Here is a 43,625-nt window from a genome sequence, read left to right on the forward strand (position 1 = left end):
GGGGGAACTGGTCCAGGCTGCCTATCTGGGGCGCATTTCGCTTTCCGCCAAGGGCTTCTACGCCACGCCATTGATTCACTACGACCGCGCCACCGGCAAAGGCCGTCCCTTCTACTATTTCGCTCATGGCGCGGCGGTATCCGAGGTCGAAGTGGATACCCTCTCCGGGGAATACCGGGTCACCCGGGTGGACATCCTGCACGACGTCGGTGATTCCCTGAATCCGGCCATCGACATGGGCCAGATCGAGGGCGGCTTCATTCAGGGCATGGGCTGGCTGACCAGCGAGGAGCTCAAGTGGAACGACAAGGGGCGACTGGTCAGCGATGGCCCTTCGACCTACAAGATTCCTGCCTTCGGCGATCTGCCGCCGGTGTTCAACGTCGAACTGCTTGAGGGCCATCCGAATTCCCAAGCCAGCATCTATCGCTCCAAGGCGGTGGGTGAACCACCCTTCATGCTGGGTATCTCGGTGTGGTCGGCGCTGCGGGATTCCCTGGCCAGTCTGGTGGACTATCGCTACTGCCCGCGCCTGGACACCCCGGCCACGCCTGAGCGGGTGTTGATGGCCGCGGAAGCGCTGCGCCGTGCTGGCCAGTCTGAAAAGAGCGCACCGGAGACAAACGATGAGTCGGCCTAGCGAATCGCTAGCGCTCGAGCTTTCGGTTGAAGCGACTTGGCATGAGGCTCTGCATCGGTTCCAGGAAACGGCCCGGCCGCATGCCTTGGCCAGCGTGGTGGGCACGGCAGGCTCCGTGCCCCGCGAGCCCGGCACCAAGATGGTAATCACTCAGGAGGGCGTCTACGACACTCTCGGTGGCGGCACTTTTGAGTATCAGGTGATCGACGCTGCGCGCCAGGCGTTGCGTCATGAAGAGAGCGGACCACGCCTGGAGGCCTTTGCTCTGGGTGCACGTTCCGGTCAGTGTTGCGGCGGCTACGTGCACGTACTGATCGAGGTGTTTGCCGGGGCAGACATGACGATAGCGCTATTCGGCGCCGGCCACGTGGGCCAGGCATTGACGAAACTCATGGCGCCACTGCCCTGGCGGGTGCTCTGGTTGGACAGTCGCAAAGACGCCTTCTCCACCTGGGCCCATGATCAGCCGCGCTTGGAATGTCGTGTCAGCGGAGATCCAAAGACAGCCGTGGCAGCCTTGCCAGCGGGCACTCACGCCCTGGTCATGACCCATGATCACGCTGAGGATCGCGACCTGATCGACGCCCTTCTCAAACGCGGCGACTGTGCTTCCATCGGCCTGATCGGCTCCCAGAGCAAATGGTCCAGCTTCAAACGCCGTTTGCGTGACGCAGGTCATGAACAAAATGCGCTGGATCTTGTACGCTGCCCCATCGGTATTTCCCAGGCCAAGGGCAAGCGGCCTTACGAAATCGCGCTGGCGGTCTGTACCGAGCTGCTGACTTTAAAACCCGAAAGCAAGCGATGTGATCACCGCGGGATTGAATCGCAAACGCTGCGTCGGGTATTTACCCAGAATCACCGAATGAATGCCCCGGCAGGAGAAGATTGATGACTGACACTCGTGTGCTGCGCGGCCCGCTACTCAGCTTTCTCGAAGATCCTGGCGAACAGGATCAGCCGGCACCCGGCAGCCTGCTGCATCTGGAGGATGGCGCCATATGGCTCGATCATGGCCATATCCGCGCCATCGGTGACTACACTCAGCTTGCGCCAAATCTGCCGCCCGGCATCGACATCGTCGATTACACCGGCAAGCTGATGATGCCCGGTTTCATAGACAGTCATGTGCACTATGTTCAGCTCGATATCATGGCCTCCTATGGCCGCCAGCTGCTCGACTGGCTGAACGACTACACCTTCCCGGAGGAGTGCCGCTTCGCCGAGCGCGAACATGCAGAGCAAGTTGCCGACGTATTTCTGGACGAGCTGATGCGGGTCGGGACCACCACCGCTCAGGTGTTTTGCACCTCGCACCCGGTCTCGGTGGAGTCGTTCTTCGCTGCCGCTCATCGCCGCGGGCTGCGCATGCTGGCGGGCAAGGTATTGATGGACCGTAACGCCCCGGAGGCGCTGACGGATACCGCTCTTGGTGGCATCCGCGACAGCGAAGCGTTGATCAGCGACTGGCATGGCAAGGGACGGCTTGGCTACAGCCTGACGCCGCGTTTTGCACCCACATCCACCCGGGAACAATTGGATGCCACGGGAAGCCTGCTGCGCAGCGCACCGGATTTGCACTTGCAAACCCACCTGTCCGAGAACCGGAGTGAGATCGACTGGGTAGCAGCGCTTTTCCCCGAGGCCCATGACTACCTGAATGTGTATGAACGCTTTGGGTTGGTCGGGCCGCGCAGCACCTTTGCCCACAGCATCCATCTGAATCAGGACGCCCGGAACCGCCTGGCCCAGGCCGGTGCCAGTGTTGCCTTCTGCCCCACCTCGAATCTGTTTCTGGGCAGCGGCCTGTTCGATCGGCTCGCCTGTCGCAACGCCGGGCTTGCGTTCTCTCTGGCAAGCGATGTCGGCGGTGGCACCGACCTGTGCGGTCTCGGTACTCTCAAGGCCGCCTATCAGGTTGGACAGCTACTCGACCAGCCGATGACCGCTTGGCAGGGCTTTTACCATCTGACCTTGGGCAATGCTCGGGCGCTGCACCTGGACGCCCATATCGGATGCCTGCGAGAAGGCGCCGAGGCGGATATCGTCGTGCTCGATCCTCAGGCAACGCCGCTACTGGCGCGGCGCACTGCACGCACGAAAACCCTGGGTGAACTGCTGTTCGCCTTGATGATGCTCGGAGACGATCGCACGATTTTCGAAACCTGGGCGGGGGGCAAGCGTCAGCATCAGCGTGACAGGCAAGATGGCAAGGAAGATGACAAAGAGGATGGCAAAAGGAGTACGGCAACAGCGTAATACGACCGCTTGATCGCTGCGCTGAATGGCCTACCCTTGTCATTTATCCCTATAACGTCTTATCAGGAGCTTTTTATGTCGCAACATGATGTCGTGAACTTTGCCGATGCCCCGCTCAAGACCTCGGAGCGTCGGCTGGCGGATCTACCGGACCGGGTCGTGGAAGGCGATCCTCAGCATGAGACGAAGCTGCGCTTCGAAAGCCCGGACGGTGCGCTGATCGCTGGCACCTGGACCAGTACACCGGGAAAATGGCACGCCTTCACCCAGCGCGACGAGTTCTGCTATATCCTTTCCGGGCACTGCAAGCTGATCGACGAGGATGGCAAGGTCCAGACATTTCATGCCGGCGACGCCTTCCTTATTCCCAATGGCTTTCGCGGCTACTGGGAAATCATCGAGACCACCGTCAAGCATTTCGTGATTCGCCAGCACGACGAGTAAGACTTAAAAACAGGCCGCCAGGCGCTCCCTCAATGTCTGGCGGCGATCGTTCTCCATGAAGGCTACCTGTAGGGCGTTATCCGCCAGGCTGACGAAAATATCCTTCGACCAGCCGAAGGCTTCATGACAAGCCAGGTAATTGTCCAGCACGCCGCCACCAAAGTAGGCCGGATCGTCGGAGTTGAGGGTTACTAGCAGGCCCGCATCGAGCAGCCTTGGCAAAGGATGATCCTTCATGCGCTCGACTACCTTGAGACGCACATTGGACAGGGGACAGACCGTCAGCGGTATTTGTTCGGCCTTGAGCCGGGCCACCAGCTTGGGATCTTCCAGGCAGCGCACGCCGTGATCGATGCGGCATACCTCGAGCGCATCCAGCGCTTCCCGAATATAGGCTGGCGGCCCTTCCTCGCCCGCATGGGCAACCCTCGGTAATCCCAGCAGTTTGGCTCGAGCAAACACCTCGGAAAACTTCCCGGGCGGATTGCCCTGCTCGGCGCTGTCCAGCCCTACCGCATCGAGCAATTCCAAATAGGGGCTTGCGCGTTCGAGTAACTGCATCGCCTCTGCTGCCGATCGATCCCGCAGGAAGCTCATGATCAGCGCAGAAGAAAGCCCCCATTCCCGTCTGGCCTGTCGCATGGCCCGGGTCAAGCCCTCGAACTGTACGTCCAGACAGATACCCCGACTCAGGTGAGCCTGCGGGTCGAAGGAAAGCTCCACATGCACGACACCGTCGTCGTGAGCACGGCGAAAATAGTCCATGGCCATATCAAAGAAATCATCGACGCTGCGCAACACCGACATGCTTGGTAGTAAAGATCGAGAAAGGACTGCAGATCGCTGAAATCGTAGGCGGCACGCACCTCTTCAACCGACGCATAGGGCAAGTCGATAGCATTACGCTCTGCCAGGGCAAACATCAGCTCCGGCTCCAGCGTACCCTCGATATGAAGATGCAACTCGGCCTTGGGCAAGGCTCTCAACCACTCTTTCATTCTGCACCTCCCGTCTGGCATCTTTATCGTGACGTCATTCATTCTGCCCTAAAAACAATACACTACGAAAGTCTAGATCAGTTGCCCGGCACGCAGCGACAGGATGCGCGATACGTCCGGCAAATGTCGTTGATCGTGATTCAGATAGAGCACCGTACGGTTTTTGAGCCGGGCATTCAGACGTCGCGCGATACGCTTGATCGTCGCCTCGTCCAGCCCGGCGAAGGGTTCGTCCAGAATCATCATGTCTGCCTGGGTCAGCAGCACCCGGGCAAGCGCGACCCGGCGAGCCTGCCCGCCGGACAGCTGGCGCCCCGACTCCCCCACCCAGGTATCCAACCCCAGAGGCAGTTCCCGAGCCCAGTCCTGTAAATCGACCACCTCGAGCATCTCCCAGAGCATGTCATCGTCTGCCTGAAGATTCCCGATGCGAAGATTCGTGGCCAGGCTGGCATGAAAAAGCTCCGTTTGCTGAGTGAGATAACCGATACGCTGGCGCAGATTGGAAAGCGAAAGCTTACGCACATCGTGATCGTCCAAACACACCCGGCCGCTGCTCGGATCGATCAAGCGTACCAGCAGCTGGGCAACGCTCGACTTGCCTGATCCCGAGGCCCCTACCAGCACCACACGCTCTCCGGGTTCAATGGAAAACGACACGTCGTCCAGTGCCGACGCCAAAAGACTTTGCGTGGCTGAGATCTCGTGATCACCGTCGAAACGACTGGCGTTGGAATAGCGAAGCGATACGTTCTCGAACACGACCTTGGGGGCGCGCTTGGCGAGCGCAACGGGTTGTTCGGTCTCCTGAATGTCGCTGCGCGACGCTACCAGCCTATTCAGACGCTGGGCCGCTGCCCGGGTTGCGCCCAGCTGAGTGAAGGCCGGCGGCAACAAGGCCAGTGCCTCGTTGGCTGCCAGTACCGCGAGAGGCATCAATACCAGTAGCGGCCCGCTCAATGTGTTCGCGGTATACAAGCCAGCCCCCAGCCAGAGCGCCAGCACCACCGTCAGACTCACGCCTAGCCCTACTACGGCATTACCCAATGCTTGCAGTCGTCCCAGCCGACGCTGATCGCGATAAAGAGCCTGCTCCTGAGCGAACAGGGACTGGCGATGCATCCCTAAGGTGCCATAGCAGCGCAGTTCCGCCAGTCCCTGGAGCTGTTCAATGGTCAACGAGCGCAGACGATCAAGCGCCGCCACCCGGCGTCTGCTTGCCGCCATCCCCAAGTGCGCCTGACCCAGCACCAGCCATAGCCATGTAAGCAATAGCGCGATCAATACCGGGACAGCGACGGAGGGCGCGAAAAACCACAGCAGCAAGGCGATACCACAAACCGCCAGCAATGAGGCTAGCGGGGGCGCCAGCAAACGCAGATAAAGGCTGTCCAGGGTATCGATATCCGCCGTGAGCCGATTGAGCCATTCCGCGGCCCGCAGGCGACCCAGGCTGCGGCCATCCAACTGGGTGAGCACCGCAAACAGCCCGGCCCTAAGATCCGCAAGCAGGCGTAGTACCGTGTCGTGATTGTAAAGACGCTCGCCGTAGCGCGCGGCGGTTCGGGTCACGGCAAAAAAGCGAATGCCACCGCCGGGTCGGTAGATATCCACGCTGACGGCGGCACCCATCGCCAAAAGTGATCCGGCAATGGCGGTAGTGGTAATGAACCAGCCGGAGAGGGCCAGCAGGCCGATGGCGGCCATCAGGGTCAGCAGCATCAACAGCGCCCCCAGCCACAAACGCCCCTGGCGCCGCTTAAGCTGGCGCAGCCAAGGCGCAAAGTCGCTGATAAGGGAGCTTTCGTTATCGGGTTTCATCATTCAAGGACTCGTGCTGCCGAAGTATTCCGCGCTCGAGGCTCAACACTCGATCCGCCAGTGCCATCAGCGCCGGGTGATGAGTCGCTATCACCACCGTTCGCCCTTGAGCTACCAGTCGCTTCAAGGAAGTAACGACCTGGGCTTCGCTATCCGCATCCAGGCTGGCAGTGGGTTCATCCAGCAATACCAGGGGCGCCTTGGAAAGAAACACTCGAGCCAGGGCAAGCCGCTGCGCCTGACCGCCGGAAAGCCCAAGGCCGCGCTCCCCCAGGCGCGTATTCAGCCCGTCCGGCAAAACGGTGACGAGCTCCTCGAGTCCAGCCTGGGTTACCGCCTCCCACAACTGCGCATCGCTGGCGTCTGGGGCGGCCAGGCGCAGATTGTCTGCAAGCGTTCCCTGCACCAGCCAGGGCCGCTGATCCATCCAGGCAATCTGCGCATTGGGAGTGAGCTCGACTTGTCCCTGCTCTGGTCTGATGAAACCGGCCAGCAGTTGCAGCAAGGTAGACTTGCCGGAGCCGGAAGGCCCCACCAGGGCAACGCACTCCCCGGATGCAATCGTCAGCGTAACCGGGCCCAGCACTCGGCCCCGCTGAGGATAAGAAATACTTGTCTCCGCCAGCTGGACCTGAGCGCCTGACTTCGAGCTTGTCGTCCTGGATTGCTGAGCATGATCCGTGGTGGAAACCGGCAGTTCGAGCATTTTCATCAAACCGTCCGCAGCACCCAAGGCGGCAGCCCGATCATGATAGTGCTGAGCCAGCGTTCGCAGGGGCTGAAAGAATTCCGGGGCCAGCAACAGGATCAGCAAGCCGCTGAAAAGCGTCAGCTCATCCGCCGGGCCATAGCTGATGTAGCCCAGCAAGCCAAAACCGATATAGATCGCAATCACGGCGATGGCCACAGAGGCAAAGAATTCCAGTACCGCGGAGGATAAAAATGCAAGCTTCAGAGTGCGCATGCTTCGAAGACGATAGTCGTCCGCGGCGCTGAAGACTTCATCGATACTGGCATCGGCGCGATTGAACAGCTGTAGCGTGGTCAGCCCCCGCACGCGATCGAGAAAGTGCCCCGCAAGACGTGTGACTGCGATGAACTGCTGCTGATTGAGCCGCTCGGCGCCCATGCCCACCAGGGCCATAAACACGGGAATCAACGGGGCAGACAATAGCAGGAATAGTGCTGCCAGCCAGTCGAGCCACAGCACCAACGCCAGGATCACCAGTGGTAGCACCAGCACCAGACGCAGCTGCGGCAAAAAGCGTGCATAGTAGCCGTCCAGCGCCTCGACCTGTTCGATCAGCTGCCCACCGAGACCTGCGGTATGTCGGCCGGAAAGGCCCACCGGCCCCACCGCCGCCAAATGATCAAGTAGCAGTGTGCGCACTTTGCTGCGCACATGCAGGCTGGCTTCCACCCCGGCACTTTCCTGGCCCCATTGGGCCAGGGCACGCACCGCGATTACCCCCAGCAACAAAATGAAGACACCGCTCAGCTTTTCTAGAGGCCTGTCGGCATTGATCAGTTCAGCGATGATCCAGGCCAATGCCCCCATCTGGAGTATGGTCATCAACCCCGCCAGGATGCCCAATCCGGCTGCCAGCATCAGCCAGCCTTTGACGTCTTTTGCCTGAACGTCCAGCCAGCCCCGGGAAGTCGAGATATCAGACTTGCGAGCTCTCATGAAAACGTTTCAGAACACATTTCTGGACAGGCTTTCCAAGCAGGAACCCGGTCAGTGATACCCTTCACCCGGGCGCACCTTGCCTCGGAACACCCAATAGGCCCAGCCGGTATAGCCTAGAATAACGGGGATGACGATCGCGGTACCGACCAGCAAAAACATCTGCGAATTCGGTGCAGAAGCGGCATCCCACAAGGTGTAGTCCGGTGGCACCACATAGGGCCAGCGGCTGACCAAAAGCCCTAGATACGTGAAGATGAACATGCTCATGGTAGCAAAGAACGGCAGCTTCCCGCGCCCACGCTTGAGCGAGAAGAACAGTGCCGCCGCACTCGCCATGGCTAGGGCCGGCAGTATCCAGATTACTCGGATGTTGCCGAACCAGCGCTCGGCGACGCTTTGATCGATAAACGGCGTCCATAGACTGACGAGGGCAAATACACCGATCACGATCCACAGTAGCTTGGACGCCATCCCGTAGGCCCACTCCTGCACATGACCTTCGGTCTTGAGAATGGTCCAGGTGGCGCCGAGCAGCGCAAACCCCGCCATCATGCCAAGGCCGGTCATCACGCTAAACGGCGTCAGCCAATCGAAGGCACCACCGGTGAACACTTTATCCTGAGTCTTGAAACCCTGGATATAAGCGCCCACCACGGCGCCTTGGGCGAAGGCGACCAGCATCGAGCCCCCGGCAAAGGCCACGTTCCACCGCCTGCGCGAACGCTTGCTTTTAGCCTTGAAGCGAAACTCAAACGAGATTCCTCGGAAGATCAATCCCGCCAGCATCAGAAAGACACCGATATAAAGCGCCGGCAGCAAAATCGAATAGACCAGTGGAAAGGCACCCAGCAGGCTAGTGCCAGCCAGCACCAGCCAGGTCTCGTTGCCGTCCCAGATCGGCGCGCCGGTGTTCATCATTGTATCCCGCGCCTCTTCATCTGGGGCAAAGGGAAACAGGACCCCCATGCCGAGGATGAAGCCATCCATTAGCACGTACATGATGATGGCAAAGGCCACGATAATGGCCCAGACCACGGATAGATCGAAGGCTTCCATACCTTAGCTCCTGGCGGGTGAGGGGTCGTCGTCGAAGGATGCATGGGAGGCGGACATGGGCCGCATGGGTCGATGATTGTCGTTGGCCCCATCCTGTTCTTTTTCTTCCTCCATGCCCAGGCGAATCACCTTGGTGAGATAGTAGACGCCGGCGGCAAATACCACGGCATAGACCCCCATGTACCCAAGCAACGTGAACAGTGCCACACCGCCGGTCAGGGATGGCGTCAGCCCTTCCGCGTGGCTCATGATGCCGTAGACCAGCCAGGGGGCGCGTCCGGTTTCGGTGACGATCCAGCCTGCCAGCAGCGCAATAAATGGCGCCACGCTCATCAGACGCAAGCCCTGCAGGAAGTAGTGATTGTGATAAATGCGCCCGCCCTTGCGCAGCACTAGCCCAGCAACGGCGAAGGCAATCATCAAAAAGCCAAGCCCCACCATGATGCGAAAACCAAAGAAGGTGAACCACACCGGCGGCTGTTCTTCTTTGGGCCATTCGCTGAGCCCCTTTATCTCGCCGTTCAGGTCGTGGGTCAGAATCAGACTGCCCATCTTGGGCACGCTGAGTTCAAGATGATTGGTCTGATTTTCCTGATCCGGAATGGCAAATAGCGCCAGAGGCACCGCGGTATCTGTCTCCCATATAGCCTCGATGGCGGCGAGCTTGGCCGGCTGGTGCTCCAAGGTATTGATGCCATGGAAATCCCCCACCACTGCCTGGGCCGGCGCGGCAATCAGCAGAAGCCACAGGGATAGGGATAGCGCCTTGCGGTTGGCTTCGATTTCATGGCCACGCAGCAGGAACCAGGCGCTGACACCGGCCACCACGAAACCGCCGGCCAGGAAAGATGCCAGGCCCATGTGCAGGAAGCGATATGGGAAGGAAGGATTGAAGATCGCCTCGAACCAGGAGGTGATGTAAAACGTCCCATCTTTTATTTCGAACCCGGCTGGCGTATGCATCCAGCTGTTGGTCGACAGAATCCAGAAGGTGGATATGAGGGTTCCCACCGCCACCATGATGGCAGCGAACAAATGCACTCCCGGGGAAACGCGGCCGCGCCCGAACAGCAATACGCCAAGGAAACCCGCCTCGAGGAAGAACGCCGTCAGCACTTCATAGCTCAGCATGGGACCGATGAAATTGGCCGTTGCCTGGGAAAAGTTGCTCCAGTTGGTGCCGAACTGAAAGGACATGACGATGCCGGATACCACACCCATGCCGAATACCACGGCAAACACCTTGGTCCAGAACTGAGCGAGCTGTTCCCAAATCGTGTTACTGGTCTTGACGTACAGCCCGTAGAGCAGTGCCAGAAAGGAGGCAAGGCCGATGGTGAACGCCGGGAATATGGCATGAAAGGCAATCACGAATGCAAATTGCAATCGCGAGATGATCAGGGGATCAAGTTCCATGACGACTCCTTGTAAAACATTTCTGGCATCTTGGGCACAAAGATGCCGCACTGACGGATATGACAACGATGATCGGGAATTGCGTCAGAATCCGGTGTGTCCCGTTGCCGCAGGCATTCCATTGCCCGCCTGGATCATGTCGACCCTTACCTCGCGATGCAGCTGAGCGCGGGATCAACCGGCGCTGGTTTGCACTATGGTATAGACGAGATAGCCCGTGTACGCGAGGTATACCCCCAGGAGCGCACCCCCCTCGACGCGATTGATCCGGCCCGGTCCGCGCCAGCCAATGGCAAAAACGGCCATGGCAAGCGTCAGAACCGCCATGACCACCCAGTCCCGGGAAAGCACCTCGCCCCCGGCGTCGATCGGCGCAATCACCCCAGCAAGGCCGACCACCCCCAGGGTATTGAACAGGTTGGAGCCGATGACGTTGCCTAGCACCAGATCATGCTCTTTCTTGCGCAGTGCGCTGATGGAGGACGCAAGCTCCGGCAGGGAAGTACCGATGGCAACAACCGTCAGACCAATGATCAGATCGCTGACCCCGAAGGCTTCGCAACGTAGACCGCCCCCCATACCAGCAGGCGGGAGCTGGCAATCAACAAAACCAGCCCTACCAGGGTCCAGATCACCCCCGCCTTGAGACTCATGGTATCGGCGGACGGGGGTTTATCATCCATCATGGCCAAGGCATCGTCACCGCCTCGATTCGCGCGCCAGATACTCAAACCGATTACCGCGGCAAGCAGTACCAATAGCAGTACAGCGTCCAGACGGGAAACCGCGCCATCGAGCAGCAGCCAGGCAGAAATGAGGGTCACTAGACACAACAAAGGCAATTCCTGTCGAATCACCTGGGAATGCACCGCCAACGGACTGATCAGCGCAACGGCCCCCAGAATCAGCCCGATATTGGCAATGTTCGAGCCATAGCCATTGCCCAGGGCAAGACCGGGGTTGCCCTGCCCCGCGGCAAGCGCCGACACCATCAGCTCCGGTGCCGAGGTACCAAAACCAATTACCAACATGCCGATGAGCAGGGTCGACACCCCTAGATGACGAGCCGTGACGGCGGCTCCTTCGACGAATTTGTCAGCACTCCAGACCAGCAGAATCAAGCCTGCCACGATCGCGGCGGTGGCTAATAGCACGTAGGCATCCTCTCATATAGTGAAGTAGTATCGGTTTTGGCTCGGGAATCATGCCCGACTCGTTGCTTTCATACCAGCCATCATCGTGCCTGTCCTTTGCCTCACTTGTTTCCTCATGCATGACTTCAGAGTTCTACCCACGTGACGATGAAGGTTACACTACTCATCCCATCACTATTCGATGACCAACTTGATACCAGGATACGCCTGTAGGTGAACGATCATTTGTCCTCCGAGGCCGCTGGGCTGACGTCCTCGTCTCCCGAGCAGGATCCCGCCGATCATGGCACCCGGCGCCGCTTACGGGCCTGCCCGGAATGTGACTGGGTGTCCGCGCTCCCCCCGCTGTCGCCCGGTGACAAGGCCTGCTGTCCGCGCTGCGATCATACCCTGGCGCAGCGCCATTATCGGCCCGCGGAGCGCAGCCTCGCTCTGGCCTTGAGTTCACTGATCGCTCTGGCCATTGCGCTATCATTCAATTTCGTCAGGTTCGAGTTCAGCGGCATCGGCAATCGTATCGATCTGCTCGAGACCGTCTCGGCTATGATCCACTTCGATCATCCCATCGTGGCCATCTGCGTGGTGCTGGCCATTGTCGTGCTGCCGGCGCTCTATCTATGCGCCGTGGTGTGGCTGCAAATTGGCCTGCTACAGCGTGAACCGCTGCCCGCCAGCCGCCAGATTGCGCGTAGCCTGGTGCATCTGCATCCCTGGATGATGGCGGATGTATTCGTCATCGGGGCTCTGGTGGCGCTGATCAAGGTAGGTGGACTGGCGGATATTTCCATAGGCATCTCCTTCTGGGCGTTCTGCTTTTATGCCGCCTTGCTGTTACTGACCATGCAATCCATCGACAGTGACTGGCTCTGGTTTTCCCTGGCACCGGAACCCTTGGCACCAGAGGATACCCAGACCGGCGCCACTGCAGCGCCCCAGGGCCTGGGGGGCTGCACCACCTGCGGCCTGATCAATCGTTTAGATGCGCGCGGTCGTGGTCGCTGCCGACGCTGCGGCGAGCCCCTTCACGATCGCCTGCCGAACAGCCTTCAGCGCACCTGGGCGCTAGTCTTCGCTGCCGCTGTGTTGTACATACCCGCCAATGTCTACCCGATCATGACCACGACCTACCTGGGTAACAGTGATCCTTCCAATATCATCAGTGGCGTGGTGGAACTCTGGCACGGCGGCTCTGCTCCGGTGGCAGTCATCATCTTCATTGCCAGCATTCTGGTACCGGTAGGCAAGCTCATTGCCCTCGTGTGGCTGTGTCTTGCAGCACGCCGAGGCAGCGGCAATCGGGCCTTCGTTCGCACCCGTCTTTATCGCGTGGTGGAATTCATTGGACGCTGGTCGATGGTCGATATCTTCGTCGTCTCCATACTGACGGCACTGATTCGTGCAGGTGCCCTGATGTCCATTACCCCCGGTCCTGCCGCTCTGGCTTTTGCAGGCGTGGTGATCGTGACCATGCTTGCTGCCTTTGCCTTCGATCCACGCCTACTATGGCAAGAATCTCCTGCTCTCGAGGAACCGTCTCATGCCTGAAGCGCACCGCGCCCAACGTCAACGCAAGTCGCGCCTGTCGCCGATCTGGATAATACCGCTGGTGGCAGTATTGATCGGGCTGTGGCTGGTATATGACAACTACGCCAGCCGCGGCCCTGAGGTGGTGCTCGAAATGCCCAACGCAGAAGGCATCGAAGCCGGCAAGACAGAAATCAAGACCCGCAACGTTCAGGTCGGTCGCGTCGAGAGTGTGCAGCTCTCCGAAGATCTATCCCATACCCTGGTCACGGCTCGCATGAGCACCGATGCTGAGAGCATGCTCAATGAGGAAACTCGTTTCTGGGTGGTCAAGCCGCGCATCGGCCGTGAAGGCATCAGTGGGCTGAACACGGTACTCTCTGGCGCCTACATTCAGCTGCAGCCGGGTAACAGCGAAGAGCCTCAATATCGTTTCAAGATTCTCGAACACCCCCCGGTGGCGTCCCCTGGCGCCAAGGGCATTCGCATCAAGCTGGTAAGTCAGATAGGCAGTGCCCTGAGAGTGGGAGACCCTGTGACCTACCAGGGTCTGACCGTAGGACGGGTTGAAAACACAGAGTTCAACTTAGAGAACCGGCAGATGGATCATCGCCTGTTCATCGAGACTCCCTACGACGGTCTGGTCACCGAGAACACCCGGTTCTGGTCCGCCTCTGGCGTCGACTTACGTTTGAATTCAGAAGGTTTTCGAGTCAACGTCGAGTCCATTGAAACGCTGCTTGGGGGTGGCGTCACCTTTGCCGTACCCGAGGATGTTCCCATGGGTGAAAAGGCCAGCGGCGATGAAACGTATGAACTCTATGCGGACGAAGAAAGTGCGGTTCAGGGTACCTACAATCGCTATCTTGAATATGCCCTGCTGATCGAAGACACGGTACGCGGCCTATCAAAGGGCTCTCCCGTGGAGTATCGCGGCGTGCGCGTGGGTACCGTTGCCGCCGTACCCTGGCATTTCAGCGCACCGCAACCGGATACACGTCAGCGCTTCGCCATTCCCGTGTTGATCCGCATCGAGCCGCAACGACTCAGCAGCAAGGAAGAACAAATTCAGCTTGATGAGTGGCGCAAGCGTTTCACTCGCATGTTCGACTACGGGCTGCGCGCCACCTTGAAAGCCGGCAATCTGCTGACCGGTGCCCTGTTCGTCGATCTCAATTTCGTAAAAGACGCACCGGACTACGAAGCCGAAACCTTCGACGGCCAGACCGTCTTTCCCACGACACCTGGCGGCTTTGCCCAGATCGAACAGAAGGTCTCCAATCTGCTCGACAAGCTCAATGAGCTTGAAGTCGAGCCCGTGCTTGGCAAGCTGGAACAGAACCTGAGCGCCTCGGAGAAGACATTGAAAGAAGTGCGTGAAGCCACCGAATCCTTCAAGTCACTGCTAGAAGATCCCCAGACCCGAGAGATACCATCCAATCTCAATGCGTCGCTGCGAGAGCTGCGTCAGACCCTCAAGGGCCTATCACCGGAATCCAACGCGTACAAGGAGTTGACCAGAACCCTGCAAAGCGTGGAAAAACTCGTGCGCGATCTACAGCCGGTTGCCGAAACCCTGCGAGAAAAACCCAACGCGCTGATTTTCGATCGCAGCAACGGACCGGATCCGGTTCCTCAGGCGCCGAGATGATGATGCGACGTTCTATGACCGGTTTTCCCGTGCTTATTGCAAACAAGGAGAAACAATGAAAAAGCTGGGCCTCTCTTTCATACTGCTGCTTTCTTTTTTGTCGCTGACCGGATGCGCCACCGGTGGCGCCTCGACGGAACGCTATACCCTCCCGGGCGGGAGCGATACCAAAGCTTCAGCAAGTAGTGACATGTCCGGCAGCGCATCCCAGCGCACGCTGATCCTGGACAGCCTGGAACTGGCAAGCTATCTCGAGAGCCAGGGCATCATCTTGCAAAGCGACGACATTCGCGTGCGCGAGGCAAGTTCACATCTATGGGCCGAGTCGCTAAAGCGCCAGCTGGACCGCGGCCTGCGTCAGCGTCTGGCCAGTCGCCTACCGAACACTCGCGTACTTGAAAGCGGCAACAATGCCGACGCCCTGCACCTGCGCGTCATCGTCGATCAGTTTCAAGGGCGCTACGACGGCCTGGCGGTGGTCAGCGGACGCTGGCAGCTTTACGACGACAGCGGCGAGCTACTGACGCTCAAGCCTTTCGATGTCACTCAGGCGCTAGAGAGCGACGGCTACCCGGCCCTGGTGCGGGCACTCGGTCGGGCCTGGGATCAGGTGGCTGGCGACATTGCCAAGGGGATAAAAGCCAAGGGCTAGGATGGAGCTTGGCTCCGCTGATGCACTTATTCATAATTTCTGTTATCGTGCCTCGCGCGGCATTTTCGTCCCTCCGCCGCGCGATCGTTTTGTTTTCCTGTCTTTTATTTTACGCATTGGCCCGGGACGCACGTTTTCACAACGAGCGGCAGGTGCGTTTGACCCGGAGTTTACATGAGCTTTTCCGAACTCGGCCTGCGCGCCGAACTGTTACGTGCGGTCGAAGAACAAGGCTATACCACCCCTACCCCGATCCAGCTCAAGGCCATTCCCGCCGTACTCAAAGGCGGCGATCTGTTGGCCAGCGCCCAGACCGGCACCGGCAAAACCGCCGGTTTCACCCTGCCGCTGCTACAACGCCTGGCGGACGGGCCTCGCCCGCAGCCGCGTCAGATTCGCGCCCTGGTATTGACCCCCACTCGTGAACTGGCCGCCCAGATCGGCGAGAACGTCGTCGACTATGGCCGTTATTTGAAGCTGCGCTCCCATGTGATCTTTGGCGGTGTGGGTCAGCAACCTCAAGTAGATGCCCTTCGCAACGGCCTGGATATTCTTGTTGCGACTCCCGGACGGCTGCTCGATCTGCATCAGCAGCGCCACGTGGATCTCTCCAAGGTCGAGACCCTGGTGCTCGATGAAGCCGACCGCATGCTCGACATGGGCTTCATCCACGACATCAAGAAGCTTTTGCGCCTGCTGCCCGCCAAGCGCCAGAACCTGCTGTTCTCCGCGACCTTTTCCGATGAAATTCAGACGTTGGCCAACGGCCTGCTGGACAGTCCTACCTTTATTGAGGTCGCTCGCCGCAACACCGCCGCGGAAAGCATCGATCAAGCGATCTATCACGTCGACCGGGAGAAGAAGCGCGACCTGCTAGCACATCTCATCAAGCAGCATCAGTGGTATCAGGTGCTGGTGTTCACCCGGACTAAGCATGGCGCCAACCGTCTCGCCGAACAGCTAGGCAAGCAGGATATTCCCGCCATGGCGATTCACGGCAACAAGAGCCAGTCTGCCCGCACCCGTGCATTGGCGGCTTTCAAGGATGGCAGTCTGCAGGTACTAGTAGCGACGGATATCGCCGCCCGAGGCCTGGATATCAACGAATTGCCCCACGTGGTTAATTTCGAACTACCCAATGTGGCGGAAGACTATGTGCACCGTATTGGCCGTACTGGACGCGCCGGTAGCGAAGGCCAGGCGATCTCCCTGGTCTGCGTCGATGAGCACGGTCTGCTAAAAGGTATAGAACGCCTGTTAAAGCGCGACCTGCCCAAGCATATCGAGCCCGGTTTCGAGCCAGACCCCAATGCCAAACCTGAACCCATCGAAAACGGACGGCGCGGGGGTCGTAACAATAATCGCGGCGGCGGTAACGCCAACAATCGCGGTAATGCCAATCCGCGTAATGGTGCGAATCCACGCAGTAAAGAGAACAGCAGCGAGAACAAATCGGCCCGCCGTCGGCGTCCACAGCGTAGCCGTCAGGCCTGAGCGCCAATGCGATAGCGATCAACCGATATGAAATGCAAAGCGCGACCCTTGAGGTCGCGCTTTTTTATGCTTGTGTTGTTTAGCGTTCTACTGGTGTGGAGCCCTATCAACCAGGGCTATTTCTCTTCGCTTGCAAAATTGTCCGGCAACAGCGGCGGGTTAAACTGTTACCGTTCACCCTCCAGTTCGTGCCATACCCGAAGAATGATGAGGGCACTGACGTGTACTGAATAACGGACAACGTACTTCCCAAAAACCATATCGCGGACCGAATCTGGTACCGGGGCAATTTCAACCGTTGCACCCATTCTGGGAAAGTCAGGTAGCAGTTCGATTTTGCCTACCAGCTCTGCCGCTACCCTGGCCGCCGCTGAAGGATCGTGAACTGCGATGAACTCTCTGAGGCGTCTTAAATCTTCAATAGCTTCATCTGTATAAGCCAGTTTCACTTACCCGACCTCGGGGCATCCTGCTCGTTTTCGGTTCCCCAGCTCTTAAGCCAGCTATGAACCTCGCTAGCATCAACCACTTTCCCTTGAGCGGCTGACTCCATTGCATCTAGCGTTTGCTTCCAGCGTTCTTGCTCAAGCTGTAGTTTTTCTATGTATTCAGACAAGGCTTGGTTAATCACCCAGCTTTTGCTCCGGTGGAGCCGGCTGGCGATTGTCTCAAGGTCCTGCTCAACTTCTGCCTGAAGGCGAACTGTCGTGACGCTCATAAGTGGACTCTCGAAATAGGCGACTACAAGGTATTACATCATAGTGAATGAGAGCACTGCAAAGTCAAAATTCGACGCTGCCCGCATTTAGGAGCAGATGAGGCATGTTCACTTCACTGGAAGAAGTCCAAGAGCGACGACATGAGATTATTATGTGTACAGCCACTTATACATGACCAGTGCATCTACAAGCCCTTTGCTTGGATGATTAAAAGCCTTTGGGAGCCTACCAACGATCTCGAACCCGAGCTTGCTCCACAGACGAATGGCCCCCTCATTACTTGATGCTACGAAGTTGAATTGCATGGCTTTGTAACCAAGCGCTAATGCAACTTTTTGCGAATGCTCGCACATGATGGTTGCAAGACCTCGACCTCTTGCTTTCGAAGCGACCATATACCCACAGTTGCAAACATGACTACCTGGCCCCGCTTGATTCATTTTCAGGTAATAGGTGCCAAGAATCTCTTCATTCTCTTCGACTACAAACGTTTTACATGGATCATCCAGCCAAATTTTCTCTGCCTGATCGATAGTCGTGGCATGATCGTACGCGTAGGTCTCGCCAACTTTAACTATCTCATGGAAGATTGGCCAAATAGATTCCCAATCTTCTCTACGTGCTTCTCTAATAGCCATGGGAGAAACCTTCAAAAAAATGACGTTTGGCTTTGCGGCATGGCGGAGCGCAGCGTAGTTACGTCCGGCAACAGCTGCTTGTTACAGGTCGTGCCAATTGCCCCTCAACTCTCGGATTTTATCAATCGTGGAAGTGGCTCCGCCGCATACCACGACCAAGATATTGTCGAAACCTTGCAGTTCCGGTGCATTCTTATATGCCATTGCCAAGCTCGCTCCACAGGCAGGCTCAACCAATATGCGGTGATCGTTAAGAAAACGTTCGCAGGCAGAAAGGGCATCTTGATCTGATACCACGACACTATGGATCGAGTGCTCTTTTGTATATTGAAAAGCCTTCTCGCAAACGCGCTTGGCACCAAGTGAGGTGACAATACTTGTTATCTGTTCTAGTTCGACTATGTAGCCTGAGGTGACGGCTGCATGAAATGATGCAGCGCCCGTAGTTTCTACTGTAAAAACGAGAATATTATTCCATCCATTGCGGTGGAGCTCTTCCACCACACTTGAAAGCAGACCTCCCCCACCAACCGAGAGCACCACCGCGTCAGGCTTGAGGCCGGAGCAGTAAACCTCATCGACCAGCGTTGCGTGACCTATCCAGAGCAACGGATCATCAAAAGGGTGAAGAAACGCGTCCGCTGCACCGATCAGAGACTCCGCGAAAGAATTAGCTTCTTGCCAAGAGGTGCCGTGCATGATGACCTCCGCTTTCTCCAATTGCAGCAGTTCTTTTGCTCTTTCGGTGCTGGTTTCCGGCACTGCAACCGTCACCGGTATACCTAGCCGGCGATTAGCGTAGGCGACAGCCAAGCCAGCGTTTCCTCCAGACGGAGCGTCCCGTGATGGCGCTCATTGCACGTGACTCAATGAGTGGAGTCTCAATGTGTAATTTCATAAGTACCTGTAACGCTAACAGCATGCGCGACTATGGGATGGAGATAAAGCTGCAATGTAGTAGACGTCGCCGTGTTTATGAACTGCACCCGACTTCTTATCGTCCAACGCCGAAGCGCACCGGCAGCCTTTTTAAAGCAAAGTGAAGAAAAATCCGTCCGAGTGCCGCGTATTGTTAGCCGATAAATTCAGACATTGCCGACTCACTTGCAGTGCCATTAGCAAGACCTGCTTTTACGCCAGTTCGATTACGTTCTGGATGGTTTTGGCTTGCTTTTACTTGTCCCGTAAGATTTTCGATGTGGATTTCAATTCCAACAATAGCTTTTACCAGACGACTGGTGAACTCGGCTGGAGCATCATCTACAGCCCATGGATTCTCTCTACCGGATTCGTGAACATCTGTTAACTGATTAAGATGTTCTTTCAGCCAATCATGCTCTTGGATAATAGAGACTTGTCCTTGCACATGAACCGCAAGATAGTTCCATGTGGGAACAACCCGTCCCGTCTCGGCTTTTGTTTCATACCAAGACGGTGACACATAGGCATTCGGCCCCTGAAAGATCGCAAGAACAGATGCACCCTTCTCAATCTTCTTCCACACAGGGTTCACACGCGCCACATGGCACTTCAACATGCCAAGCGGGTGTTCTTCGCTGGCACTGAAATGAAAAGGGACATGGTTAGCATCAACACTATCACCGTCAGCAACCACCAGTACGCCAAAGCTATATTCCCTGATGTACTGCTGAAGTTTCTCTTGGTCTTCTTCTCGAAAATGACTTGGTACTAGCATTTTGATATCTCTCTGGGCGGATTTTTATACAGCTAGAGTTCCGCTAACGTGCGCCGCTTGCAGAGTCACCATTGGGCGATTTGTTAGCAGCTTCTGCCTGGAGGCGTTCAACTAGCCACACCTTGATAATTGATTGGCGGGTAACACCTATGCGCGCTGCCTCACGATACAACGACGCTACAACTCAAGCGGGGAAGTCGACGTTGATTCGCTTTTGTTGTTGGTTGACGCGACGGGCCGTGGACAGATCAAGATCTTCAATAATACCTTTTTACTCACCCTGCAAGATGTTGAAGGCGTAGTGCAACTGCTAACGCCAAAGCTCATTTATCGCCGGCGCGGGCGCAGCCCGCAGAGGGAAGCCGAAACACGGCATCGTTTTTGGGAGGGATCAACTGCAACGATTTGTTATAGGGCATTATTAGCTACTGTTTGCTTTGTCTGTCACGTGTCACGTCGGGCGCGGACCGTATCGAGAAAACTCTTCAATCAACTTACCGAAAGCCACGAACTCGGGTTGAGTCTCGTAACAATACATCGCTGGTGTTTTTGCCCAAGGCAGCCCCTCTTGTGTCCAAAATTCGACGAAGGGCACGAACCAACCGTACTCATCTAGCATCGAAGAGCGTACATTCACGAACTGGTCCATACCTTCTGGACGCGTGAACATCCAACTCATGCAGTGCGGGCAGAAATAATGACGCGTGGCGCCGTGCAACCCGCCGATCACAGGCTCGCCAGCTGTAACAGCAAAGCCCTCGCTCGGGATGGAAAGTGACAGCGAGAAGGCGCTTGCGGTCATGCGCTGACAACCTATGCAATGACAAACTGAGGTGAGTAGCGGTGGTGCGCTTACTTGAAGCCGTGTTTGGCCGCAACGGCAACCACCATTCCAGGGCAATTTCCACTCATCCATAATTTCTGCTCCTCATCCAGAACTCTATGCTATCCCAAATCTCATCTAAAACAGGGAGGTTTACAGTTTACACAAGCATCGCGACTAGCGGGTAAACCATAGTTTCCTCCACTGCTCAGTTCCGATTGAGATATAACGCACAAGCTCAGCCGCCGATAAACTGCGTAGCGGGTTGGCGGTCGGCTGCAGCGATTTGTTGGGCAGCATGACAGCGCTAACGCTTGATGTGCTCAATATTTGAATGCTCGACAACATTCCATTCGCCGTTATTGCGGTAAAGGCGCTTCTTGAGATTGGGATAGTCGGTGACGTCTTGGGCAAGACGTTGTCCGATAACGAGACAAACCAAAGGCTCTGAACCTTCAGCCCTCATGTAGTGAGCGACGCCGTTCAAGGGACAGCCGATAAAATCTCCGGAAGCAATAGATTGGGTCTCTGTGCCAATCGTAGCTGTTCCGCTCCCGGAAAGGACGTAGATGCACTCTTCTTCGAAGAAATGCACATGCAACTCTGTGGAAAAATGCCCTGGTTGCACTGTGATGATGTGAACGCCAATGTTCTTGAGACCAACAGCGTCTCCGAGAGACTTGTTGATGCGAACTGCATCGTCGTTGAGGAAATGAACCTTTTTCTGCCCAGTCATTTCGGCAATAGCATTTGCCGACAGATACATACCTACCTCTTTGCTGCCCAACAGCAATTAGTTAGATAGAACGCTTAGTTATTGCGCAAATCTGACCACTTCATGATTACGGTTTTTGATCCACAAACCACCCACCTAATATATAAAACAAAAGCTTAGCTAACCACCCTGCTGACTGCTACGTAATCATTTGACTTCTGTTATTTGCTTACACGACAAAACTGTACATAAATATAAACTTATAGAAATCCAGCCTACGTTAGGGAAACCGCCTCGATTACGTGATCAGGTTCGTGCTTTCATTCGCGTCAATCATTACAGCATCCGCACGGAAAAAACCTATTGGTTTTAAATTCGCTATTCCAACCGCTTACAGCAGATAAAACATCCCTGTGATATCAGATCACAAGAAGTTAACCAGTTTATGACATGACTTGCTGCTCCCTGAAATGGCAACAGCCCTCCTCCTCACTTTCATTGAGCACCGATAACCTCGGCAGTGTCACCCGACCCTTTGAATTCTCTCCTTTACAGAACGGGATCAAGCAGCTCTGTCACCGTTACCGATGTCACCATGATCGGCCCCAGCAAGACAGTGGCATGAGCTTATGACGCCATTGATAATTATTTGCATTGGTGGCATGGTACGAACCGTTTTTACTCATAGCGCTATAAGGGATTCAGCGTGAAGACAATTCGCTTACGCGGCTTTTCCTGTTTTGTGATCTGGCTTTTGCTGGCTGGTGTCGCCCAGGCCCAGGAAACAGCGAGCAATGCTGATGCCTCCTCCCCGCCCAAGCAGGCTCAGCAAGCCAAAATCGACGCTGCGAATGAAGAAACTCAGGCGCTACTCGCCGAGCTGAGTCGGCTTGAAACCAATACCCGAAGATTGAACGCCTACAACGATGAGCTCGAGCGAGTGGTGACGCATCAGGCGGATCTGCTTGAGCGTCGTGAAAGCGCACTCGACTCTGCGAATTCGATGCAGGAATCATTGCCTCCCCTATTACGGACTCTTGTGCAACGCCTAGACCGCTGGGTCGATGGCGACCTGCCTTTCCTGCAAGAAGAGCGCAAGGCCCGAGTCGACAACCTCGAACAGATGCTGGTGAATCCAGAACTCGATGGCGCCGAACGCCTGGACAGGGTGCTTTCCGCCTGGCGCACCGAGTTGAACTACGGCCGGGAAATGGACGCCTGGCGCGGCATGCTAGACGAGCAGCGTGAGGTCGATTTTCTACGCCTGGGCCGAGTTGGGTTTTACTATCTTACGCAAACGGCCATGAAGGCGGCGTTTGGCGTTCAGAGCAAAATGAGTGGCAACCTTTGAACGACGATGCCCGTCGGCAAGTGCATAAGGGCTTGAGCATCGCCCGGGATCAGCGTGCGCCTGAGCTGCTGGAACTGCCGGTCTCCAACGCGTTACAGAATGCCGACGACCCAGGAGCAGACTCATGACAATGCGTGAAAGGATGATTCACGGCTGCGGGATCGTGCTATTGCTGCTCTCGTCATATGGCCTGGCCCAATCCGATGATTCGAATCAATCTCTCAATGACCAGCGAGCCTCCACAGATGCCGAGAACATGGCTCGGCTTGCCGCCTTGGCAGATGATCCCGAAGCTCTGGATCAGGCTCTGGAGGCCGTGCGTGAACGCCAGACGACGGAAACCGAACGCCGTAGCGAACTGGAGGCCCGGCAGGCAGAACAGCGTAAGCGCCTCGATGAACTCAAGGCGCCTCGCAACGCGACTGGGGATGATCAAGAAGCAGGTAGCGAACAAGAAAACGCCGATCTGCAGGCAGTGGCAGATGTACTCGATGGGCAGGTTGGCGAGCTGCGCGATGACCTGGCGGACAGCTGGCTGACCCTGGGCGAGTTTACGCTGCCCGAACGGCGCGACCCGGACGCTCCTCTGACACCCGAGCGCATTGAAAACGTGGCGGATGCGCTGATGGCGCTGACCCGGGAAACCGGACGCATCTCGCAATTTACCGCTCCGGTGGCCAATGCCGATGGCAACGTGACGGATCAGAACATCATACGCCTGGGGGATATGGCGGCCTTCAGTAACGGTCATTGGCTGCGCAAGGGTGAAGGCGACATGGCGCCAACCATGCTCGAGCAATTACCCGCCACGGTCCAAAACAATCTTGCGACTTTTGCCGAAGGCGAAAACACGCCTCTAAAGCTCGATCCGACTCGAGGCAAACTGCTTGACGCCCTGATGCAACACCCCTCCCTGCTCGAACGCTTCCATCAGGGCGGTGCGGTGGGTTACGTGGTGGTGGCCCTGGGAATTTTCGGCCTGATCGTGGCGCTAGTGCAGTACGCCTACCTGCTGATCGTCAGTGCCCGCCTGCGTCGTCAGCTCAAGGGGTTGGATAGCCTGCGCCAGAACAATCCTTTGGGTCGGGTGCTTGGCAAGTTCAAGACGTTGCATCACGGGCTTGCCCCGGAGGCCTTGGAAGCCCGGCTGGACGAATCGCTTCTTGCAGAACAGCCACGGCTCGAACGGGGCCAGGCCCTGGTCAAGTTGCTGGCTGCCGTCGCGCCATTGCTGGGGCTACTCGGCACCGTGACCGGCATGATCGTCACCTTCCAGGCCATTACGGTGTTCGGCACCGGCGACCCGCAGCTGATGGCCGGCGGCATCAGTCAGGCACTGGTCACCACCGTACTGGGGCTAATCACGGCAGTACCGCTGCTGTTCGCCCATACCGCTCTGACCAGCCGCAGCCGACATATCGTTGCGATCCTCGAAGGCCGCGCCAGTGCCGTGTTGGCGGAACATCTCGAGAGTCAGCCCGCAAGCGACACGTCTAACGAGCATCACCATGCCACTTCCCTGGCTTGATCCGGCTGCACTCCTGCTCGATCCATTCCTCTGGCTGTTCGACGCCGGGGGGGTGGTACTCGTCACCATTCTGGGCGTGGCGATCCTGCTGTTTTCGCTGGGACTGGAACGCTGGTGGTATTTCCGCTTCACCTGGTGCCGGGAACGCCACGCCCTGGTAAGCCAATGGATGGCACGCAAGGATCGCCAAAGCTGGAGTGCCTTGACCCTGCGGGAGGTGTGGACGCGGGATCTGATCGCCCGATTGCGCCGCCCCCTGCCCTGGCTGAAACTGCTGGTCATGCTTTGTCCGCTGCTAGGGCTGCTCGGGACCGTGACCGGTATGATCGCGGTTTTCGACGGTCTGGCGCTTCAGGACACCAGCCAGGCTCGGGCGATGGCGAACGGCGTGGCCCGAGCGACGCTGCCGACGCTTGCGGGCATGGCGGTGGCAGTCATGGGACTTCTCTTTACCACTCGATTGGAATTCATCATCCGGCGTGAGGATCAGCGGCTGCATGACCGCATGGCCCGCGCCGTGGAGAGCACTCATGCGTAGACGGCGCTTGCAAGGTGACAGTAGCGATGCCAGCGAGGTCAACCTGACCCCGATGCTGGACGTCGTGTTCATCATGCTCATTTTCTTTATCGTCACTACCAGCTTCATCAAGGAAAGCGGCGTGGAAATTCAGCGCCCGCAGTCCAGCGCAGCCACCCCCCGACCGGACGCCCAGGTCATGGTCGCACTGACCGCCGAGGGTGCGGTCTGGGTCGATGGTCAGCCGGTGGATGCCCATCGCGTAGGCAGTGAAGTAGCGGCACTGATCAGCGATCAGGGCAGCGTCGTGATCCAGGCAGATCGAGAATCCACCACGGGACTGCTGGTGGAGGTCATGGATCGTCTGCGCGAGGCCGGGGTCGAGGATGTGGCCGTGGCCGCCACCCGCGGTGGCCCATGATCCGAGCGCCCGTATCCGCTCTGGCCGGCATCGCCCTGGCGCTGGTGCTGTTCTGGCTGCTGGCTCTGCTGGTGGCGCCGCCGGAGGCCCCGGTGGAGATAAAAAAACAGGCCATGTCTTTGAGCATGACCGATGCGCCTCAAGCCCAATCAGCGGAGTCAAGCGCCGGCTCCCAGGCAGAAGCATCCCCGCCGCTGCCCCAGCCACCCACTCAGATACCGCCGCAACTATCGCCCCCGGAGCCTATACCGGCCCCGGAAGCGGATAGCAATATCGCGGTCTCGGAACCCGAGCCAGAGCCAACGCCGGAGCCCGTCCCGGAACCAAAGCCAGCGCCGAAGCCCGAACCTGAGCCCAGGCCCCAGCCGGCACCAGCGCCTGAACCGACGCCCCAGCCTGCTCAGGCCAGCAGTGCCGGAAGCTTCGCCGGTACGTCACCCAATCCCAGTCAATCTCAAGCAGCTGGCGCCGGCAGCGCGCAATCCGGTCCCAAGGATGTCGGCCAGGCGTCGCCGGTCAGCCAGGTGCCGCCGCAATATCCAGCAAGAGCCCAACGGCGCAATCTGGAAGGCCATGTGGTGCTGACGTTTCTGATCCGTCCGGACGGCAGTGTGGACGCCTCTTCTATCAAGGTAACCGACGCGCGGCCGCGACACGTCTTCGATCGAGCCGCTCAGCAGGCGGTGTCCCAGTGGCGATTCGAGGCCACCGGCGAGCTGCGGCGCGCGCGTCAGCGCCTGGAATTCAGGCTGAGATAGTCAGTCGTCGCTAACCGACGACGCTCTCTCTACAAGACGCTACACAGCCAGGCTTGATCCCCTCCCTTTGGATGCGAATAATTCGCAATATCAAAGAAACAGGATCAGAGTTCATGTCTCGGGCTGTCCTTGCCCCTCCCACGACTGTTCCGCCTGCTCGTCATGCCCTATGGCGCATCAGCGCCAGTGCGGCGCTGCTCGGGCTGGGTCAGAACGGCTTGCTGGTTGCGCTGCCGGTGCTGGTAGCGACGTTCGGTCTGCCGCTGTCCCAATGGGCAGGCCTGATTCTGTTGGGCTCGATCATGTTCTTGTTTGGCAGCCCGTTCTGGGGGCAGATCGCGGATCGTCACGGCAGCCGAATCGTGGTCCTGCAGGCACTGGCAGGCTATATCACAAGCTTTGCCCTGATCGGTTTGGCTCTGTGGCTCTCTACTACCCAAGGGCTGCCCCAGGGCTGGCTGATCAGCCTGATTGCTATGGCACGTATTCTCTATGGGTTGACGGTCTCGGGCATGGTACCGGCCTGTCAGCAGTGGGCCGTCGCCCTCGGCACTCGCGATCAAAGAGACGACAGGCAGCGGGTTGCCGCACTGGCTATCGTCAGTGCCGGTTTGAGTGCTGGTCGGCTGCTGGGCCCGTTGATTGCCGCCGCCAGTTTGAGCCTGTCCGCCTATGCGCCTTTTGCCGTCATGCTGGTGGCCGGACTCGCTGCAGTACTGCTGGTGTACGGCGTTCCCGTGCCCAGAATGACCACTGACGCCTCGAGGAGCCTTTCTCGCACCTGGCCGCCCTTGATCAATGTGCCGTTCTTGATCATGGCGATACTGCTATCCGTGTCCGTAGCCCTGATGCAACTCGGTCTGCCGGTGCAGCTACAGGCCGCGTTTGTCATTGATGCTACCGAGGCAAGCCACATGATGGGGCTCTTGTTGTCCTTGAGCGCGCTAGCCGCACTTGGGGTTCAGCTTGGAGTGATACGCGCCCACCGATTTGGCTGGCAAGGATTGTTAACCCTCGGTGCACTGGGCATGGTCATCGGCTATGCCCTGCTGTTTCGTGCCGACGGCATGTCGCTGTTCGTGCTGGGCGTGGGCATAGCAAGCGCCGGCGCGGCGTTGATCGTGCCGGGCTACACCGCCGGTGCCGGAATGCATCAGGCACAAGGCGCCAGCGCCGGCTTTCTTGGCATGGCCCATACCCTGGGCTACGCCGGGGCCACTCTGCTAGTGGGTTTGGCAGATCCTGACTGGCTGCTGGGGCTTGCCCTCCTGGCGGCCTTGATCGTCTTGCCTCTGGTGGTGCTTGCACGTTATTTGATTTCCGTGACGACCCCATTGCGTCTCGACGATCTATCGTCTCAGAGCGATAATAAGTAATAGTTATCATTTAAATTATCATTTGCAGAAGGAGCGACCCAATGCCTGATGACAACGTACTCGATCTTGCGGGCCTAGGCGTCGGCCCCTTCAATTTGAGCATTGCGGCGCTTGCGGACAGCCATGTCCCTGGGCTCGTCACGCGCTTTTTCGAGCGTCGTTCCAGGATCGTCTGGCATCCGGGCCTGATGCTGCCGGACACTCATCTGCAAACCGGTTTTCTCAAGGATCTGGTGACCGCCGTGGCACCGGACAGTCCTCATTCGTTTCTTAATTATCTGGTTCGCCACCGGCGCTTTTATCGTTTCATGACCGCCGGGCTTGCCACCGTAAGCCGGGCAGAATTCTCCGACTATCTGGGTTGGGTCGCCGGTCGTCTGGACAGCGTCACGTTGGGCGAGACGGTACGCGAGGTGGGTATCGATCCTCAGGGCTTCTTGTTGCATACGAACCGTGGCCATTACCGAGCGCGTCATCTTTGCCTGGGCACCGGTAAGGCGCCCTGGTGGCCGGATTTCGCCGAAAAGCAGCAAGGACCACAGTGCCTGCATGGGGCTCATATCGCCGATGAACCCCGAAATTTCAGCGGGCGTCGGGTAGTGATAGTCGGCGGCGGTCAAAGCGGTGCCGATATCTTTCTCAACGCCCTGCGCGGTTATTGGGGCAAGCCTGAAGAACTGCTCTGGGTCTCCCGACGACGCAATTTCCAGCCTCTGGACGAAACCGCCTTCACCAATGAATACTTCACCCCGCACTATACCCAGGGCTTTCACGAGCTGCCTCTGGCGGTGCGCAAACGAGAAGTAGCCGCCCAAAAGCTCGTCAGCGACGGTATTACCCCGGCGACGCTGCAGACCCTCTACCAGGAGCTTTATCATCGCTTCGATGTGCTGGGTGAGCCCCGTTGGGCGCGCCTGCTTCCTCATCGTACCGCCATCGATCTGCAGCGCCGAGGACAGGCATTTGCCTTGACCACGGAGCACGGTCTTTGCGGAGATCACGAAATCTTTTCGGCGGATATCGTCGTCTTTGCCACGGGCTTTCAATCCCGGCTGCCGGACTGCCTGGCGCCGCTAGCCGAGCGACTGCATCGGGATGAGCACGGCGAACTGGTGCTGGGCGCCAATTTCGATCTGGCCTGGGAAGGTCCGGCTCAGCATCGGCTTTACGCGGTCAATGCCGGTCGTCATAGCCACGGTATCGCAGAACCTCAGCTATCCCTGATGGCATGGCGCTCCGCCAGGATTCTCAATCATGTGGCGGGGCATCAGGTGTTCGATCTCGAAGAAGATGATGGCCCTATCGCCTGGCAGTCCGTGAATGAGCAGCGCTGGGCCCAGGCGATCTAGCTCAGGCTCTTGGCGCCGCGATTATCTTTGATAACGATTCGTGCTTAGTTTATCCTTTGCCGGCGTGTCGCTCACCCAGGCCAGCACTGCCTAGCAGCACTGCGTCATGCTTGACGCCTTCTGGAGCGACACGATCCTCTTCACCGATGCTGCAGGGTCACCGAGAATTCCATGTTCGAAGTCGATGCCGCCAGCTTCTCGGTTGGCGATAAACAGCTATTGCAACCGCTCGATCTCACCTTCACCGAGGGGCAGATCTACGGCCTGATCGGCCACAACGGGTCCGGCAAGTCGACGCTTCTCAAGCTGCTTGCCCGTCAGCAATCCGCAAGCCAGGGGGAGATACGTCTTCATGATCGCCCTCTGTCGAACTGGGGCAGCCGGGAATTTGCCCGGCAGGTGGCCTATCTGGCACAGCACCTGCCCGGGGCCGACAGTCTCACCGCCCGGGAGCTGATCGGCTTCGGCCGCTACCCCTGGCACGGCCTGCTGGGCCGTTTTGGCGAGAAGGATCGCGCTCAGGTGAAGCGAGCCATTGCCTTGACCCATACCCAGGATTTTATCGAGCGCCAGGTCGATACCCTTTCCGGCGGCGAGCGCCAGCGGGTCTGGCTTGCCATGCTGATCGCTCAGGGCAGCCGTTTTCTGCTGCTCGACGAGCCTTTGTCCGCCTTGGATATCGCGCACCAGGTCGAGGTTCTGGCGCTGATACGCACGCTTTGTCGGGAACTCGGTCTAGGGGTGATCATCGTGTTGCATGACGTCAACATGGCGGCGCGCTACTGCGATCAGCTTATTGCCCTGCACAGCGGCCGGGTACTGGCCCAGGGCGCGCCGTCAGAGCTGATGCGTGCATCCACCCTGGAAGCCATCTACGGCATTCCCATGCAGGTGATGCCCCATCCGGGAGGCGAGCATCCCATCGCCGTGATTCACTGATGGCTGCCAGCTCTACCCTCTCTGCTTCTTTCGTGGCGCAGGCCACCTTCAGGGCGCGAATCAGGGGCGTGCTTGCGGCGCTGCTGCTCTTGCTGGCCAGCACGCTGCCGGCCCGGGCCGCGGAGTCGTCCATCGTGACCCTGGACTGGACCGTGGCGGAAACCATGTTGGCTCTGGGGGTGGTGCCCCAGGGAGTGGCCCAGCTCGATGCCTACCGCGACTGGGTTGGCAGCCCGGAGATGCCTGCAAGCGTCGTCGATCTTGGCCTGCGTGCCCAGCCCAACCTGGAGCTGCTGGCGGATCTCGATCCTTCTGACATCCTGATCACGCCGCTGTTTGCCTCTCTCGAGCCACGACTTTCCCGTATCGCCCCGGTCACGACTCTGGGCATCTACGCCACCAGCAACGATCCTTGGGCGAGTATGCTCGCGGCTACCCGCAAACTGGGCAGGCTGACCGGTCGGCCCGAGGCCGCCGAGAGGCTCATCGCCAGCACCGAGACGCAACTGGCCCAGGCAAAAAAGCGCCTGCCCGAGAATTCGCCAGCGTTATTGGTCGTGCAGTTCATGGATGAACGCCATGTGCGCGTCTTCGGTGAGCGCAGCCTTTTTCAGGGCGTACTCTCCCGGCTGGGACTCGATAATGCCTGGCAGGAAAAGACCAATACCTATGGGTTCTCTCTAGTCGGCCTGGAAGATCTGGCGGAACTGAAGGCACACCTGGTCGTCGTGGAACCACTGCCGACAGGCGTCGAGGAACAGCTCGCCGAAAGCGGTCTTTGGCAGAATCTCGATGCCGTACGTCGACATCAGGTGAGCACTCTGCCGCCGGTCTGGAGCTTTGGCGCCCTGCCCTCCGCCCAGCGCTTCACCCACCTGCTGGTAAAGGCGTTGACTCCAAAGGAGCGCGCCGAGGATGTCTGATATCGCCTCTCGCTCCACCAGACCCTGGCTGACACCGGCCTGGGCCTGCGTCTTGATGAGCCTGCTGACCCTGCTACTGGCCTGGTGGGTACTGAATACCCATCTTGATCTTTCAACCGCCGCAGGGGCTTTGTTCGCCCCGGCACAAGACGATATTGCCCAGATAGTGGCCCACTACAGCTGGTGGCCGCGCCTGAGCATTTCACTGCTAAGTGGCGGCGGGCTGGCCCTGGCCGGCGTACTGATGCAGCAGGTGCTGCGCAATCCCCTTGCCGCACCTACTACGCTAGGCGTTGCCAGCGGCGCCAATCTGGCACTGCTTGCAGTTACCTTGATGGCCCCAGGCTTGCTGGCCTTTGGCCGCGAATGGGTGGCCCTTGCCGGCGGCGGTCTGGCCATGGGGCTCGTGTTTCTGCTTGCCTGGCGGCGCGGTCTGACACCCATGGTGGTGGTGCTTGCCGGGCTGGTGGTCAATCTCTACTTCGGCGCCCTTGGCACGGTGCTGCTGCTGTTTCACCAGGAAGAACTCAAGGGCCTGATGATTTGGGGGGCAGGCTCCCTGGCCCAGAACAACTGGGACGGAGTCATGTTCCTGTGGCCGAGGCTTGCACTCGGCGTCGGCCTTGCCCTGCTGCTGCTCAAGCCTCTGGCGATCCTGGAACTCGACGATGCCAACGCTCGTAGCCTGGGGGTGTCTCTCAAGTATCTACGCCTGGCGAGTCTGGCGCTGGCGGTGTTCATCACCGGCTGCGTGGTCAGCGTGGTAGGGGTGATCGGCTTTATCGGTCTGGCGGCGCCGGCCATCGTACGCCTGCTGGGGGCCAGGCAACTGCTTTCACGCTTGATCTGGTCGACGCTTTTCGGCGCCTTGTTGTTAGCTGCCACGGATCTGCTGCTGCAGCGCTTCTCCGGCGCCTTGCCGACCCTGATCCCCACTGGAGCCACCACCGCCGCCCTGGGGGCACCGCTACTGCTATGGCTGATTCCGCGTCTGCGTTTGAAAACCGGTCAGCCTCAGCCTCAGGGCATCACCATAGGGAAACGTCGAGCTGCGATCGGCTCCTGGCTCGCAGGCCTGGGCCTGGCGCTGGTCACCGCCATGGTCGTTGCCTTGTGTGTGGGTCAAAGCGCCGAGGGCTGGCAATGGCAACTGCCATTCATTCAGGACTCGATGATCCAGTGGCGGCTGCCGCGCATGCTGGCCGCCGGGGGCGCGGGCATCATGCTGGCGGTGGCCGGCACCCTGATTCAGCGCATGACCGGCAACCCCATGGCGAGCCCGGAAGTGCTAGGCATCAGCAGCGGTACCGCCATTGCGTTGATCCTGACACTGTTACTGCTGCCCGGCGCCAGCCAGCTGACCCTGATCGGTCTCGGCACTCTAGGGGCGTTGGTGACCCTTGCGGTGCTGGTGGCCCTCAACAAGCGCAGCGGTTTCCTGCCGGAACGGCTGCTGTTGAGCGGCGTGGCCATCACCTCTTTGTTCGACGCCCTACGAAGCTTCATTCTCGCCGGGGGCGATCCTCGCGGCCAGCAGATCATCGCCTGGTTTTCCGGCTCCACCTACTACGTGGATCTGCCCACGGCGTTGATCCTGTCAGCCCTTGCCATCGTTCTAGCCCTGGCGGCACGCCCTTTTGCCCGCTGGCTCGATCTGCTGCCCTTGGGCGCCACCACCGCAAGCGCTTTGGGTGTGGCGGTGCTGCGTTCGCGGCTGGCGCTTTTGGCCTTGGTAGCCCTGCTTACCGCCAGCGCCACTCTCATTGTCGGCCCCTTGAGCTTCGTTGGCCTGCTGGCGCCTCACATGGCCCGTTTTGCCGGATTCTCCCGAGCCCGGGAACATATACTGAGCGCGGCGCTGATTGGCGCTCTGCTGATGGTCGTGGCGGACTGGCTGGGCCGGCAGCTGCTGTTCCCCTCGGAAGTGCCTGCGGGGCTGGTTGCCTCGCTGCTGGGGGGTGCCTACTTCATGTGGGGGCTGCGCCGGCTGTGAGAAACTTGGCGAAAGCGACAGGGGATATCCAATCCATGGGAGGACTATTTTTTCATATCAAAGATACGAATAATTATCGTTGATAACTTGTTTATCAATGCTAACATCTTTCGTCATTGCTCTTCGCTTTCATGTCGCCCTTCAAGGAACAACAGAATGAAAACCCGCATGACCGTCGGTTTGGCCATGGTGGCCAGTTCAGCCTCGCTGAGTCTGCACGCTCAAGACACTCAAGACACCATGGTCGTCGTCGGGTCGCGCACGCCGAGTCAGATCAGCCAGATTCCCGGCGCCGTGTGGGTCATCGACAATGAACAGCTCGGCGATCAGCTGGATACCGGCGCGGATCTCAAGACTGCCCTTGGTCGGCTGGTGCCGGGGCTGGATCTGGCCCCCCAGGGGCGTACCAACTTCGGCCAGAATCTGCGCGGGCGCAGCGCCCAGGTGCTCATCGATGGCGTCTCTCTCAATAGCTCCCGCGGGCTGTCCCGACAGTTCGATGCCATCGACCCGTTCAACATCGAGCGGGTCGAGGTGCTCTCCGGCGCCAGCAGTCTCTATGGCGGCGGCGCCACCGGCGGTATCATCAACATCATCACCCGCAAGGGGGAGCCGTCGGACAGGCCCAACTGGCGCACCCAGGCCCGGGTCAAATCCGGCTTCCAGGACAGCGACGACTTCGACAAGCGCATCGCCCAGTCCGTCAGCGGCGGCAGCGAGCGCGTTCAAGGCTATCTTGGCACCGCTTTCGAGGATCATGGTCGCGCCTACGACGGTGACGGCGACGAAATCTTTCCCGACATCACCCAGACCGATCTGCAGGACAATCGCAGCATCGATGTGCTGGGCAATCTGAACATCAACTTGACCGAGGAGCAGACGCTGCAGCTCACCGGTCAAATCTATCGCTCCGGCTACGAAGGCGATCGCGGGCTTTACTTCCCGAACGTGGACGCGGTGCCCGCCGGCAACCTGGAAGGCGCGGAGATTCGCGACGGCTATGAGTCGGATCGTGATCCGGCCACGGATCGCAAGCTGGTCGACGCCCAGTATCACCACAGCAATCTGCTCAATCAAAACTTCTACCTGCAGGCCTATTACAGAGAGGAAGAAGCCAGCTTCAACGCCTTCCCCTACCCTCGCCCTCTACCCAGCGAGCGCCGTTTTGCCACGGAATTCGCCACCTCCAAGCAGAATACGGATCTCGGCGGCGTCAAGGCGCTGTTCGACGCGGATTTGACCGACAGCATCGGCCTGACCTACGGGCTGGACTACAGCCGCGAGTCTTTCGATGCGGATCAAATGTTCTTCGATGTGGCCACTACGGACGCCACCGGCGGTCTGGTACAGGATGAATCCCGCACTGAGGATCGCTATCCGAGCTACGACGTGGACACCCTGGCAGGCTTTGCCCAGGGCGACTGGCAGCTGACAGAACGCTTGAAGCTTTCAGCAGGTGTACGCCAGCAGCACACGGACGTGGACGTGGACGATTTCACCAAGCGCGACTATGACCGGGCGACGGGTGTACGTCAGGGGGTGTTGGTGCCCGGTGGCGACAACGACTACGACGAGACCCTCTACAACGTCAGCGTGCTATATGACTTCGGTGAGCATCAGACCTGGCTGCGCTACAGCCAGGGCTTCGAGCTGCCGGACCCGGCCAAGTACTACGGCAAGAGCCCGGAGATCAGCGTCGACGCCAACCCTCTGGACGCGGTGAAGACCGATCAGGTGGAGCTGGGCTGGCGCTACGCCGGGGCCAACTGGTCCGCCCAGGCAGCTCTCTATTACGCCTGGTCGGACAAGGCAGTGGAAAACAACGATGACTTGAGCGTGTCCGTGGTGGATGACAAGAAGCGCGACTACGGTTTTGAAGGCGCCGCGACCCGCTACTTCGATCACGGTTTCGAAGCCGGCGGCACCCTGCACGCGGTGCGCTCGGAGCAGAAGATCGATGGCAGCTGGGACAAGCGGGACGTGCGCTACGCTTCAACGTCTACCGCCACCGCGTTTGTGGGCTGGTCAGATTTTGAGCGCTCCGCACGGTTGCAGGCCAATCATGTGTTCGATCTGGACGACGATCAGGATCAGGAAATCGACGGCTATACCACCCTGGATCTGTTGCTGGGGCAGAACACCCGCTTTGGCAAATTCAGCGTCGGGGTCGAGAACCTGCTGGACAAGAGCTATTCCACGGTATGGGGGCAACGCGCGGAGCTCTTCTACTCGCCGAACTTCGGTCCGGCTTATTTGTTCGACTATCAGGGCCGGGGGCGGGCCTATAGCCTGAGCTGGTCCATGGACTATTAAGGCTCTTCGACGTTTCATGCGAATTCGGTCTGATCCATCGCCCGATAAATCGGTCTCCTACAAAACCCCGTGATATCAATTGCCTGTAGGAGATCGCTTTAGCGAGCGATAGGTGCATCGAGCTCCATGCCGAGCGTTGGAATCTGCGTGCCGCCCATGTCCTGCCACCTGTAGTATATAGCCCCATCGTGTCTCGGCGACGGGGCAAATTCCACACCCATCGTCGAAAAGCTTTGTTCTATTAAAAGAGCTACATGCACAAGGATACACAGCGCCCCGCTGCCAAACGACTTGCCGCCCTCTATCGCGGGCCCTTCGAGGCAGCGGAGCCACCCATGATTGCAGAACGTCCGCCGCCGGAGGCCTTGCCGGCGGCGGACTTTCTGGTGCCCGATAGACTTGAAGAGGTGTTGATTCGCTTCGGGGAGCGCTACGCGGTGTTTGAGCCACGTGGCGTCGCATCCCAATGGTCGAAGTGGTATTTCCTGGCGCTGCTGGTACCGGAACTCCTGGCGAGAGCGCTGCTTTGGCGCTCCCTGCCGGTGGCCCTGGATCGGCTTCATCTGCTACTGGCATCGGATGGTCGGGTCGAGCGCCTATGTTTTCAACGCGGCGGCGCTGGGCTACACACGGAAGATGAAAGCCTGACGCTCAACCTGCTGGATGACAATCTAGCGCCGCTGATCGAAGCCCTTGCCGGGTTTTCAGGTGCCTCGCCCCGAGTGTTCTGGAGCAATGCCGGCAATGTCTTCGAGCAGTGCCTGGGTCAGCTTGCTCATCATCCCGATGCTCTGCCCGGCATGACTGACGATCTTCAGCACTTTCTCACCCAGCGCCGATTGGCGGATGGGCGACGCAACCCCTTGTATCGACCGGTGCGCTATCAAAAACAGTCAGACGGCAGCACCCGGCGGGTGCGTCGCCTATGCTGCATCCGCTATCTTGTTCCCGAACTTGGCTACTGCGGCAACTGCCCTTTAAAAGAGCCAAATAAATTACCGAACGAAATGAAGCACAAGGCGCACGGAGCACAGGAACCGGAGCATATGGGTATATGTGAGGATTCCGAGCACCGCGCAACGAAGTGATTCGTTCGTGCAGATATTTATTTCTCAAGCGTCTGCCAGCTTGACGCGCAACCGTGCTACCGCCTGACTATGCAACTGACAGACCCGAGATTCACTGACCCCCAGCACTGCGCCGATCTCTTTCAAGTTGAGCTCTTCCTGATAGTAAAGCCCCAGCAGCAGTTTTTCCCGCTCTGGAAGCTGGTCGATCGCCCCGACCAGGCGCTCGCGCTGTTCGCCGCTGACCAGCGCATCGAAAGGTGACTTGGGCCCGCTGATGCCGGCATCCGGCTCGTCGCCTTCAGCAAACACATCGTCATAACCCAGTAGCTGGCCGTTGTTGGTGTCCGCCAGACGCTGGCGATACTCTTCCATGCTCAGCGACATCGCCTCGGCGATCTCCCGTTCCTCTGCCGGCCGGCCCAGCTCCTGCTCCAGGCGGCGCAAAGTTTCATCCACCTCCCGGGCGTTGCGCCGGACGCTGCGCGGCACCCAGTCGCGACTACGCAACTCGTCGATCATCGCGCCACGGATACGCTGGCTGGCATAGGTGGTAAAACTGGCACCCTGACCCGAATCATAGCGATTCAGACAGTCCAGCAGCCCCACCATACCCGCCTGAATGAGATCGTCGAGTTCGACGCTGGCCGGAAGCTTTACCTGCAACGACAGCGCCTGACGTCGCACGATAGGTAAGTACTGATCGAGTATTGCGCGCTGATCGATTTTGCCTTGTGCCGTATACATCCCACATGCCTCGTGCTGTCGAAGGACGACAGCACCATGACTTCATTGGGGTGCTGTCCATGGGAGTAGTATTACGTCGTTTGCGTCGCTACCAAGCGACAAATACCCTTGTAAGCCGATAGCTATTCAACCTTTAGGAAAACCGGGCGATATCGATCGGTAATTCACGATGACTTGAAGGCCCTGAACCAGAACCGGTTTGGGTGCGCGAGCATCCTGGGGAAGTCGAAAAACGAAAAACAGTGGCTGGTTGGGGTTCGATCCGGCCAGGGCCTGGCTGGTACCTCGGGCGGTGGGCAATGAAAAGCAGCGCTCGCCTTGGCACAGCCAGGCCTCGAGGGAAGGCTGACCCGGGGGTGGCGCAAAGCGCCAGCTGATGCTGTGAATACGAGCGTCGGGAGATAGCGAAGAAGACGGTGCAATGGGCGCGGACTGCACCAAACGCCCTGGGGTGAATAGACGTACGCTCGACGCGCTGCCGACCCAGCTGCCAGACGCTGCCTGAGCGTCCGGCGTCAATATCGACAGCACCATCAACGGTGCTATCAACAGTAGATATAAAAAGGCGCTTTGACATTTCATGTGGATTCGCTCCAGCCATCGCCCGATAAATCGGTCTCCTACAAACCCCGTGGTATCAACTACCTGTAGGAGCTCGCTTCAGCGAGCGATAGGCGCATCGAGCCCCTTGTGCTATTGCACACTAAAGATAACGAGCAGCGAAATCTGCGTACTAGTCTTTGCGGATTCGCGGTGGCGTGATCACCAGCAGTTGCATGTCCAGAAACTGTGCCGCTACCTGCTGAAGATTGTTGAGTAGCCCCGCCCGGGAAGGCAAGGGAGAGTGCACCAGCAGCAAACGCCGGGGCCCGCCTTGTTGTGCCAGGCGCTTGAGCATGGCGTAGGCGCGGCGAAAGCCATCCAGGTCGTCCCCCACCCACAGCGCCCAGCGGGACTGCTGGGTTACCAGCGCCGAGAAATGCGGGCTGCTCATGGACAGCGGCAGAATGCGCCAGCTCTCGGGATCTTCCACCCAGCGCTGGCCCTGAGCATGCCAGCGCGTCAAGGCATCCATTACCGGTGACACGTCTGCATCCGCACCCCGTGGAAGCCCCAGGGTGACCAGTACTTTTGTGGTGTGGTTCGTGTCAGCCTGACTCGAATCGAACTGGCTGACCGAATCGACCAATGACTCAATTTCCGTCGTTGGCTCAACGACGGATGACGATTCAACCGCAGCTGATGCAGCAGGCGTCTGGGACTGCGCCCAGCGCCTTAGCCCCGCGGCCTGATCGACCTGGCTCACGCCGCCACCTCATCGATCAGCCCCGCACCGCCCAGCATGAGAAACACGTCTCGCGCGGTCAGCAGATGCAGCAGTGCATCCATCAATACCTGAGTCGAACGTCCACGCTGCTTTCCGAGTAACCCCATCAACTGCGCCCTGACATCCATCGCCCAGTCGCTTCGCTCCTGATCGAGTCGGCTCACCGTTGCCGCAATCCCCGCTGCTATCAGCAAACGCAGCTCCGGATCAATCTTCTCGCCGGCATCCGCAAGACGCTGCCAGGCGCGACGGGTAAGTTGCGGCAGATCGTCGTGTACCAGCTGTGCCACCAGCGCCTCGGCAAAGGCGTGATCCGGCGCCTGTAAAGAGCCATGATCCGGTGATCCTCTTCCCACCACTGCATCTCGCGGCGCCAGCCAGTAGCGCTGGGCCAATTGGCGCTTGTTCTCTGGATCGCTCAAGAGACCGAACCATGCCGTCAGGGGCGCACCATCCGCCAGAGAGACCGTCAAACGAGACAGCTTCAGATGGGCATCGCGCCCACGATAGCGACAGCTCAGCTCGGTCCAGGTAGTCGCCAGGTTCGCAAGCTCCTTCAGGCGCTGACGCCTGCCTTCAACGATGACCTGGGAACCGGCCTGGGCCGTGGCCAGCCACAGCGAGCCGCTGCGCGCCATGCATTGGCGTGTCGCGGCTCCGGGGCAGCGCGGCAACAGCTGCCAGCGAATATCCAGCTGCTCCCTGGCCCAGTCCAGGCGCCCTTCTTCCCCGACAGGCAAGCGATGTATCAACCAGGGCAGTGCCTGACTCTGGCCTGCCGCGTTCAGAGACAGCGCCGGCATCGTCCAGTCCACCCCGCTGACGGATTTGGCCTGGGCCCACAGCATGGCATGAGCCGGCTCGGCGCTCTCGAGATGGCGCTGTCTTTGTGCAACGTCGAGTAGTCCCTCAAGATGGGCCTGCTGCTGCTCCAGGGAATACCCAAGCAGCGGCCAGGCGCGTTCGAGCAGCGCGAAGCCAGCTACCTCGTTTCTCAGCGTATTCAACGTCGAGACCAATGCCCTGCCCTGGCCCAGCAGCCCTCGGGTCAGCTGTTTGCGGGATTGAGTCTGCTTACGCTGGGAAAAAGCACCGGAAGCTTGCGGCACCTCCGCGGCAAAGGAGGAGTCTCCTTTCACGCTCAAGGCCTGATCCAGCAATGTATTCCTGTCTGCCAGGCTCAAGTCCTCCGGTACCTGCTGCCCGTGGGAGACATAGTGCAGTCGCAGGCCGTGGCGAATGGCGATATCCAGCACCGCCCCCAGACGCGGCGCTTCATCCACCTTGGTCAGAATCGCTCCGAACAGGGGCGCGCCCGCCGCCTTGGAGGCACGCTGGTAGGTCTCGACCACTTCTTCAAGGGTGTCACCGTGGCTGGCGGCATTGAGCAGCAGCAAACGCCGGATCGGACGAGCCGCCTGCCCGGATGCCTGCCCTGTTGAATCGCCGAGCATCGCAATCTGTCCCGCCAGACGCTGATCCCGCTGACTCATGCCCACAGTGTCGATGATGACCAGGCGCTTGTGAGCGAGTCTTGTCAGCAGATCCCCCAAGGGCGCATCCGCTTCCAGGGCATGCACGTCCACTCCCAGCAGTCGAGCATAGATGCGCAGCTGCTCGTGGGCGCCAATTCGATAGCTGTCCGTGGTCACCAGGGCCACGCCCGCAGCGCCGTGGCGCATCACGTAGCGAGCGGCGAGCTTGGCGGTGGTAGTGGTTTTGCCGATACCGGTCGGGCCGATCAGGGCAAACACACCGCCTTGATCCAGCAATGCTGCTTCGTCATCGAGAATCGGTAACCTTGACGTGAGCTGACGTTTGGCCCAGGCCAGCGCCGGCTCGTCCGAGGCGTGCACCAGCTCCGCCGGCGGCGTCTCGAGCAGCTCTTCCACCAGGTGCACACCGAATCCGGCCCCCAGAAGACGGCGCTGCAAGCGCTCCAGGGTGCTTTCCTCTCCCCTTCGTGACGGGTCCGCCGCACGCTGGGCCTGGCCGGTCAAAAGGGTACGCAGATCCTGCATCTCCCCCAGTACTCGTTCGCTGAAAGCGGCGAAATCCGGTTGAGGCGCTGCGGGCATCTGAACGCGCTCTGTCACCTGGGACGGTGCGGAAGCATTCGTTCTCGTCGGCTGTCTGATCGGCGCGGCGGCTTGTACCGGCTTTGGGGAAGCAGGCGGCGACTGGGTCGCAGCTGGTGAACCCACCATTTGACCGTGGGCGTCTTCCGCCATGGCCAGAATCTCCACCCCCTCCGCCACATTGCGGTTCGAGAGAATCAGGGCATCGTCGCCCAGGGCGGCGCGCAGCTGGCGCATGGCGTCGCGGCTAGTGGCCCCAACGAATCGTTTGACGCTCATCAATGACCTCCAATCAGGGTCGTGACACGAAGAGTTCTATCATCGGGAATCTCGGCCTGGGACAGCACCGACAAATGCGTCAGGCGGCGGCGCAGGAATCGCGAAAGCAGGGCTCGCAGACCGTGCTGAACCACCAGCACCAGTGGTTCGCCGCTGGCTTCCTGGCGGGCCACACCGGCTTCGGCTTCCCGCATCAGGGTATCTGCAAGGCCCGGTTCGAGCGCCCCGCCGCCGTTCATGGCCTGGCTCAACACCTGCTCCAGATTGGCATCGAGGCCGATGACGTGCAGCTCGCTCTGTCCCGGGAAGCAGTGTTGGGTAATGGCTCGACCCAGGGCCACCCGCACCACGGCGGTGAGTTCATGGGCATCGCTCTGGGGCGTGGCGTGCTCCGCCAGGGTATCCAGAATGGTGCGCAGATCGCGAATCGAAACATCCTCTTCCAGCAGGTTATGCAACAGTCGCTGAAGGGTGGTCAGGGAAATCAGCTTGGGCACCACATCCTCGACCAGGGCCTTGTTCTCGTCGCCCATCTTGTCGAGCAGCTGCTGCACTTCCTGGCGCCCCAGCATTTCACCGGCGTGGTGATGCAGGAGATGATTGAGGTGAGTGGCGACCACGGTGCCCGCGTCCACCACGGTGTAGCCATACACCTGAGCATGTTCGCGCTGGGAGGCGTCGATCCATACCGCCGGCAGTCCGAAGGCCGGGTCCGTGGTGGTGGTGCCCTCGAGACGCCCGGACACCTGGCCCGGATCGATGGCCAGCCACTTGCCGGGATAGGCTTCGCCGCGGCCGGTCTCGACCCCCTTCAAGGTGATTACATAGGTGTTGGGGCCCAGCTCCAGGTTGTCGCGAATGTGCACCACCGGCGGCAGGAACCCGACCTCCTGGGCAAACTTCTTGCGCACGCTCTTGATGCGTCCGAGCAGTTCGCCGTCCTGGCGATGGTCTACCAGGGGGATCAACCGATGCCCTACTTCGAGCCCCAGGGTATCCACCAGCTGAACGTCGTCCCAGCTCGCCTCCGGGGCTTCCTGGGAAGGCGGGGGTGCCGCGGCGTTGATAGTCTCTTCGGCGAGCTTGTCCTGATTGCGACGCATCAGCCACCAGGCCAGGCTACCCAGCATGACGCTGAAAAGCAGGAACACCAGATTGGGCATGCCCGGCACCAGACCCAGCAGACCCATGACGCAGGCCGCCAGAATCAAGACCCGGGGATTGGTGAACAGCTGCCCCATCATCTGCTGCCCCACGTCCTGGTCGGTATTGACCCGGGACACGGTGACACCGGCGGCGGTGGAGATGACCAGGGCAGGAATCTGGGCGACGAGACCGTCACCGATGGTCAGCAAGGTATAGGTGCGAGCGGCGCTGGCGAAGCTCATGTCGTGCTGCATCACCCCGATCAGCAAGCCTCCGATGAGATTGACCACCATGATGATCAGACCAGCCACGGCGTCGCCACGCACGAACTTGCTGGCACCGTCCATGGAACCGTAGAAATCGGACTCCTGGGAGATCTCGGCGCGGCGCTTCTTGGCGTCCTCTTCCCCGATCAGACCCGCGTTCAAATCCGCATCGATGGCCATCTGCTTGCCCGGCATGGAGTCCAGCATGAAGCGCGCCCCCACCTCGGCAATACGCCCGGCGCCCTTGGTGATGACCATGAAGTTGATGATGACCAGAATCAAGAACACCACCAGCCCCACGGCAAAATTGCCGCCGATCAGGAATTCACCGAAGGCCTGGATGACCTTGCCAGCCGCGTCGCCGCCTTCGTTGCCGTCCATCAGCACCACTCGAGTCGAGGCAACGTTGAGCGAGAGTCTCAACAGTGTGGTAAACAGCAGCACCGCGGGAAACGCGGCGAAGTCCAGGGGCTTCTGGGTAAACATGCTCACCAGCAGCACCATGATGCCCAGCGCGATGTTGAAGGTGAAGAACAGATCCAGTACAAACGGCGGCAATGGCAAGATCATCATGGACAAAATCATGAGGATCAGAATCGGCCCCGCCAGAATCTTCATGCGGGCATCGCCCAGAAAGTTCTGTCGGCCCAAGCTAGCAAACAGGTTCATCGTGAATCCTCGGAAGATGAAGCAGGCCGGTTGGTATCGTCCAGCTCGGCGGGTACTGGCAGATCGCTGGGTTTGTCGGGCATCTCGCCCCCTTCCCGGCGTACCTGCTTGAGTCGAAACGCCCAGGCCAGCACTTCGGCCACGGCGGTATAAAGAGCGGCGGGTATTTCGTGATCCAGATCCACATGGCGATACAGCGCCCGGGCAAGTGGCGGCGCCTCGAGTCGGGGAATGGCGTGCTCCTCGCCGAGTTCACGAATGCGGGCGGCAACCGCATCGGCGCCCTTGGCCACTACTCTAGGGGCGCCCATGTCATCGCTATAGCGCAGGGCCACCGCATAGTGGGTCGGGTTGGTGACGATGACGTCCGCCTCCGGCACCTTGCTCATCATGCGACCCCGGGCCATGGCCTGCTGCTGCTGACGAATGCGACCCTTGACCTGAGGATCGCCCTCGGATTCCTTGTGCTCCTGCTTGATCTCGTCCTTGGTCATGCGCAGCTGCTTGTTGTGGCTCCAGAGCTGATAGGGCACGTCGATGAGAATCACCACCACCAACGACAGTACGATCAGGCCGCAGCACAGCGCCGCAAGCTTCAAGGCGTGAAACAGGGCGATCTGCAACGGTTGATCCATCAGGGCCAGAAGTTCGCCTCGCTTGGCCCATAAAAACGCCACCGCTACGCTGCCGGTAAGGACCGATTTGGAAATTGCCTTGGCCAGTTCCGCCAAGGCCTGGCTCGAGAACATGCGCTTCAACCCTTTAAGCGGATTGAGCTTGGAGGCCTGGGGCTTTAGGGATTTGGCGGAAATCAACCAGCCGCCGAGCAGCGCCGGGGCTACCAGGGCCACCACGGTCAGCAGAATAAAAAGCGGCGCCAAGGCGATTAGCGTATTCGTGCCCAGGGTCCAGAGGCTTGCCAGCATTCGGGTGCTGTCGAACGCAATACTGCGATCGAACAGGAACGATTGCTCCATCACCGTGCCGAGCTGGTCGTAGAGCAGCGTGCCCGTGGTCCACAGCCCCGCCACCCCGGCCATCAGCATCATAAAGGTAGAAAGCTCTCGGGAACGGGCGACCTGGCCTTCTTCCCGCGCCTTTTCCAGGCGTCGCGGCGTCGGCTCTTCGGTTTTATCGTCGTCGCTACTATCGTCGGCCATGGCCACCACGCAAAAGAACAGCGGTAAA

36 protein-coding genes and 4 pseudogenes are annotated in these 43,625 nt (G+C 59.2%); 20 read left to right on the forward strand and 20 right to left on the reverse strand.

Annotated elements, in window-relative coordinates:
• From CH74_RS12365 to CH74_RS12380, 4 genes are all read left to right on the forward strand, one after another.
• The coding region (locus CH74_RS12365) for a molybdopterin cofactor-binding domain-containing protein (RefSeq protein ID WP_048307866.1) at positions 1-640 on the forward strand (640 nt) is incomplete at its 5' end.
• On the forward strand, positions 627-1,532 hold the full coding sequence (xdhC, locus tag CH74_RS12370; protein WP_048307867.1) for a xanthine dehydrogenase accessory protein XdhC: 906 nt from the start codon (positions 627-629) through the stop codon (positions 1,530-1,532). The genes CH74_RS12365 and xdhC, both read left to right, overlap by 14 nt.
• Positions 1,532-2,899 carry a guanine deaminase gene (guaD, locus tag CH74_RS12375; RefSeq protein ID WP_048307868.1) on the forward strand — a complete coding sequence of 456 codons (1,368 nt, stop codon included), beginning with the start codon at positions 1,532-1,534 and terminating at the stop codon, positions 2,897-2,899. The genes xdhC and guaD overlap by 1 nt, the downstream gene beginning before the upstream one ends.
• 75 nt (positions 2,900-2,974) lie before the next feature.
• Complete coding sequence (locus CH74_RS12380; protein WP_048307869.1) at positions 2,975-3,343, forward strand: cupin domain-containing protein; 369 nt, start codon at positions 2,975-2,977, stop codon at positions 3,341-3,343.
• 3 nt (positions 3,344-3,346) lie between these two features.
• On the opposite strand, the pseudogene CH74_RS12385 reads toward CH74_RS12380, so the two are convergent.
• The 6 genes and pseudogenes from CH74_RS12385 to CH74_RS12410 all read right to left on the reverse strand — a co-directional run bounded on the left by CH74_RS12385 (position 3,347) and on the right by CH74_RS12410 (position 11,478).
• Positions 3,347-4,341 (reverse strand): annotated as a pseudogene (locus CH74_RS12385) (adenosine deaminase).
• A gap of 72 nt (positions 4,342-4,413) precedes the next feature.
• Positions 4,414-6,165: a thiol reductant ABC exporter subunit CydC gene (gene cydC, locus CH74_RS12390; protein WP_253273057.1), complete on the reverse strand. Its 1,752-nt coding sequence runs from the start codon at positions 6,163-6,165 to the stop codon at positions 4,414-4,416.
• Complete coding sequence (gene cydD, locus CH74_RS12395; protein WP_048307870.1) at positions 6,149-7,849, reverse strand: thiol reductant ABC exporter subunit CydD; 1,701 nt, start codon at positions 7,847-7,849, stop codon at positions 6,149-6,151. The genes cydC and cydD overlap by 17 nt, the downstream gene beginning before the upstream one ends.
• A gap of 51 nt (positions 7,850-7,900) precedes the next feature.
• Positions 7,901-8,908 carry a cytochrome d ubiquinol oxidase subunit II gene (gene cydB / locus CH74_RS12400; protein ID WP_048307871.1) on the reverse strand — a complete coding sequence of 336 codons (1,008 nt, stop codon included), beginning with the start codon at positions 8,906-8,908 and terminating at the stop codon, positions 7,901-7,903.
• 3 nt (positions 8,909-8,911) lie between these two features.
• Positions 8,912-10,324, reverse strand: a complete 1,413-nt coding sequence (locus CH74_RS12405) for a cytochrome ubiquinol oxidase subunit I (protein ID WP_048307872.1) — start codon at positions 10,322-10,324, stop codon at positions 8,912-8,914.
• 174 nt (positions 10,325-10,498) lie between these two features.
• Positions 10,499-11,478: pseudogene (locus tag CH74_RS12410) on the reverse strand (calcium/sodium antiporter).
• 246 nt (positions 11,479-11,724) lie between these two features.
• Between CH74_RS12410 and CH74_RS12415 the strand changes: the two are divergent.
• From CH74_RS12415 to CH74_RS12430, 4 genes are all read left to right on the forward strand, one after another.
• The gene (locus CH74_RS12415; RefSeq protein ID WP_048307894.1) at positions 11,725-13,023 is read left to right on the forward strand and encodes a paraquat-inducible protein A; all 1,299 of its coding nucleotides are present in this window, start codon (positions 11,725-11,727) and stop codon (positions 13,021-13,023) included.
• Positions 13,016-14,653: an intermembrane transport protein PqiB gene (gene pqiB / locus CH74_RS12420; RefSeq protein ID WP_048307873.1), complete on the forward strand. Its 1,638-nt coding sequence runs from the start codon at positions 13,016-13,018 to the stop codon at positions 14,651-14,653. Before CH74_RS12415 ends, pqiB begins: the two co-directional genes overlap by 8 nt.
• 55 nt (positions 14,654-14,708) lie before the next feature.
• Positions 14,709-15,305 carry a membrane integrity-associated transporter subunit PqiC gene (locus CH74_RS12425; RefSeq protein WP_048307874.1) on the forward strand — a complete coding sequence of 199 codons (597 nt, stop codon included), beginning with the start codon at positions 14,709-14,711 and terminating at the stop codon, positions 15,303-15,305.
• Positions 15,306-15,479: 174 nt separating this feature from the next.
• Positions 15,480-16,799 carry a DEAD/DEAH box helicase gene (locus CH74_RS12430; protein WP_048307875.1) on the forward strand — a complete coding sequence of 440 codons (1,320 nt, stop codon included), beginning with the start codon at positions 15,480-15,482 and terminating at the stop codon, positions 16,797-16,799.
• Positions 16,800-16,966: 167 nt separating this feature from the next.
• On the opposite strand, the gene CH74_RS12435 is transcribed toward CH74_RS12430, so the two are convergent.
• The 8 genes and pseudogenes from CH74_RS12435 to CH74_RS12460 form a co-directional block, all read right to left on the reverse strand.
• Positions 16,967-17,248 carry a type II toxin-antitoxin system RelE/ParE family toxin gene (locus tag CH74_RS12435; RefSeq protein ID WP_048307876.1) on the reverse strand — a complete coding sequence of 94 codons (282 nt, stop codon included), beginning with the start codon at positions 17,246-17,248 and terminating at the stop codon, positions 16,967-16,969.
• On the reverse strand, positions 17,245-17,517 hold the full coding sequence (locus CH74_RS12440) for a CopG family ribbon-helix-helix protein (RefSeq protein WP_048307877.1): 273 nt from the start codon (positions 17,515-17,517) through the stop codon (positions 17,245-17,247). Before CH74_RS12440 ends, CH74_RS12435 begins: the two co-directional genes overlap by 4 nt.
• Positions 17,518-17,667: 150 nt before the next feature.
• The gene (locus CH74_RS12445; RefSeq protein WP_048307878.1) at positions 17,668-18,156 is read right to left on the reverse strand and encodes a GNAT family N-acetyltransferase; all 489 of its coding nucleotides are present in this window, start codon (positions 18,154-18,156) and stop codon (positions 17,668-17,670) included.
• A gap of 81 nt (positions 18,157-18,237) precedes the next feature.
• Positions 18,238-18,969, reverse strand: a complete 732-nt coding sequence (locus tag CH74_RS12450; protein ID WP_253273058.1) for a pyridoxal-phosphate dependent enzyme — start codon at positions 18,967-18,969, stop codon at positions 18,238-18,240.
• Positions 18,970-19,228: 259 nt separating this feature from the next.
• Positions 19,229-19,852, reverse strand: coding sequence for an FMN-binding negative transcriptional regulator (locus CH74_RS18330; RefSeq protein ID WP_082140417.1), 624 nt, complete (start codon positions 19,850-19,852; stop codon positions 19,229-19,231).
• A gap of 43 nt (positions 19,853-19,895) precedes the next feature.
• Positions 19,896-20,117: pseudogene (locus tag CH74_RS20065) on the reverse strand (CopG family transcriptional regulator).
• A gap of 186 nt (positions 20,118-20,303) precedes the next feature.
• Positions 20,304-20,768, reverse strand: coding sequence for a GFA family protein (locus CH74_RS12455; protein WP_048307879.1), 465 nt, complete (start codon positions 20,766-20,768; stop codon positions 20,304-20,306).
• A gap of 214 nt (positions 20,769-20,982) precedes the next feature.
• The gene (locus tag CH74_RS12460) at positions 20,983-21,441 is read right to left on the reverse strand and encodes a cupin domain-containing protein (protein WP_048307880.1); all 459 of its coding nucleotides are present in this window, start codon (positions 21,439-21,441) and stop codon (positions 20,983-20,985) included.
• A gap of 691 nt (positions 21,442-22,132) precedes the next feature.
• Here CH74_RS12460 and CH74_RS12465 point away from each other — a divergent pair.
• The 12 genes and pseudogenes from CH74_RS12465 to fhuF all read left to right on the forward strand — a co-directional run bounded on the left by CH74_RS12465 (position 22,133) and on the right by fhuF (position 35,946).
• A pseudogene (locus CH74_RS12465) lies at positions 22,133-22,869 on the forward strand (DUF3450 domain-containing protein).
• Positions 22,866-24,269 (forward strand): MotA/TolQ/ExbB proton channel family protein, encoded by a 1,404-nt coding sequence (locus CH74_RS12470; protein ID WP_156181512.1) that lies wholly within the window; start codon positions 22,866-22,868, stop codon positions 24,267-24,269. The pseudogene CH74_RS12465 and the gene CH74_RS12470 overlap by 4 nt, the downstream one beginning before the upstream one ends.
• Positions 24,250-24,807, forward strand: a complete 558-nt coding sequence (locus CH74_RS12475) for a MotA/TolQ/ExbB proton channel family protein (protein ID WP_048307881.1) — start codon at positions 24,250-24,252, stop codon at positions 24,805-24,807. The genes CH74_RS12470 and CH74_RS12475 overlap by 20 nt, the downstream gene beginning before the upstream one ends.
• Positions 24,800-25,207, forward strand: coding sequence for a biopolymer transporter ExbD (locus CH74_RS12480; protein ID WP_048307882.1), 408 nt, complete (start codon positions 24,800-24,802; stop codon positions 25,205-25,207). Before CH74_RS12475 ends, CH74_RS12480 begins: the two co-directional genes overlap by 8 nt.
• Positions 25,204-25,965, forward strand: coding sequence for an energy transducer TonB (locus tag CH74_RS12485; protein WP_048307883.1), 762 nt, complete (start codon positions 25,204-25,206; stop codon positions 25,963-25,965). The genes CH74_RS12480 and CH74_RS12485 overlap by 4 nt, the downstream gene beginning before the upstream one ends.
• Before the next feature lie 113 nt (positions 25,966-26,078).
• Positions 26,079-27,341, forward strand: coding sequence for an MFS transporter (locus CH74_RS12490; RefSeq protein ID WP_053070751.1), 1,263 nt, complete (start codon positions 26,079-26,081; stop codon positions 27,339-27,341).
• A gap of 41 nt (positions 27,342-27,382) precedes the next feature.
• A complete protein-coding gene (locus CH74_RS12495) occupies positions 27,383-28,690 on the forward strand; it encodes a lysine N(6)-hydroxylase/L-ornithine N(5)-oxygenase family protein (RefSeq protein ID WP_048307884.1) in 1,308 nt (435 codons plus the stop codon).
• Between the two features lie 171 nt (positions 28,691-28,861).
• A complete protein-coding gene (locus CH74_RS12500) occupies positions 28,862-29,629 on the forward strand; it encodes an ATP-binding cassette domain-containing protein (protein WP_048307885.1) in 768 nt (255 codons plus the stop codon).
• A complete protein-coding gene (locus CH74_RS12505) occupies positions 29,629-30,552 on the forward strand; it encodes an ABC transporter substrate-binding protein (protein ID WP_082140419.1) in 924 nt (307 codons plus the stop codon). Before CH74_RS12500 ends, CH74_RS12505 begins: the two co-directional genes overlap by 1 nt.
• Complete coding sequence (gene fhuB / locus CH74_RS12510) at positions 30,545-32,545, forward strand: Fe(3+)-hydroxamate ABC transporter permease FhuB (protein WP_048307886.1); 2,001 nt, start codon at positions 30,545-30,547, stop codon at positions 32,543-32,545. Before CH74_RS12505 ends, fhuB begins: the two co-directional genes overlap by 8 nt.
• Positions 32,546-32,701: 156 nt before the next feature.
• Entirely contained in the window at positions 32,702-34,858 is a 2,157-nt protein-coding gene (locus tag CH74_RS12515; RefSeq protein WP_048307887.1) for a TonB-dependent receptor, read from the forward strand.
• A 254-nt stretch (positions 34,859-35,112) separates the two neighbouring features.
• Positions 35,113-35,946 carry a siderophore-iron reductase FhuF gene (fhuF, locus tag CH74_RS12520; RefSeq protein WP_053070752.1) on the forward strand — a complete coding sequence of 278 codons (834 nt, stop codon included), beginning with the start codon at positions 35,113-35,115 and terminating at the stop codon, positions 35,944-35,946.
• A gap of 24 nt (positions 35,947-35,970) precedes the next feature.
• On the opposite strand, the gene CH74_RS12525 is transcribed toward fhuF, so the two are convergent.
• From CH74_RS12525 to flhB, 6 genes are all read right to left on the reverse strand, one after another.
• The gene (locus tag CH74_RS12525; RefSeq protein WP_048307888.1) at positions 35,971-36,672 is read right to left on the reverse strand and encodes an RNA polymerase sigma factor FliA; all 702 of its coding nucleotides are present in this window, start codon (positions 36,670-36,672) and stop codon (positions 35,971-35,973) included.
• A 126-nt stretch (positions 36,673-36,798) separates the two neighbouring features.
• A complete protein-coding gene (locus CH74_RS12530; protein ID WP_053070753.1) occupies positions 36,799-37,254 on the reverse strand; it encodes a flagellar protein FlhE in 456 nt (151 codons plus the stop codon).
• A gap of 151 nt (positions 37,255-37,405) precedes the next feature.
• The gene (locus CH74_RS12535; protein WP_048307889.1) at positions 37,406-37,978 is read right to left on the reverse strand and encodes a hypothetical protein; all 573 of its coding nucleotides are present in this window, start codon (positions 37,976-37,978) and stop codon (positions 37,406-37,408) included.
• On the reverse strand, positions 37,975-40,356 hold the full coding sequence (gene flhF, locus CH74_RS12540; RefSeq protein WP_048307890.1) for a flagellar biosynthesis protein FlhF: 2,382 nt from the start codon (positions 40,354-40,356) through the stop codon (positions 37,975-37,977). Before flhF ends, CH74_RS12535 begins: the two co-directional genes overlap by 4 nt.
• The gene (flhA, locus tag CH74_RS12545) at positions 40,356-42,437 is read right to left on the reverse strand and encodes a flagellar biosynthesis protein FlhA (RefSeq protein WP_048307891.1); all 2,082 of its coding nucleotides are present in this window, start codon (positions 42,435-42,437) and stop codon (positions 40,356-40,358) included. Before flhA ends, flhF begins: the two co-directional genes overlap by 1 nt.
• Positions 42,434-43,597: a flagellar biosynthesis protein FlhB gene (gene flhB / locus CH74_RS12550; RefSeq protein WP_048307892.1), complete on the reverse strand. Its 1,164-nt coding sequence runs from the start codon at positions 43,595-43,597 to the stop codon at positions 42,434-42,436. Before flhB ends, flhA begins: the two co-directional genes overlap by 4 nt.
• Between the last annotated feature and the right edge of the window lie 28 nt (positions 43,598-43,625).

This window comes from Halomonas sp. PR-M31 (assembly GCF_001039575.1).
Taxonomy (GTDB): Bacteria; Pseudomonadota; Gammaproteobacteria; order Pseudomonadales; family Halomonadaceae; genus Modicisalibacter.

Excerpts from the sequence above, each read along its gene's own strand:
- xdhC (WP_048307867.1), top strand. The coding sequence starts at position 627 with ATGAGTCGGCCTAGCGAATCGCTAGCGCTCGAGCTTTCGGTTGAAGCG.
- guaD (WP_048307868.1), top strand. The coding sequence starts at position 1,532 with ATGACTGACACTCGTGTGCTGCGCGGCCCGCTACTCAGCTTTCTCGAA.
- CH74_RS12380 (WP_048307869.1), top strand. The coding sequence starts at position 2,975 with ATGTCGCAACATGATGTCGTGAACTTTGCCGATGCCCCGCTCAAGACC.
- cydC (WP_253273057.1), bottom strand. The coding sequence starts at position 6,165 with ATGATGAAACCCGATAACGAAAGCTCCCTTATCAGCGACTTTGCGCCT.
- cydD (WP_048307870.1), bottom strand. The coding sequence starts at position 7,849 with ATGAGAGCTCGCAAGTCTGATATCTCGACTTCCCGGGGCTGGCTGGAC.
- cydB (WP_048307871.1), bottom strand. The coding sequence starts at position 8,908 with ATGGAAGCCTTCGATCTATCCGTGGTCTGGGCCATTATCGTGGCCTTT.
- CH74_RS12405 (WP_048307872.1), bottom strand. The coding sequence starts at position 10,324 with ATGGAACTTGATCCCCTGATCATCTCGCGATTGCAATTTGCATTCGTG.
- pqiB (WP_048307873.1), top strand. The coding sequence starts at position 13,016 with ATGCCTGAAGCGCACCGCGCCCAACGTCAACGCAAGTCGCGCCTGTCG.
- CH74_RS12425 (WP_048307874.1), top strand. The coding sequence starts at position 14,709 with ATGAAAAAGCTGGGCCTCTCTTTCATACTGCTGCTTTCTTTTTTGTCG.
- CH74_RS12430 (WP_048307875.1), top strand. The coding sequence starts at position 15,480 with ATGAGCTTTTCCGAACTCGGCCTGCGCGCCGAACTGTTACGTGCGGTC.
- CH74_RS12440 (WP_048307877.1), bottom strand. The coding sequence starts at position 17,517 with ATGAGCGTCACGACAGTTCGCCTTCAGGCAGAAGTTGAGCAGGACCTT.
- CH74_RS12445 (WP_048307878.1), bottom strand. The coding sequence starts at position 18,156 with ATGGCTATTAGAGAAGCACGTAGAGAAGATTGGGAATCTATTTGGCCA.
- CH74_RS18330 (WP_082140417.1), bottom strand. The coding sequence starts at position 19,852 with ATGCTAGTACCAAGTCATTTTCGAGAAGAAGACCAAGAGAAACTTCAG.
- CH74_RS12455 (WP_048307879.1), bottom strand. The coding sequence starts at position 20,768 with ATGGATGAGTGGAAATTGCCCTGGAATGGTGGTTGCCGTTGCGGCCAA.
- CH74_RS12460 (WP_048307880.1), bottom strand. The coding sequence starts at position 21,441 with ATGTATCTGTCGGCAAATGCTATTGCCGAAATGACTGGGCAGAAAAAG.
- CH74_RS12470 (WP_156181512.1), top strand. The coding sequence starts at position 22,866 with ATGACAATGCGTGAAAGGATGATTCACGGCTGCGGGATCGTGCTATTG.
- CH74_RS12475 (WP_048307881.1), top strand. The coding sequence starts at position 24,250 with ATGCCACTTCCCTGGCTTGATCCGGCTGCACTCCTGCTCGATCCATTC.
- CH74_RS12480 (WP_048307882.1), top strand. The coding sequence starts at position 24,800 with ATGCGTAGACGGCGCTTGCAAGGTGACAGTAGCGATGCCAGCGAGGTC.
- CH74_RS12485 (WP_048307883.1), top strand. The coding sequence starts at position 25,204 with ATGATCCGAGCGCCCGTATCCGCTCTGGCCGGCATCGCCCTGGCGCTG.
- CH74_RS12490 (WP_053070751.1), top strand. The coding sequence starts at position 26,079 with ATGTCTCGGGCTGTCCTTGCCCCTCCCACGACTGTTCCGCCTGCTCGT.
- CH74_RS12495 (WP_048307884.1), top strand. The coding sequence starts at position 27,383 with ATGCCTGATGACAACGTACTCGATCTTGCGGGCCTAGGCGTCGGCCCC.
- CH74_RS12500 (WP_048307885.1), top strand. The coding sequence starts at position 28,862 with ATGTTCGAAGTCGATGCCGCCAGCTTCTCGGTTGGCGATAAACAGCTA.
- CH74_RS12505 (WP_082140419.1), top strand. The coding sequence starts at position 29,629 with ATGGCTGCCAGCTCTACCCTCTCTGCTTCTTTCGTGGCGCAGGCCACC.
- fhuB (WP_048307886.1), top strand. The coding sequence starts at position 30,545 with ATGTCTGATATCGCCTCTCGCTCCACCAGACCCTGGCTGACACCGGCC.
- CH74_RS12515 (WP_048307887.1), top strand. The coding sequence starts at position 32,702 with ATGAAAACCCGCATGACCGTCGGTTTGGCCATGGTGGCCAGTTCAGCC.
- fhuF (WP_053070752.1), top strand. The coding sequence starts at position 35,113 with ATGCACAAGGATACACAGCGCCCCGCTGCCAAACGACTTGCCGCCCTC.
- CH74_RS12525 (WP_048307888.1), bottom strand. The coding sequence starts at position 36,672 with ATGTATACGGCACAAGGCAAAATCGATCAGCGCGCAATACTCGATCAG.
- CH74_RS12530 (WP_053070753.1), bottom strand. The coding sequence starts at position 37,254 with ATGAAATGTCAAAGCGCCTTTTTATATCTACTGTTGATAGCACCGTTG.
- flhF (WP_048307890.1), bottom strand. The coding sequence starts at position 40,356 with ATGAGCGTCAAACGATTCGTTGGGGCCACTAGCCGCGACGCCATGCGC.
- flhA (WP_048307891.1), bottom strand. The coding sequence starts at position 42,437 with ATGAACCTGTTTGCTAGCTTGGGCCGACAGAACTTTCTGGGCGATGCC.
- flhB (WP_048307892.1), bottom strand. The coding sequence starts at position 43,597 with ATGGCCGACGATAGTAGCGACGACGATAAAACCGAAGAGCCGACGCCG.